This is a genomic window from Microcoleus sp. PH2017_08_TRC_O_A (genome assembly GCF_020738665.1).
GTDB lineage: Bacteria > Cyanobacteriota > Cyanobacteriia > Cyanobacteriales > Microcoleaceae > Microcoleus.
In genome coordinates this window covers 1-45,724 of sequence record NZ_JAEQCE010000093.1, presented here as the reverse complement: position 1 = coordinate 45,724, position 45,724 = coordinate 1, and the positions used below count along the sequence as shown (strand labels likewise).

The 45,724-nt window shown below is 44.5% G+C and carries 34 protein-coding genes; 20 read left to right on the top strand and 14 right to left on the bottom strand.

All coding sequences use genetic code 11. The features are described 5' to 3' along the window. Positions 1-446 precede the first annotated feature (446 nt). Both JGK22_RS26695 and JGK22_RS26690 read right to left on the bottom strand, forming a co-directional pair. Positions 447-734, bottom strand: a complete 288-nt coding sequence (locus tag JGK22_RS26695; RefSeq protein ID WP_293186632.1) for a hypothetical protein — start codon at positions 732-734, stop codon at positions 447-449. A 410-nt stretch (positions 735-1,144) separates the two neighbouring features. After that, a complete protein-coding gene (locus JGK22_RS26690) occupies positions 1,145-1,339 on the bottom strand; it encodes a hypothetical protein (protein ID WP_293186631.1) in 195 nt (64 codons plus the stop codon). A 98-nt stretch (positions 1,340-1,437) separates the two neighbouring features. Between JGK22_RS26690 and JGK22_RS26685 the strand changes: the two genes are divergently transcribed. The 6 genes from JGK22_RS26685 to JGK22_RS26660 all read left to right on the top strand — a co-directional run bounded on the left by JGK22_RS26685 (position 1,438) and on the right by JGK22_RS26660 (position 5,512). Next, positions 1,438-1,929, top strand: a complete 492-nt coding sequence (locus tag JGK22_RS26685; RefSeq protein ID WP_293186630.1) for a DUF4168 domain-containing protein — start codon at positions 1,438-1,440, stop codon at positions 1,927-1,929. Between the two features lie 256 nt (positions 1,930-2,185). After that, positions 2,186-2,623 (top strand): urease accessory protein UreE, encoded by a 438-nt coding sequence (gene ureE, locus JGK22_RS26680; RefSeq protein ID WP_293208463.1) that lies wholly within the window; start codon positions 2,186-2,188, stop codon positions 2,621-2,623. 269 nt (positions 2,624-2,892) lie between these two features. Further along, positions 2,893-3,606, top strand: a complete 714-nt coding sequence (locus JGK22_RS26675) for an urease accessory UreF family protein (RefSeq protein WP_293186627.1) — start codon at positions 2,893-2,895, stop codon at positions 3,604-3,606. Between the two features lie 313 nt (positions 3,607-3,919). Continuing rightward, on the top strand, positions 3,920-4,516 hold the full coding sequence (gene ureG / locus JGK22_RS26670; RefSeq protein ID WP_293186625.1) for an urease accessory protein UreG: 597 nt from the start codon (positions 3,920-3,922) through the stop codon (positions 4,514-4,516). 149 nt (positions 4,517-4,665) lie between these two features. Continuing rightward, positions 4,666-5,115: a type II toxin-antitoxin system antitoxin SocA domain-containing protein gene (locus tag JGK22_RS26665; RefSeq protein ID WP_293186623.1), complete on the top strand. Its 450-nt coding sequence runs from the start codon at positions 4,666-4,668 to the stop codon at positions 5,113-5,115. Beyond that, complete coding sequence (locus JGK22_RS26660) at positions 5,099-5,512, top strand: hypothetical protein (protein ID WP_293186621.1); 414 nt, start codon at positions 5,099-5,101, stop codon at positions 5,510-5,512. The genes JGK22_RS26665 and JGK22_RS26660 overlap by 17 nt, the downstream gene beginning before the upstream one ends. Before the next feature lie 11 nt (positions 5,513-5,523). Here JGK22_RS26660 and murG read toward each other — a convergent pair whose 3' ends face one another. Further along, positions 5,524-6,615 (bottom strand): undecaprenyldiphospho-muramoylpentapeptide beta-N-acetylglucosaminyltransferase, encoded by a 1,092-nt coding sequence (gene murG / locus JGK22_RS26655; RefSeq protein ID WP_293208466.1) that lies wholly within the window; start codon positions 6,613-6,615, stop codon positions 5,524-5,526. A gap of 213 nt (positions 6,616-6,828) precedes the next feature. Here murG and JGK22_RS26650 point away from each other — a divergent pair, with 213 nt between their 5' ends. From JGK22_RS26650 to JGK22_RS26620, 7 genes are all read left to right on the top strand, one after another. Continuing rightward, the gene (locus JGK22_RS26650) at positions 6,829-7,725 is read left to right on the top strand and encodes a nuclear transport factor 2 family protein (RefSeq protein ID WP_293208469.1); all 897 of its coding nucleotides are present in this window, start codon (positions 6,829-6,831) and stop codon (positions 7,723-7,725) included. A gap of 240 nt (positions 7,726-7,965) precedes the next feature. Further along, complete coding sequence (locus tag JGK22_RS26645; protein WP_293314125.1) at positions 7,966-8,754, top strand: SDR family oxidoreductase; 789 nt, start codon at positions 7,966-7,968, stop codon at positions 8,752-8,754. Positions 8,755-8,956: 202 nt separating this feature from the next. Then, the gene (locus JGK22_RS26640; RefSeq protein ID WP_293186613.1) at positions 8,957-9,979 is read left to right on the top strand and encodes a calcium-binding protein; all 1,023 of its coding nucleotides are present in this window, start codon (positions 8,957-8,959) and stop codon (positions 9,977-9,979) included. A gap of 972 nt (positions 9,980-10,951) precedes the next feature. Next, positions 10,952-16,549: a tetratricopeptide repeat protein gene (locus JGK22_RS26635; RefSeq protein ID WP_293314122.1), complete on the top strand. Its 5,598-nt coding sequence runs from the start codon at positions 10,952-10,954 to the stop codon at positions 16,547-16,549. Positions 16,550-16,634: 85 nt separating this feature from the next. Continuing rightward, complete coding sequence (locus tag JGK22_RS26630) at positions 16,635-18,635, top strand: tetratricopeptide repeat protein (protein ID WP_293186610.1); 2,001 nt, start codon at positions 16,635-16,637, stop codon at positions 18,633-18,635. 599 nt (positions 18,636-19,234) lie between these two features. Then, positions 19,235-21,475, top strand: a complete 2,241-nt coding sequence (locus JGK22_RS26625) for a tetratricopeptide repeat protein (RefSeq protein WP_293186608.1) — start codon at positions 19,235-19,237, stop codon at positions 21,473-21,475. Positions 21,476-21,561: 86 nt separating this feature from the next. Next, positions 21,562-22,260: a class I SAM-dependent methyltransferase gene (locus JGK22_RS26620; protein ID WP_293193221.1), complete on the top strand. Its 699-nt coding sequence runs from the start codon at positions 21,562-21,564 to the stop codon at positions 22,258-22,260. A 154-nt stretch (positions 22,261-22,414) separates the two neighbouring features. On the opposite strand, the gene JGK22_RS26615 is transcribed toward JGK22_RS26620, so the two are convergent. Next, complete coding sequence (locus JGK22_RS26615; RefSeq protein ID WP_293186605.1) at positions 22,415-23,113, bottom strand: methyltransferase domain-containing protein; 699 nt, start codon at positions 23,111-23,113, stop codon at positions 22,415-22,417. 384 nt (positions 23,114-23,497) lie between these two features. On the opposite strand from JGK22_RS26615, the gene JGK22_RS26610 reads away from it, so the two are divergent. Beyond that, positions 23,498-23,815 carry a hypothetical protein gene (locus JGK22_RS26610; RefSeq protein WP_293186604.1) on the top strand — a complete coding sequence of 106 codons (318 nt, stop codon included), beginning with the start codon at positions 23,498-23,500 and terminating at the stop codon, positions 23,813-23,815. Positions 23,816-23,831: 16 nt separating this feature from the next. On the opposite strand, the gene JGK22_RS26605 is transcribed toward JGK22_RS26610, so the two are convergent. From JGK22_RS26605 to JGK22_RS26590, 4 genes are all read right to left on the bottom strand, one after another. Next, positions 23,832-24,080, bottom strand: coding sequence for a hypothetical protein (locus JGK22_RS26605; RefSeq protein WP_293186603.1), 249 nt, complete (start codon positions 24,078-24,080; stop codon positions 23,832-23,834). A gap of 1,136 nt (positions 24,081-25,216) precedes the next feature. Further along, a complete protein-coding gene (locus JGK22_RS26600; protein WP_293186601.1) occupies positions 25,217-25,438 on the bottom strand; it encodes a hypothetical protein in 222 nt (73 codons plus the stop codon). Continuing rightward, positions 25,435-27,204 (bottom strand): S8 family peptidase, encoded by a 1,770-nt coding sequence (locus tag JGK22_RS26595; RefSeq protein WP_293314120.1) that lies wholly within the window; start codon positions 27,202-27,204, stop codon positions 25,435-25,437. Before JGK22_RS26595 ends, JGK22_RS26600 begins: the two co-directional genes overlap by 4 nt. 29 nt (positions 27,205-27,233) lie before the next feature. Next, positions 27,234-27,410 carry a hypothetical protein gene (locus tag JGK22_RS26590; protein ID WP_293186597.1) on the bottom strand — a complete coding sequence of 59 codons (177 nt, stop codon included), beginning with the start codon at positions 27,408-27,410 and terminating at the stop codon, positions 27,234-27,236. 186 nt (positions 27,411-27,596) lie between these two features. Between JGK22_RS26590 and JGK22_RS26585 the strand changes: the two genes are divergently transcribed. Next, entirely contained in the window at positions 27,597-28,013 is a 417-nt protein-coding gene (locus tag JGK22_RS26585) for a hypothetical protein (RefSeq protein ID WP_293186595.1), read from the top strand. A 308-nt stretch (positions 28,014-28,321) separates the two neighbouring features. Then, positions 28,322-30,049, top strand: a complete 1,728-nt coding sequence (locus JGK22_RS26580) for a pentapeptide repeat-containing protein (protein ID WP_293186594.1) — start codon at positions 28,322-28,324, stop codon at positions 30,047-30,049. Between the two features lie 205 nt (positions 30,050-30,254). On the opposite strand, the gene JGK22_RS26575 is transcribed toward JGK22_RS26580, so the two are convergent. Beyond that, positions 30,255-30,704 carry a transposase gene (locus JGK22_RS26575; RefSeq protein ID WP_293186592.1) on the bottom strand — a complete coding sequence of 150 codons (450 nt, stop codon included), beginning with the start codon at positions 30,702-30,704 and terminating at the stop codon, positions 30,255-30,257. Between the two features lie 135 nt (positions 30,705-30,839). On the opposite strand from JGK22_RS26575, the gene JGK22_RS26570 reads away from it, so the two are divergent. Then, positions 30,840-31,211, top strand: a complete 372-nt coding sequence (locus JGK22_RS26570) for a hypothetical protein (protein WP_293314117.1) — start codon at positions 30,840-30,842, stop codon at positions 31,209-31,211. A 115-nt stretch (positions 31,212-31,326) separates the two neighbouring features. Here JGK22_RS26570 and JGK22_RS26565 read toward each other — a convergent pair whose 3' ends face one another. The 3 genes from JGK22_RS26565 to nirB form a co-directional block, all read right to left on the bottom strand. Continuing rightward, positions 31,327-33,420, bottom strand: a complete 2,094-nt coding sequence (locus JGK22_RS26565; protein WP_293314115.1) for a HEAT repeat domain-containing protein — start codon at positions 33,418-33,420, stop codon at positions 31,327-31,329. A 337-nt stretch (positions 33,421-33,757) separates the two neighbouring features. Then, positions 33,758-34,117, bottom strand: a complete 360-nt coding sequence (gene nirD, locus JGK22_RS26560; RefSeq protein WP_293143783.1) for a nitrite reductase small subunit NirD — start codon at positions 34,115-34,117, stop codon at positions 33,758-33,760. Between the two features lie 301 nt (positions 34,118-34,418). Further along, positions 34,419-36,983, bottom strand: a complete 2,565-nt coding sequence (gene nirB, locus JGK22_RS26555) for a nitrite reductase large subunit NirB (protein ID WP_293186588.1) — start codon at positions 36,981-36,983, stop codon at positions 34,419-34,421. A gap of 688 nt (positions 36,984-37,671) precedes the next feature. Between nirB and JGK22_RS26550 the strand changes: the two genes are divergently transcribed. Next, positions 37,672-38,583, top strand: coding sequence for an alpha/beta fold hydrolase (locus tag JGK22_RS26550; protein WP_293207213.1), 912 nt, complete (start codon positions 37,672-37,674; stop codon positions 38,581-38,583). Beyond that, positions 38,484-42,371, top strand: a complete 3,888-nt coding sequence (locus tag JGK22_RS26545) for an NB-ARC domain-containing protein (protein ID WP_293207210.1) — start codon at positions 38,484-38,486, stop codon at positions 42,369-42,371. The genes JGK22_RS26550 and JGK22_RS26545 overlap by 100 nt, the downstream gene beginning before the upstream one ends. Positions 42,372-42,436: 65 nt before the next feature. Here JGK22_RS26545 and JGK22_RS26540 read toward each other — a convergent pair whose 3' ends face one another. Both JGK22_RS26540 and JGK22_RS26535 read right to left on the bottom strand, forming a co-directional pair. Next, positions 42,437-43,225 carry an ABC-2 family transporter protein gene (locus JGK22_RS26540; RefSeq protein WP_293207207.1) on the bottom strand — a complete coding sequence of 263 codons (789 nt, stop codon included), beginning with the start codon at positions 43,223-43,225 and terminating at the stop codon, positions 42,437-42,439. A gap of 151 nt (positions 43,226-43,376) precedes the next feature. Then, a complete protein-coding gene (locus JGK22_RS26535) occupies positions 43,377-44,357 on the bottom strand; it encodes an ATP-binding cassette domain-containing protein (protein ID WP_293207204.1) in 981 nt (326 codons plus the stop codon). A gap of 108 nt (positions 44,358-44,465) precedes the next feature. On the opposite strand from JGK22_RS26535, the gene JGK22_RS26530 reads away from it, so the two are divergent. Continuing rightward, positions 44,466-45,275 (top strand): calcium-binding protein, encoded by an 810-nt coding sequence (locus JGK22_RS26530; RefSeq protein WP_293193734.1) that lies wholly within the window; start codon positions 44,466-44,468, stop codon positions 45,273-45,275. The last annotated feature ends 449 nt before the right edge of the window (positions 45,276-45,724 follow it).

Sequence of the window (45,724 nt, the reverse complement as noted above, 5' to 3'; positions counted from 1 at the left end):
TCCGAATTTACGCCTGTGGACAAGTTGCGAGCCGACTCCCTTGGGTGAAGCAGGAAGCAGACCCTTCAAGAGCAATCTTGATTGAATAGTGAGACTTGAAAAAGTTTAGCTAAGTTTTGTGTAGCAGTAAATAGTAGCACCGCGCACATCGGTATGGCCCCCAGATAGGCAAGCACAACTCCACTGCTGCTCTGGGGGCTAATACTATTTTAGACTTGAGATTCTTCAGCTTCGCTCAGAACAAGTTTGAGATTTGAAATTCGGGATGATTTAGTCCGCGCAAAAACGGATAGTTGCGAACGACACTTCTGAGGATCGAACCCAAAATTTTAGACCTAACGACCGGCTTTTCGGTCAACGCTCCTGTTTAAGCTCCCAGATTAATCTGTAGATTGACATACTTCTTGGTGCCTTTCAGTAGCTTGGCTTCTCGAATTATCATGATTCTACTTTATCATAAAATATTTTAGATAAAACTTTTTAGCGACCAACTTCTTCAAGGTGGCTAAAGTCACCACCGCGTTCATCCCCACGCCTAAAGTCGGGGGCTTTCCGCTCGCTTTTCGGTAAAATCGACGTTGGTTCGGGTTCCGGTTCACTGAGTGCGCCTCTCCCAAGAGGGGATTTTCTCGATCGACAAATCCGCCTCTGCTTAACATTACATAAATGATTGAGTTGGCGATCGCATTCGCCCTTGCCAGAAACCGGGTTTTCAGCCCAAATATTTGGTTCAAATCCTTAAGATAGCGAAAAAACTGGTTTCTTTAGTCCCTTGGCGTTAGTCCTATGCTTGAAAGAATTGATGAGTGCGATCGATCCTAAATTTAACACCCTCAAAAGAATGCAATTGTAGGCCAGTGAGCCAAACCCCGATCAGTCATTCCCGAATCTCAAATCTCAAATCTCAAATCTCAAATTGTCTGACTTACCAGAAAGAATTGGTTTAAAGCCGGAACCCTTGTAGGGAGGAATTAAAATCAGACTATTCATTACTCCAATCCTCTTCCTTCGAGGTAGAGGTCGCTGTCACAGGTCAACTGTCAACTGTCAACTGAATGAAAGCCGATCGCACCTGAATTTGAATAATTAATGTGAGAAGTTTGTCAAGGACTTTTAGGATTATTTAAGATTTGAGCGGTGAGTATTATTTGGTAGAGGCAATTGGGGAACGCTCTGTAATGAAAAATACCCTGTGAATTTGGCGATCGGTTAACTTATTAAAGATGTTACAATCGGTCAAAGGATGGAAATTGCTAAAAAGTCGTGAAGCGTAGCTATCCCGATCGTGAATCGCCCTAGCAACTAGCAAATCAAGAGTGCTGGAATTAAAAATTGTCACTCAAGGGCAGGAACTTTTTGGCCACCACATTATTCTGTAATATTGAGCCTCAGTGCGCTGTGTCATTTTTATCTCCACGCAAGCAATAACCGACGACCATGAACACCTCACTCAACACCTCTAAATTTCGCCTAAACCGGATGCTGCGGCAATCGCTGTTCGCAGGCATCATTTCCGCAGCAGCTTTGGCTAGCGGATGGGCCCCTGACTTGTACGCAAAATCTCCAAGCCTTGTTTTCGGAGCGGCGGCCCAAGCTCAAGAAATTAGCAACGCCGAAATTACTAGCTACGCTCGCTCTGTCTTGGGAATCGAACCCAGACGGGAGGAAGCTATGAAGGAAATTAAAGGAATGGCTGGTGGCTCGGTTCCCAGAATAGTCTGCAACGAAACTCAGGGAATTAACAGCCTATCTGGAGGTATGCGCGGCGTGGCAGTGAATTATTGCCAACAAGCTAAAAAAATTATCGAAACCAATGGCTTGACAGTTAGTCGCTTCAATCAGCTCACTTTGCTCCAGCAACGCGATCCGGCTGTCAAACAACGAATTCAAGCCGAATTGCTGCGGTTGCAACAAGCGGGAAATCAATAAATATAGATGGTTTTAGTCTTTCTTCCTCTCCCGTTCTATAGTTTGAGTTACTGCACGGTATGCAATCATTTTTGAGAAAATGGCGATCGTCTGTAAAGAAGTGCTTGACAAAATAACCAATATTTGGTATGCAAGAATGGGAGCGGTTTAGAAAGAGATATTTTGGGCGACTACTTGCGATCGCAATTGGAAATAAAAAAGATATTCCTCAAAAACTAGATGTGAAGTCAATTCCTTTGAGGAATAGAATAGAGAAATGCTAACTTTCACAAAACGTTTACCTGCAAATCCCGATGCTGTTGTCAGCTTTAGTTTGCCGATGACAGCGGACGATCGCACTCGCAGCCGCCACCGATTCGAGACGGAGGCTGGAGAAGTGCTACACTTGGCTTTGCCTAGAGGTACGGTGTTGCGCGATCGAGATTTATTGCAGTCCGAAGACGGTAGCTGTTTGGTACTGGTAAGTGCAAAACCCGAACCGGTACTTACCACAAGGGCCTCGACAGGGCTGCTGCTGATGCGGGCGGCTTATCATTTGGGAAACCGCCACGTAGCTTTAGAAGTTGCTGATAATTATTTAAGGCTTTCTCCTGATTCTGTTTTGCAGGGAATGCTGGAAAAAATGGGTTTGGAAGTAATAGAGGAAATTGTGCCGTTTCAGCCGGAAATCGGCGCTTACGGGCACAGTCATTAGGAATGGGGAATGGGGAATGGGGAATGGGGAATTGGGCATGGGGCATGGGGCATGGGGCATGGGGCATTTCAAGCAACAAATAACAAATAACAAATAACAAATAACAGTGAACAAATAACAAATAACAAATAACAGAAATAACAAATAACAGTGAACAAATAACAAATAACAGTGAACAAATAACAAATAACAGTGAACAAATAACAAATAACAGTGAACAAATAACAAATAACAAATAACAAATAACAAATAACAAATAACAAATAACAGTGAACAATCAACTTTTATGTTTGTTGCAGTTAGCTTTTGCACCTGTGGGAGCTTATAGTTATTCTGAGGGAATCGAGAGTCTGGTAGAAGCTGGTGCGATCGACAGCGAGAGCAGTTTGAGGAATTGGTTGGAAAATTCGCTGGAATTTGGGGCGGTGCGAGTAGAAGCGGCTGTGGCGGTACGGGCTTTGAGGGCGGCGAAGATTGGGGATTTGAGGGCTTTGAGTTACTGGAATGCTTGGGCGACTGCTGCTAAGGAAACTGAAGAGTTGCGCTTGCAAAGTTGGCAGATGGGACGCACTTTGACGCGGTTGTTGCTGGATTTGCGTGAAGCGAAGCTATCCCGCAGGGAATCGCCCGTACCTTCTGGATTGACAACTATTGTAAAAGATTTGGTGGAAGTTGGTGGCAATCAGTGCAATTTTGCGATCGGCTTTGGGATTGCGGCGGCTTGCTGGCAGATTGAAGAGGAAGCGGCCGTGGTAGGATATTTGTACAGTTGGGCTGCAAATTTGGCGAGTGCGGGCGTGAAACTGATTCCTCTCGGTCAAACTGCGGGCCAACAGTTACTATTAGATTTGCAGTGTCAAATTAGTTTAACGGCGCAAGAAGTTTTACAATTAGAAGATGATGACCTCGGTAGTTGCAGTTGGGGATTGGGACTGGCTAGCATGGCGCATGAAACTCAGTACACTCGCTTGTTTCGCAGTTGAAATTTCTACTTCAAAGGTATGTTGTTGCGCTTCAGCGCTCTTCTCTTATATCTGATGAAAGAGCGCTTTCATCCAAGGTATGTAGTTGCGCTTCAGCGCTCTTCTCTTATATCTGATGAAAGAGCGCTTTCATCCAAGGTACGTAGTTGCGCTTCAGCGCTCTTCTCTTATATCTGATGAAAGAGTGCTTTCATCCAAGGTACGTAGTTGCGCTTCAGCGCTCTTCTCTTATATCTGATGAAAGAGCGCTTAAGCGCAACAACGTACCTAAAAAGCCGTCCAAGATTGCTAAAATCTAAAATCTAAAATTGCTATGAGTGCTTTTCGTGTAGGAATTGCTGGCCCGGTTGGTTCGGGAAAAACTGCTTTACTGGATGCTTTGTGTAAGACGCTGCGCCAACAGTACCAGATTGCTGTGGTGACTAATGATATCTATACTCAGGAGGATGCACAGTTTTTGGTTCGGAGTCAAGCTTTGGAGAGCGATCGCATTTTGGGAGTAGAAACTGGAGGCTGTCCCCACACTGCTATCCGCGAAGATGCTTCGATCAATTTGGTAGCTATAGAAGAGTTAGAATACAAATTTACTAATTTAGATTTAGTGTTTGTCGAAAGCGGCGGCGACAATTTGGCGGCAACTTTTAGCCCGGAGTTGGTGGATTTGACAATTTACGTGATTGATGTGGCTGCGGGGGATAAAATTCCGCGCAAGGGCGGGCCGGGAATTACTAAGTCGGATTTATTGGTAATTAATAAAACAGATCTCGCGCCTTTTGTGGGAGCAGATTTGGGCGTGATGGAACGGGATGCTAAAAAGATGCGCGGGGAGAAGCCTTTTGTGTTTACTAACCTGAAGACAAAAGAAGGCTTAGAATCGGTAGTTAATTTTGTTAAATTGAATATGGCATAGATTGAGAAAATATAGTATAATGTAAGTAAACTCCCACGGCTCGCAATTCCCCGTGAAAACGTCTCCAGACAAATATAGTCTGGTTGAGTCGCGGGAGTGTCAAAAAAATCTCGTTCTAGTTTAGCCCTTTAATGACTAGCAAGTAAGTTATGCTGAGTTGTTATGATGCAGCCAAATACTTTTTGGCTCAGGCAAGTGAAGATGCTGGCGATCTGATATCTAATCTCAAGCTTCAGAAATTGGTTTACTATGCTCAAGGCTTTCATTTAGCTTTGTACGATGAACCGCTATTTCCTGAAGCCATAGAAGCATGGACTCACGGGCCCGTTGTTCCTGATTTGTACCGTCACTATAAAAAGTATGGTACTGGTGCAATTCCATGTCCAGAATATATAAACTTTTCGATTTACGACGAAGAAACTAAGAGCCTGCTTGATGAAGTTTACTCTGTGTTTGGGCAGTTTGCTGCATGGAAGTTAAGCAACATGACACACGAAGAATATCCCTGGAAACTTGCTGCTCAAAATAGCGGAAAAATTACTCATCAATCCCTGAAAAAATACTTCAAGACTCAACTCAATTGTGAAGAAGCATCTTAAGGCAAATCAACGCCAAGAAAAAGGGAAAAGGATTTCATCTAGAGAAATTGTTGATTTACCGCCAGAGCAGCAGTCGCCTGTATTTTCTTTGCAGTACATGAATAAAGATTACTCTCTTGCTCAATGTACAAAAGATGAAAAGGCAGCTTTTGCAGATACGCTATACAAGTTAAGTCAGCTTACCTGGAGTCAAATTAATGCTTCTCCCCGTCACGGATCTGGCTATGAGAAGATTGCCCAAAGTTCTATTAGAGCGGCTATTCCTAGCCATCTTAAGGATGATGTAAATTTTATTGCTTTTCGGTTTTGCGGGATGGCTCCGATGGTTGGTTATCGAGATGGGGCTGTGCTTTATATTATTTGGCTGGATAGAGACTTTACACTTTACCCTCATTAAAAATATCTCGTTCAATTAGCAGCGCTGTCAAATTTTCGGTATCGAGTCAACAATTCTCTGACTAAATTTGCCAAACGTTCCGTACTGTCTGTCACCGCTAATTGAAGAGCAGCTTGAGACATTTTTGCCAAATATTCGGAATCTTTTAACAAATATAAGACTTTGCTTTGCAATACCTCTGCTGTCAGTTCGCTTTGACGGAATACCACGGCGGCGCCTGCTGCGGCAAATACTTCGGCGTTAAATCTTTGGTGATCGTCTGCGGCGTGGGGGAAAGGAATTAAAATAGAAGGCATTCCTGTAACTGCTAATTCTGTTAGAGCACTGGCGCCCGATCGACTAATTGCTATATTTGCTCGCTGTAACAAACCCGCTACATTATCATAAAATGGCATCGACAGATACTGTTCGTGCTTCAAGCTTTCAGCATCCGGGTCATTATTTCCGGTGAGGTGAACTACCCACGCACCCGCCTCAAACCAAGCCGGAGCACATTCGCGCACTAATTTATTGACGGCGACAGCTCCTTGGGAGCCACCCATTACTAAAATTACAGGTACGCTGTCAGGAATTGGTAACTTTAGAGGTTCGCGAGTCAAGAATTGCGATCGCACTGGCGTACCCGCAACCACCGTTTTCGCGCGGGGTAAATGCTTTGCCGCTGCTTCAAATCCGATCGCCACAGCAGTGCAAAAAGGACTAAACCACCGCGTCACCTTCCCAGGAATTGCATTAGATTCGTGGAGAATCACCGGCAAACCCAAAGAGCGAGCCGCCAAAATAGCCGGTGCTGCGATGTAACCGCCGGTAGTAAATACTCCCTGAAAATTTCCCGCTTTGAGCAACTTCCGTACCTGAATGATCGAGCCGAGGAGTCCGCCCAAAATTCGCAGTGTACCGAGTCCAAATCGCTGCTGAAAGCCTTCAACGGCGATCGTATGGAGGGGGTAAAGGGAGGGAACTAATTGCGTCTCCATGCGGTCTGGCACTCCCAGCCATTCGATCTGACAGTCGCTCAACTGACGAGCTGTGGCGATCGCCGGAAATAGATGTCCTCCCGTGCCGCTAGCTGCAACCAACAACCGCAGGGGGGTTTTTGTCAAGGTATTTGTTTCTTTTACAAGTTCCACAGGTCGATCGATTTTAGATTAGAGGTTTTAGATTATTATGCTTATTGTTCCGGCAGTTTCAGCTAATTTTCAATCAGCAATCTAAAATGAGATTGTGCCGTATCTCTCCTTCCGTTGTCAGTTTTTCGTTGCAGGCGAACCGTTGCCCGCGCCGCGACCCCTGACAAATAACCAAAGTATCATCTAATGCGTAATTTTTTGAATTTAGTGCCAAGTGTATCTCAGTATTTTGCCAGCCGTCGGGACGAAAAAGCCGATCGCGCGATCGTGTTTGGCTGCTTCGGCGGCCAGTCGATAGCTCAAATGTTGTTATGTTTAGCAGTTGTAGGTGCTGGCGTATTGCACCCGAGTGCGGTAAGCGCGATCGCGGCAACTCCCCAGGCGATCGCCCAAACCCCAGCCAATGCCCCAGCCCCACTCACCAAACTGCTAACAGAAATAGACGCAGCCGCCAACCGGCGCGATGTCAAAGCAGTCATGGCATTTTACAGCCAGAATTTCACTCATTCTGACGGCTTAAACAGCCAAAGCATGGAAAAAGCCCTCACCCAACTCTGGCAGCGATATCCGAATTTGAATTATCGCACCGAACTGAAGTCTTGGAAAACCGAAGGTAACGCAATTATCGCTGATACCGTAACTACAATTGCAGGCACCCAGAAACAGGATGGCAGAGAATTAAACCTCAAAGCTACCATCCGTTCTCAGCAGCGCTTTGAGGGTGAAAAAATAGTTAAGCAAGAAATTTTAGCAGAACAAAATCAGATTACTTCTGGTAAAAATCCTCCCAAACTTCAAGTAAATGTGCCGGAGCAAGTGAAGGTGGGCGAAGAGTACAATTTTGATGCCATTGTACTAGAGCCGATCGGCAATGACATTTTAATCGGAACTATTTTGGAGGAGCCCGTTAACGAAAAAACTTTTTTCAAGTCCGCAGAAGTCGATCTGGATTTGCTGAATTCCGGCGGGATTTTTAAAGTAGGTAAAGCTCCGGCTACTCCTGAAAATCGCTGGATTTCAGCAGTTTTGATGCGACAAGGCGGAATTGCAATGGTTAGCGTGCGATTGCGGGTTGTTAAATAATAAAATAGGTGTTATGGGGAATTGGGCATCGGGCATCGGGCATCGGGCATCGGGCATTGGAATCAGAACCTGGAAGCTTATCGATCGCAAATAACCAATAACAACTGCTAACAGTCAACTATCAACTGACAACTGCTAACAGTCAACTGTCAACTGACAACTGACAACTGTCAACTATCAACTGACAACTGCTAACAGTCAACTGTCAACTGTCAACTGTCAACTGTCAACTGACAAAAAATGATTTCTATCCAAAATCAAATTGTTTTCATTACCGGTGCCAGTAGCGGTATCGGAGCAGCCTGTGGCAAGATATTCGCCACAGGTGGAGCCAAACTAATTTTAGCAGCCCGCCGCCGGGAAAAGCTCGATCGCCTTGCCAAAGAACTTGCAGACACAAAATTAGTCTCCTCAGCGAACGAGATTTACTTGCTAGAATTGGACGTGCGCGATCGCCCGCAAGTCGAATCGGCGATCGCTGCACTGCCCGACGCCTGGAAAAACATCGATATTCTGATTAACAATGCGGGATTGAGCCGCGGTTTAGACAAACTGCACGAAGGCAACTTTCAAGATTGGGAAGAAATGATTGATACCAATGTGAAAGGCTTGCTGTACATGACTCGCTACATCGTGCCTGGAATGGTCAGCCGAGGCCGCGGCCACGTAGTCAATATCGGCTCAATAGCAGGCCGTCAAGCTTACCCGAAAGGTAATGTTTATTGCGCTTCCAAAGCAGCGGTGAGAGCTATTTCTGAAGGATTGAAACAAGACCTTTTGGGAACACCAGTGCGGGTGACGGAAATAGAACCTGGTTTGGTGGAAACAGAATTTAGCAGTGTCCGCTTTCACGGCGATTCAGACAAGGCAAAAAATGTCTATCAAGGACTGACACCGCTGACTGCTGAGGATGTAGCGGATGTCGTGTATTTCTGCGCGACGCGATCGCCCCACGTCAATATTAGCGAAGTCTTGCTAGTTCCGACAGACCAAGCTAGTGCAACTCTAGTTCATAGAAAAGAGTTTTGAGTTTTTAATGAAAGACGTATGGATAGTTAAATAGTTCCCGGTTTCATCTGTATTTTTCAAGAGAAAAAAATCCAATAAATCATTGGATTTTTTTGAGTGATTTCATATACAACCATTCCGGACATCAGGATTTTAGCCAGTAAAATTCACAAGAGATATGAAGACTCCCGATAGATATCCCCCCTATGCGAGATGACTGGCTATGTCCCAAATAACAAATCCAACTCAACCCCTAAGCGTTCAACCGAACGCTATTGGCGGTTTAATTATTCAAGGCTCGCCCGATATACCAAACAGGATTAACGGTAGTAGCGGTTCGGATCAAATCATTCTAGGTTCTGGTAACGATGAAGTAGCAGCTCTAGGTGGCAATGACATCATATTTGCTCTAGACGGCAATGACACCGTAAGAGGTGGCGACGGCAATGATACTGTCTTCGCCGGTAAAGGCGATGATTTAATCGAGGGCGGTGCTGGCGAAGACGTTCTTTTTGGCAATCAAGGAGCCGATACCATCCGCAGTGGAGAAGGCAATGATACTGTTTTTGGAGGTAAAGGTGATGATTTGATAGACGGTGGCAGTGGCGATGACTTCCTGTTTGGCGACCTCGGCAACGACAACATTTTCGGCGGTGACGGGAACGACAACCTTTTCGGCGGTGAGGGCAATGACTACCTTATCGGTGGTGAAGGAAATGATACTTTGTTCGGCGGTAAAGGCGATGATGTGGTTGAGGGAGGCCCTGGAGATGACTTTGTAAATGGCAATTTAGGAAATGACACCGTTAGGGGCGGCGAAGGAAACGATATTTTGTTTGGCGGCAAAGGCAATGACATCGTAGAAGGCGGTGCCGGCAACGATATTATTTCTGGCAACAGAGGAAATGATACCCTCACAGGTGGTGCAGGAGCAGATACATTCCGCTTCGAGTTTGTCGGTGCCGATAATATGGATACGCTGACAGATTTCAATCCTACAGAAGATAAAATTCAACTCGATGGAGCTGTATTTAATGCTTTGATACCGGGCAATCTAGTTGGCAACCAATTTATTACAGACCCCAATTTCAATCCCAACACTCCTGGGACTCCGGGCGCGGCTAATGTCGTCTACAACCCGGCTGACGGTTTGCTGTACTACCGCAATCAAAACGGACAAGTTTCGATTGTTGCCCAAGTCGGTTCTAACCTGAATCTTGGGTCAAACAACTTTGAAATTATCTAAATTTCAACCCTATGTAGGGTATATCTACCATTGACATATAACTTTTATCAAAAAGATTAGATACTCATGCGGATAGGGCATTGGGCATTGGGCATTGGGCATTGGGCATTGGGCATTGGGCATTAAGATACCTCACTTTTTTTAGAACCGCTATAGATTTGAGATTTGAGATTGAGGGATTGATTGGTCAATACTTCTTTCTGATAATTAATTAGATTTGAGAGTTTAGATTTTATTAGACTTGAGCCGTAGCCGTAGGGTGCGTCAGGTAGAATATTCTTCGTCTGTTATCAAAAATAATCGCCCTGACGCACCCTACAATAACTTTGAATTTTATTGAATTTTAAAATACTTGAAGATATAAATCTAGTGGGAGAACAAGAGTCTATTTTTTTTGATTCAACTCTGACGCTCCTGTGGGAAAGCAAGTATTTATTTTTTGCTATGATTTTTTTTTAAACTGATAACAAACAAGAAAATTCATTATATATAGCACTAACTCTTGCCAATCTTTTTGATGTGGATTATATATAGAGAAGGTACGGTGTATCGCCTGAAAAATAGAGCGTAAATTCTGATTAACAACAAGCCTTGTTACTGTTACTCAGATCTGTCACAACTTACGTACTGCTGCCCAAAAAACTGAATACTTTACTGATTCGAGGTAGGCAACGAAGTAGTTGAGTGAAAATACCTGGTTTCAGATACCATTGTCTCAAAATCATACAACTGTAGGTTAGGGAGTATCCAAACCGATATCAATCAACGCTCCCCCATCGAAAATCCCAAATAGAACATAGTAAGACGATCCGTGCTTCATTCAGTTGACAGTTGACAGTTGACAGTTGACAGTTGACAGCGGCCTCTTCCGGTCAGTCCGAGGATTGGAGTAATGAATAGTCTGATTTGAATTTCTCCCGATCGGGGTTCCGGCTTTAAACCAATTCTTTCTGGTAAGTCCTAATCAGTGTGATGTCAGTTATGACTAGCGGCCACAATTTACATTTTAAAATCAGTAATTTAACTGCGATCGCCACCGAAGCGATCGCACAAAATACCAATTTAGATGTCAGAACTCTTTACAAGACTGGCACTGCTTTCCAACAGCAAGGAAAAATAGCAGCAGCAATTGACAGTTACCAGCAAGCGATATCCTGCTGGAAACAAAGCTCCGATCGAGCAGTTTTACCCTGGGCTGTCAAAGCATACAGCAATTGGGGCTGCATTCTGGCGCAGGAAGGCAAATTTGATGAAGCAATGGCAGTTTTTCAAACGGGAATAGCTGTTGCGCCCGATGATGCTGCTCTGTACCATAATTTAGGTATTGTGCTGTTGGAAGTGCGGAAACCCCAGGAAGCGATCGCCCTTTACCGCCGCGCGATCGAGTTGCAGCCAGAGTTAGTTATTGCCCGTTACAATTTGGGAAAAGCCTTCCAACAGTTGGGGCTGCATACTTTTGCCGGAGAATGTTTCGATCGGGTAATTAGCCAAAATCCCGATCGAGTTGCGGTGTATGGCGATCGGGCTATTTCCCTGATCGCACAAGGCAAATTAGCTGAGGCAATGCTATGTTTTCAAAATGCGATCGCTCTCCAAAGCGAGTTTGTTGAGGGTTTTTGCCACCACGTAGAGATGCGGTTGACGGAGGTAGCAGATCTCAATGAACTCGATCGCTCTCAAATAGCCTGTGTCCGATTTCTCAGGCAACTTCAAGAAAAAAACGGCTCTAATTCTGCCATTTCTAGTCTTGCTCAAAATCCGCTGAATTTGTCATCATTGCTCCTCAATTTAGCAGAAACTTACTTTCATCTGGGAAATGCCTTGGCTGAGTACGGCGGGCACGAACAAGCGGAACAATATTACCAAAAAGCTTTACAAATTCAACCTCAGAATGCGGATATTTACTTGCGACTGGCTGATTGCTTGAGTCAGCAGCAACGATTTTCGGCAGCGATTGTAATTTACCGTCTAGTGCTGGCAATTGCGGGCGATCGATCTGATATTTGCGAGCCGTTGCAGGCTGTATTGAAACAACAGCAGAAGTTGCAGCAACTGACTCGCCTTTCCCCCAGTCTAGATCCCCCTAAATCCCCCTTAAAAAGGGGGACTTTGAAAGCGCTTCCGGTTCCCCCCTTAAGAAGGGGGGCTAGGGGGGATCGAGATCTAAAGGTCGATCGCCCAGATGATTCCCCTGCAAAAATCCCTGTCGCACCTCAATCCTTCGGACACCCCAGACTTACCATTTTGGGAGATATTGAAAACTCCCAATTTGAGAGTTCCTTACCCTCCATTGTTAACTGGAACCAACAGCAGAAATCCGAATGTCATGGTTTAGATTGTCAGCGGTGTCTCAGGCGGATTTTCAAACAGTTTGAACCCGTGCATTTAGGTGATGGCGTATATTCTTGCGACGGCCAGGCAAAAACAGCGTTTGATTCGCCGGAAACCTTTGTGACTTCCCTCCCCAACGGGCGGGCTTGGATTGTACCGCAGAAAAATTCTTGGATGATTTGCAATGCTATTGCGATTATAGATGAACAAGATCGGCTGTTACCCGAACTTTCCCGCGAATATCCGGGCGAGTTACCCGGATGCGACAATCAACATTCTACTCAGCACAGGTTTTTGAAGTTAAAACCGGAAGAATTGCCGCCTTTAGAAAAGATAGACGGTACGGTGGCGGTATTGGCCGGACTTTCGGGAAATGTCTATTTTCACTGGATGGTAGATATCTTGCCCCGCATCGAAATTCTGCACCGTTGGGGGGTAAATCTGGAGGAGATAGATTGGTTTTTGGTGAATAGCTGCCAGCAGCCTTTTCAGCGAGAAACCCTGAAAGCATTGGGAATTCCTGAATATAAGATTATTGAGAGCGATCGCCATCCTTACATTCAAGCCAAACATTTAATTGTTCCCTCTTTTTCAGGATATTTGGGCTGGCTGTCACCCCAGGGGCTGGAGTTTTTGAGGCGAGTTTTTGCAGGAGAACAATCTCCTAAACTCCCAGAAAGTTGCGCTGGGGAGAGCAAAAATACTCAGCCAGAACGCATTTATATCAGCCGCAACAAATGTAGCTACCGACGAGTTATCAATGAAGAACAAGTCATCGATTTTTTAAGCGGATTTGGCTTTGTTCCAGTGCTACTAGAATCTATGACTTTGAACGAACAGATAACTTTATTTGCTCGTGCCAAAGTAATTATTGCGCCGCACGGGAGCGGTTTAACAAATATTATCTTCTGTTCTCCCGGAACAAAGGTAATTGAGCTGACCTCTGGGAATTATATCAGGCATTACTATTGGGCGATCGGTCAGCAGCTAAATCTCGAACATTATTACGTAACAGGAGAGAACTTTGAGTGCTATCCAATCCGACAGTTAATGTATCAAAATCCATTAACTGAAGATATTTTGGTGAATTTGAAGGATCTCAAAATAATGCTGGGCAATGTCAATGTCATTCCCTCAAAAAAACCACTAAATTTAATATCGCGAGAAAACCCTAAAAGAACCATCAAAATCATGAACCAAGAATCAGGCGATTATTTCCAAAAGCGGGCAGAGTTTTATTTAAAACAAGGCAAGTTAGCTGATGCTCTAGCTGCTTGCGAGCAAGCCCTGAAACAACAACCTAATTTTGCGCCAGCTTACAAGACTTTGGGCAAAATTAGTGCGGCACAAGGAAATTCAGCTAAGGCAAAGCATTGGTACACAAAAGCTCTGGAATTTAAGCCCAATTTTGCGGAAGTTTATACTGACCTTGCCGCTCTGTATGGCGCAGAAAAAAATTGGGAAATGGCTTTAGCTTGTCACCAAAAGTCAACATCCCTACCGATGACAAATATGCCAACCCATCAGAATGACATCCCAGAAATTTTAGGTTTCAATCCTGACGATATTGAAGTCTACATTCAAGGTGCAGAATCGTTTTATGCTCTCAGGAAATTTGAGCAGGCTGCGACAGCTTGCCAGCGAGTTATCCAAGTTAAACCCGATGCGAGGGTTTATAAAATTTGGGGGAATGCTAGGCAAGCTCAAGGCAAGGTAGAGGAAGCGAAAAACTGTTACGCTAAGGCTATTGAACTCGATCCTGATTTTGCTGAAGCTTATACTAATTTGGGGACGATTTATGCTCAGGAACAGCAGTGGCAATCGGCGATCGCATTTTACCAAAAGGCGATCGCCCTTCAGCCGAATTTAGCATCAACTTACCGCAATTTAGCTCGGGTGTGGGCGCAAATGGGGCAGCTATCGGAGGCTGACGGGTGCTGGTTTAAAGCGTATTCTCTGGAACCTGCCAAAGCCACGCCTGAAGAACACATCCAATTGGGCGATAACTTTTTGAGGCAGAATCAGGTAACGCAGGCAATACGCTGTTACTGCCACGCGATCGAGCTAAACCCCAATTTTAACCAGGCTTACCAACAGTTAGGCAATGCTCTCAAAGCTCAAAGAAAGTTGCAGGAAGAAGTTGCTAACTATCGAAAAAGTAGTGAAGATCGCGCTAATCTTTCTGAGGATTTGTTGAATACAGTAGTCGTGGGTACTAACCCAAAAGCTGAGTTACCTCAGAATCTCCAAACATCTACTTTGCAGGCAAATATTCCAGCTAATTTATTGCAACTAGATTCGACAAGTTCTGCTGAAAAGCCTCGCGTACAGTTGCAGCAACAGCAAACAATTCCTGCTGTACCGGAACTGTTAAATACGATCGCCAATTCGGCAAATTCTGCACCCGCTGTTCCCAACTCGGCTGATGTTTCGCCCCAGGTGACTGTTGTTGACAGCGGTTTTGCGACAGATTTTCGGAAACAGGATACGGCTGATAACTGCATTCAGCGGGCAGAATCCTATTGCGCTCAAAAACAATTCGATCTGGCTATTGCTGAGTGCAAGCAAGCCATTGAGATTCAACCCGATGCGGTGGCTGCTTACAAACTGTGGGGCAGTATTTTGCAAGGGCGGGGGAATTTAGTAGGGGCGATCGAGTGCTATCAAACAGTTGTCAAAATTAATTCTAGCGACGTGCAAGCCCACGTAAATCTCGGCAGTTTGTATGCCATGAAACAACAGCGACAGCAGGCAATTGCTTGTTACCAAAAGGCGATCGCCCTCCAGCCGAATTTAGCAGCAGCTTACCGGAATTTGGCTAGGGTGTGGACGCAGGATGGCAAGCTGGAAGAGGCGAATGAGTGCTGGTACGAAGCGTTTTCTCTGGAACCGGAAAAGGTATCGCCCAATCACCACTTTAAACTGGGAAATATTTTGTTTCGGCAAGGCAAAATCCCTCAGGCGATCGCCTGTTACCAGCGCGCGATCGAGTTAAATCCGAACTTGAATGGTGTTTACCAAAATCTGGCAAAAGCGCTGACAAAAGAAGGCAGGTTGGATGAAGCTGCTGTCTGCTTGCAAAAAGCGGTGGCACTTAACGGCAACTATTCACTATCTAGTAAAGCAGTGGATTCTGTTCCCGCCACGACAGGGGTAAGCGCCTATCAAAACAGTCGCCAAACTGCGGTGGAAACTGGGGATACCATTGTTTCTTCGGTACAGATAAATAATCCTGCAAAGTCTGCGGAAACTCTCAGATTGTCTGCAAAGGCGATCGACTCAGACAAACCTGTGGCAGTTGCCAATTCTCTCAGTGCAGAAGCATACATCAAACAGGCAGAATCTTATTACGCCCAGGGTAAATTTGATGAGGCGATAACTGAGTGCAAGCGAGCCATTGAAATCACACCTGAGGCGGCAATTGCTTACAAGATTGCGGGGAATGCTACTCAAGCAATGGGAAAAGTTGATGCTGCTAGGTATTGGTACACTGAAGCCTTGGAAATTGACCCCAATTTTGCTGAAATTCATGCAAATTTAGGCAGCATCTACGCTCGTCAAAAACTGTGGCAAAAGTCAATTGTTTGTTATAAAAAAGCAATTGAAATTAAACCAGATCTCGTAGTGGCTTACCGGAATTTAGCTCAAGTTTTTGTGCAGTCTGGCTTTCCCCAAGTAGGGGCAGAATACTGGTATGAAGCTCTCACTTTAGATATCAAGTGGGCAACTGCTGAGGAACACTTTACTCTGGGCAATACTTTGCTACAGTTCGGTCAGTTGGAGAAGGCAATTTCCTGTTACCGGCGGGCAATTCAGTTGCAGCCGAGTTATGCGGATGCTTATCACAATTTAGGGGAAGTTTTGAGCGTTCGGGGTGAGTGGGAAGATGCGATCGCAGTTTACCAGCAAGCGATCGAACTGAACCCATATTATGAGGGGTCTCATTACAGTTTGGGGAAAGTTTGGGCTAGTCTCGATCGGCGGGAAGACGCGATCGCCTGTTATCGGACGGCGATCGAATTAAATCCCCACTTTGCTCAAGCATATCAAAGTTTGGGGGAAGTTTTAGATAGTCGCGGTCAGTTGGATGAGGCGATCGGGTGTTATGAAAAAACCATTGAATTGAAACCTGATATCTGGGAACTTCACCAAAAATTAGGTGATGCTTTGCAAGAAAAAGGCGAAATTGATGGAGCGATTCACGCTTACAACCGCGCGATAGAACTGGCAAATAATTAGTTATCTATTTTCCGGATACTGATTCAGGAAACAGAATAATAAATCACAAGGATTTGACTGTATCAATTTTTAGCAGGTATAGGATATGAACAGCGAAACCAATAATATCATAGAATTTCCTCTTAATAACAATTCCGATTCATTCCTCGCGCGCCAACCAATTGACAATTTGTTGAATCCGCAATCTTTGGTTTTAAAAAGAATCTACTTAGAAGGTGACGAACAAGATAGGAAGAAAGTGCGCGATTCCTATAGCATAGTCAATGCTAGCTTTAGCCATGCTAAACCTCACTACAGTTTAGGAAAAGTTTTTGCCAAAAAAGGAGAGTGGGATAAGGCTATTTCGTCCTACCGTCAAGCCTTAGATTTGACATCTGATTCAGCGGAAATTTACCAGAGTTTGGGAGATGCTCTTGTTAAAAAGAGCGAGTTAGATGAAGCTGTCATAATTTATCAAAAAGCTATCGAAATTCAGCCTTCTCTGTGGGAAGTCCACCACAATTTGGGGGATGTTTTGCAAGTACAAGGAAGATTAGATGAGGCTGTTGCTGCGTATCGTCGGGCGATCGCCTTTAACCCCGATTTTTCTTGGTCGCACAATAATTTAGGGGATGTGCTGATTAAGCAGGAGATGTGGGAAGAGGCAGCCCAAGCGTATAAAAGTGCGATCGGGCTAAATCCAGGCTTCCATTGGTCTCACTATAACTTGGCGGATGCTTTAGTGCAGTTGGAGAGGTGGGAAGAGGCGATCGCCACTTATCGGTGTGCAATTAATTTAAAATCGGATCTGCCTTGCGTGCAAGAAAAGTTAGCAGATGCGCTGAAAAATCACAGTCCGCTGTCAGCCAAAGAAGCTATTAGTTGTTACAGTCAAGCTATTGAGGAAAATCCAGATAATATCAAAGTCTATCACAAGGCTTTGGAAGTTAATCCAAAAGACCCGAAACTCTATTTAGGTTTGGGTAATGCTCTCGCAAGACAGGACAATAGAGATGGAGCGATCGTATTTTATCAGATGGGGCTACAGTTCAAGCCTGGTGACTTTGAACTTTCTTTGCAGTTATCCAAAGCCTTGATAAATATCAAGGATGGATTTGAGGATGCGGCAATAGAGTCGCAAGCCGAGACGATCGACTTTTATAGCAAGCAGAGGGCAAATTATGTCAACTCCTCAAAAATGCTGTTACCAGTTCAATTCTCGCCGATCTCAAAATCTATACGATATCAAGTTGATATTGTTGTCTGCGTTCATAATGCTTTAGAGGATGTGAAAGAGTGTTTAACCTCTATTGTCCGACACACCAAGGTTGACTATCGCTTGCTCATTGTAGATGATGGCTCTCAACCAGAAACTAGAGATTTTATTCAGGCGTGGGTTAAAGATGTTTCGCAAGCAATTGTTTTGAGAAATGAGACGGCTCGCGGTTATACCAAAGCAGCTAATATCGGTATGCGGGCCAGTACGGGTGACTATATAATTTTGTTGAATAGCGACACAATTGTCACTCCTGGCTGGATAGAAAAATTAGTTGACTGTGCTAATTCACGAAAAGATATTGGCATAGTCGGGCCTCTGTCAAATTGTGCATCTTGGCAATCGATTCCTGAAATATTTGACAATAAGGGGGGCTGGATGATTAACAGCGTTCCTGATGGATTTTCACTGGAGACTTTTAGTGAATTAGTAGAAAATGTTTCGGAAAAGGCATTTCCTAATGTGAATTTTGTTAATGGCTTCTGCTACATGATTAAGAGAGCAGTGCTTGAGGCAATTGGGTGGCTGGATGAAGAGAGTTTTCCCTACGGGTATGGGGAAGAGAATGATTTTTCAATTCGAGCTAAGAAAGCTGGGTTTAAACTAGCGATCGCTGACAATGCCTATGTCTATCACTCTAAGTCTAAAAGTTTTGGACACGAACGCCGTCAAGAGCTTTCTAAACAAGGTTCTACAGCGTTTAAACAGAAGCATCCCGATATTAATGTCAAAGCTTTGACTGAGGAAATCAAGAACAATCAAACTCTCGATCGTTTACGCCTCAAGCTCCGCGAACATATCATATCAAATCCGGCAGCATCGGTATTATGAGAGTGCGAGCGTCTCGCTCGCGGCATAGATCGCGGCATAGATCGCACTGATAAACTGTTCTGCATTTAAATTGGATATCAAAAAAAATCAGACTCTTGTGGGGTGTCCCGCCCGCCCTGAATATACAATTTAAATGTGCGATAGCTTATCATCCAAATATATTATTCCGAGGGAGCATCCCGATTGTGCAAACATATCCGCAAGGGCGAAGCATTCGCGCCTGTATCCTATCGACTATATGAGAGATTTTTAGCGCGAATGCTTCGCCCCTACAAAAACGGGATGCTCTCTATTCCGATGCAGCCGGAAATGATATTAGTCATTAGTTAGCAGTCATTAGGGGTGCATCTCAATGCAAGCGAATATATCCGTAGGGGCGAAGCATGACCGCAGAAAATAGGAGGTTATAACTAATAATTTATATGCGGTCATGCTTCGCCCTCTTCAAAAACCAGATGCACCTGTCATTAGTCAGCAGTCATTAGTCATTAGTTACTGATTATTGGGAAATATTAAAAAATAACAAATAACAAATAACACATAACAACTGTCAACTGTCAACTGTCCACTGTCAACTATCAACTGAAAATAGGGTTTATATGTCAGAAAAAGTCGATCTAGAAAAGGCAGAAAATCATTTCCAAACTGGCCAAAAACTTGAACGGGAAGGGAAATTAGAAGAAGCGATCGCTATTTACGCTCAAGCTATTCAAGCCAACCCAAATAACTCTGAGTTTCACCGCAGTTTAGGAGAGGTTTTGCAACGGCTGGGGCGACATTCTGAAGCGATCGCCAGCTACCGTAAAGCTATAGAGCTGCAACCGAAGTTTTCTAAAGCTTACCACAACCTAGGAAATGCCCTGAGCCAAATGAAGCAGTGGTCTGAAGCGATCGCCTCTTACCGTCAGGCGATCGAACTCAAACCCAACCTCCCCACAGCTTACTACCGTTTAGGGGAAGCTTTGCAACAACTTGGAGAAATGGAAGAAGCGATTGTCGCTTACCGTCAAGCTATTGAACTCAACCCAAATAACCCTGACTTTCACCACAGTTTAGGGGAATTTTGGCGGCAACAAGGGAAATATCAGGAAGCGATCGCCTGTTACCGTCAAGCTATTGAGCTGCAACCGAAGTTTTTTAAAGCTTACCATAACTTAGGAAATGCTCTGGGTCAACTGAAGCAATGGTCTGAAGCGATCGCCTCTTACCGTCAGGCGATCGAACTTAACCCAAATATTCCTGAGTTGCAATTCAGCTTAGGAGAGCTTTTGCAGCAACAAGGGAGACATTCCGAGGCTATCCCTTGTTACCGTAAAGCTATAGAGCTGCAACCGAAGTTTTCTAAAGCTTACCACAACCTAGGAAATGCTCTAGGTCAAATGAAGCAGTGGTCTGAAGCGATCGCCTCTTACCGTCAGGCGATCGAACTCAAACCCAACCTCCCCACTGCTTGCTATCGTTTGGGCGAAGCTTTGCAACAACTTGGACAGATAGATGAGGCGATCGCCAGTTACCGTAAAGCTATTGAACTGAAACCCGATTCTTCGGCCAAATTTTACTACAATTTAGGAGAACTTCTCAGCCAAAGACAGCAGTGGGAAGAGGCAATTAGCTGTTACAGTCAAGCATTCGAGCTTGACCCAAACTTTTCGCCAGCCTATTACAAATTAAGGCAAGCCTTAGCCCAAAACGGTCAGCCCGATCCACAAGACAAAACAGTTTCCTACGAGCGATCTGCTGTCAAGTTAAATGTCAATCATGAATTTCCCAAAATTTTGTTTATTCTCCCCGTCAAAGGCGGTGGAGGAGGCGCTCATTCAGTAGTGCAAGAATCCTTAGCACTTTATCGCTCTGGGATTCCTATCAAAATAGCCGTCAATCAGTCTAACTTTACTGACTTTTTAAATGGTTACAAAGAAATTCCCGAAATTGGTGAAATTGCAGCTTCTTATCAAACTTTAACTGAGTTCAAAAAATTAGCTCAAGATTTCTCTGTAGTCTGTGCTACTACTTACAGTTCAGTAAAAATCCTGGAAGCGTTAGTTAGAGAAAATCCCCAGATATTGCCAGCTTACTACATACAAGATTACGAACCATTATTTTCTTACATAGATACTCCAGAATGGGAAGAAGCGCGACAATCCTATGGACTGATTCCCCATGCTATCCAGTTTGCTAAAACTCAGTGGTTGTGCGAGATTGTTAATCGCAATCATGCTGTTAAAGTCCACAAAGTAGAAGCCAGCATCGACCATCAAGTTTACTCCCCCGATCTGAAGAGTGAAAACTCTCGTATAGAGATTTCTATGATGGTAAGATTCACCACGGCCAGACGCGCTCCCCGTCGTACATTAGCTGTCGCTAAAATTTTATCAGATTTGTTTCCAAATCAAGTACATTTTACTATCTTTGGCTCTGACCGGAGTCTGATTGAATCTGCTGGGATACCGATTCCAGAAAATACTACGATTTTTCCTCATCTGAGTCGCTCCGAAGTCGCGGCCCTGCTGCGAAACTCAGATATATTTCTAGATCTTTCTGATTTCCAGGCTTTTGGCCGTACAGCTATAGAAGCAATGGCTTCTGGCTGCATTCCAGTTGTCCCCGATAAAGGAGGAACAGATGAATTTGCGATCGCTGACTTTAACTCCGTAGTCGTTGACACCACATCGATTGAGGATTGTGTCAAGGGAATTGGTAAGCTCATTCAAGCCGATCGCAATGTCTTATTGCAACTCAAGTTAAATGCTATTGAAACAGCGGCTAGATATTCACCAAAACGTGCTGCTTTTAGCATTTACAATCTTTTCTGCAATGAGCTACTTCAACTTGCTTCATAGATAGATATTTTTAGGAGTTTCAAGTAAGTATTATGTTAGACCCTGTTCTTCAAAGACGATATCTCAATAAAGTTCAGCTCCAACTAATGACCAGAAAGCGATGGGCTTACCTACGCTATCTTCAGATGCGTGAAGGATTAATCGAAGCCTTAAAAACGGCAGAAATCAAATCCTTTCTCAGCGTTGGCTGTGGAGCTGGATTAACGGAGGTAGCTCTCGCTCTAGAATTTCCTGCAATTGAGTTTTACCTCACGGATATTGATACTAAAGCCAATATTCAACAGCGATTAGGGATGCGGATGGCCACCGAATGGGTGATTGAAAATGTCAAATGTGACACTTACGATACTTTGACTCCCTCATCAGAATCCTACGATCTAGTAGCCTCGATTGAAGTCCTAGAACATATCGAGGCTGACAAAAAAGCAGCGATTAATATGCGTGCAGCATCACGGAAGTATGTATTTGCACTTGTTCCATTTGCCAGTCATGAAACTAACCTCAATAAAAAAATGAGAGAAAGTGTCTGGAAAAATCACCAGCATTATCGCGTCGGCTACAATGCTGATAGCATCCAGGAAATTTTCCCAGATATTACAATTTTACGTGGGTGTTACTGGAACGATGCTGGTATTAAACTGCGCCAAAAACTTGAACACTTGTCTGATGAAGAAATCCGGGCTTTATTGCCACATTTAACTCAGCTAGCTAAAACAGATATTCGTAACAGTATCCCTGGCGCTGATGGAAATTGTCATGGAATGTGGATTTTGTCAAAAGTCTGAATTATATCTTTTGACAGTTGACAGTTGACGGTTGACTGTTGACTGTTGATAGTTTACAGCATTTGACAAATTAGGTACGTAGTTGCGCTTCAGCGCTCTTTCCTGATATTAGCTAAGAGCGCTGAAGCGCAACTACGTACCTTTGCTCAGTCGCTCAAGAAAAAGTGAGACCTTTTTGATAAATCAAATGTTTGTATGGGAGATTGCGAACATCGGATACACTTACATTATTAGACAACCAAATAATGCCAACAACTTCTCGATAAACTGGTTGGTTGAATTCCACTATTGGTTTTACTTCATGTTTTTCTTGTTCCCAATGCTGTTGGTTTTTGAGTGACGATAACGGGTGAATAGTTGTATCTTGAGAAGAGTTGACCAAGACTCTCCCATAAATTTCATAGTTGGGAACATTGAGTTCTTCAAGAATGTTCTTTACCTGTTGGGCTTGGAGATGTAAAGTATGACCTGTCCAGTCAGACCAATAAAATTTTAGTCCTAAAGATTTTAAGTAGTCATCGGCATCAAAAAAAGGCCCTTTAATAAAAACGAATTTTCTAGAAATTCGGATAGCATTTTTTATGGCTTCTTTGGCATAATCTAATTTAGGTAAATGCTCCAAAGTATGGTTGAGAATTGTAAAATCCACGCAACCATCAGGGAGATCGAGATTGCAAAAATCTCCTTTGATGGCATCATATCCAGCAGCTTTGGCTGATGCTACCTTCTTCGGATCGAGATCGATGCCAAATCCCTTACGCCCTTTGAGTATGTTGATTCCAAATTGAATTGAGCTACCGTTAGAACAGCCAAAGTCTGCAAAATCAAAACTTGTAATATCGAACTCACTCATAATTCTCTTCCAATCAAAATCAAATGTATTGCAACTAGAGATAATTAATTAATACATGATTTTGGTAAGGGTTTCAGGAAAATAGATGTGGTTCTGCGAAGAGAATAGATGCGTTATGCGAGATGTGGCAGTGCATCTGGTTTTGGAAGAGGGCGAAGCATGACCGCATATAAGTTATTAGTTATCATCTCATATTGACTGCGGTCATGCTTCGCCCCTACGGATATCTTCGCTTGCATTGAGATGCACCCGATGTAGCAGTGCAATTTGCCTTTTTTTATATACCGCAAACTTCCAATCTACATCCTTCCCTGATTCAATCCGGATTAAATAGGAAACTTCAGAACAAATAACTATTAACGAACATATCCCCAATAGTACGGTATGCCTAGTCCAAAACCATTGATAACTCGTCCACAGCGTTTAGGTTCATCTAGAACCTACTACAAATTTCAAGGAAAACCTTACAAGCATCTGGAAATAGAGATTAAATTAACTTCTTTAAAAACGATAGCTACTGCTATTTTGTTAGGGGTTCCTTATCTGGGGTTTATTTACGTGTTTTTTTCTGGAGGAGCAAAAGTTATAGCTGTTGGTTTGGTAGTAGTAGGTATCTTGATAGGGGGAACGATCGCACTTTTATACTACTTAAACAGACAAGAGCCTGTCAAACCGCCGACAAATCAAAACAAACGGCGGTAATACCCAGCCCCAAACTCTATTCTGGGGCTGACGCTAGCTCGATCGCTCCATCCGAAATACGATCGCCCCTCCCGACTGCGAAATTCAGATTTTGGGTATCATCAAGCGATCTGTTGAAAATTTTGATACAACTGTCCGGATTGCTACTGAATTCCCAGGAAAGTAGATTAGTAGATGCACCCTGATAATTAACTCCCGACCAATTTTGGCCGGGTTTTTTTTGAGCGATCGCACGCACAGCCGTAAATTCTCGCAAATTTCCCAAATTCTCCGGAAAAAGGTGTGGTGTTACCGGAGAGTAGATTAGTAGATGCACCCTGATAATTAACTCCCGACCAATTTTGGCCGGGTTTTTTTTGTCGATCGCACTTTATGAGCAAATTCTGGCAAATTTCCGAAACTATCCCCTATCCCGAAAGAGGTACGGTACTACCGGAGACTAAATTAGTAGATGCACCCTGATTAATTAACTCCCACGCCAATTTTGGTTTGGGGGTTTTTTTTTGGCGATCGCACTTTATGAGCAAATTCTGGCAAATTTCCGAAACTATCCCGAAAGAGGTACGGTGCTACCGGAGACTAAATTAGTAGATGCACCCTGATTAATTAACTCCCAACCAATTTTGGCCCGGGAGTTTTTTTTGTCGATCGCACCTCAGATCAAATCCGATTGCATAGCCCTGTATTCATCTCCATCTTCTCTCTCTGTGTCCTCTGCGCTCTCTGCGGTTAAATAATTCCGATACAACCGGAAACGATATCAAGCCATCAACTCTGACTAATTTCCCAAACTGTCCGGAACGAGGTACTGTCGCGCCGGAGACTAAATTAGTAGATGCACCCTGATTAATTAACTCCCGCGCCAATTTTGGCCGGGTTTTTTTTGTGTTAAGGCTGATGCTGAAAAAATTTGAGGTAAGTTTCCGGATTGCGCTGGAATTCTGAGGAAGCTTAGTTGGTAGATGCACCCTGATTAATTAACTCCCGACCAATTTTGGCCGGGTTTTTTTTGGCAAAAATTAGATATAACCAGAGGTAGCGACTGTTTGAGGGCTGAAGTATAAGCTCAGAAACCCGGTTTCTAGGAGTTTTGCTCTTGGGTTACGACAAATGTTGAAAGAAACTGAGATCTTGCACCATTCTCAATTACCTTTTTATGAACAGGCAAGATGCCTGTTCCACAAGAAAATTCATCTTTTGTGGAACGGGCATCTTGCCCGTTCTTGAGAATGGTGCAAGATGTGAGAAGAAACCGAGTTGCTGAAATAAATTTTCTAAATTTTCCTGAATGTGGTGCTGTCGGAGCGGAGATTAAATTATGTAGATGCACCCTGATTAATAAACCCCAGCCAATTTTGGCCGGGGTTTTTTTTGATCGAAAGCTGGATCGAGTCGATCGACCTACAACAGATCGAAAGACTGCACCTCAAGCACCGGGCCGATCATCGCAAAAGTCATTACATCCTTGCGGATTTCACCTTTGACGCTGACTTTAAGACCAGCTTTTTTCAACTCAGAAGGAGCATCCTTAAGTTCGTAGGTTTCCCCATCTTCGCCGATTAAAGCCCAAGTGCCCGGGCCTAATCCTTTGCGTTCAATTTCGCCTTTGACTGTAATACTCATGCTGACTGCGCCTCTGTTTTAATAGCCAAACGTGCCAATCCAAAACACAACAAAGCATTGACAATCAAGAATGTTTGTGCTACTAAACCAGTTCCCAATCCCCAAACTGCGGGAGAGAGAACAGCATTCACTGCTAAACAGCTAGCAAAGCCGATCGAAGTTGCGATCGCGATCCACTTCCACTCTCTGTGTCCCAACAGCAAAACAATCAAAATCCCGGGAATTAAAACGCTAGCAAATAAGGGATTCAGCATACTGCTGCCGTTAATTGCACCGCCGAGTTCGGGGATAGAACTACCCATGATTCTCATCGGCCACTGCGGCAAGTCAAATACGAACAAGTTGCGGAGGAAACAGAAGCCAGAACTTCCAGCAATCAAGCCGCCGGAAAAGCCCCAAGTCCACTGGAAGGGGAAATAATTCCGCAAAATGAAAGCCAGCAGGTAAGAACCGAGCACCATGGCAATTTTCGGCAACAGGGCGACTGCACCGCCGTCAATCCAGAAGCGGGGGCTGAGATAGCCGTTGTCGCGCAGCCAGCGGAAGAAGTCGCGGAAGTTGATTTGTCCACGCTGGGCTAGCTGAACTGCTGCGCCTGCGTCTAGATGTCCCGAACCAAAATGGTTTAAGGGGTCTTCTGTGACATTTCGCGAGGATTGCAAGAGTATGCTGCGAATTTGGTCTGGTTCTGTGATGCCGGAGGCTTTGATTAGGGCTGCTACGCCGGCGACGTGGGGAGAAGCCATGCTGGTGCCTTGGTAGGCTTCAAAGACTTCGTTTCCTGTTTCTGGGTCGATCGTACTTTGGAGAATTTTGCCCAGTTCAGAACCACCGGGGGCAGAAATGTCAACCCCGGCGCCGAAATTGGAATAATCGGCTTTTTCTTCGTTGGGGCCGAGGGCAGAAACGCCGATGACGTGGGGATAGCGGGCGGGATAGGAAGCGGAACTTTCGCCGGAGTTGCCTGCGGCTGCGATGATGACAACGCCTTTAGAGTGGGCGTAGTCGATCGCCTCTTCCATTAACTGACTTTCGCCACCGCCACCTAAACTCATGTTGATGACATCTGCGCCATTGTCTGCTGCAAATTTAATTGCTTCGGCAATGTCGGAAACTGTACCGCCACCGCTGCCGCCTAATACTTTGAGCGGCATTAAAGCTGCTTCGTAGGCGATGCCTGCGACGCCGTAGTTGTTGTTAGTTGATTGGGCGACAGTACCTGCGACGTGAGTACCGTGGCCGTGGTCATCGTAGGCTTCGGCGCGATCGTTTACAAAGTCGTAGCCCGGTACAAATTTGGTTTCTTTTAAGTCGGCAACGGGGGTAATGCCGGTGTCAATTATCGCTACTGTTGTACCGCTGCCTTTGGTTTCGTTCCAGGCAGATTCTACGTTGATGCTGCGAAGATTCCACTGCTTGGTATACATGGGGTCGTTGGGAATCTCGAAAGCGCTGTATACGTAGTTCGGTTCAATGTATTCGGTATCTTTAGCCAAATTTGATTTTCTCAGGGCGTTTAGCAAAGTGCGATCGCCCTTGACAACATACACATTATCTGATGTTGAGAATTCGCTGTTGAGTTGCGGTGCGATTTGGTACTGTTGGGCGATCGCATTTACTTCTTTGGCAATCTGGGCAGCACCGATATCTTCGCGGAAATCCAGCACAATCGAGTCGTAAGTGCCTTGAGTAGCCAGTCCTGGGAAATTTGAAATCGCCCAGCCGAGCCCGATTAAAAATAAGCACAAAAGGAAAAACTTTTTCATGGCCGATCGTCCGTTTAGGGAAGGCTTGTTCACCACAATAACCCAATTTTCAGTGCGATCGCCAGTTTTACGGGTGGCGGCTGCTGGATAACTCGCGGGCGGGCCTTTGGTATGTGGTGGTGGGGGCTGCCCGTGCGATCGCAAATTGGTATAATTTCTAGTTTAAATTGCCGAGCAAGTTTGAGGAGTTCAATCAATTGTATCATGAGAGGAGATGGCAAACAAAACCGGGAGTATTTTTTACCAGAAATAATTGGTTTAAAGCCTCTCCCCGATCCGGATAAATTAAAAGAAAACTATTCATTACTCCAATCCTCTTCCTTTTAGGTAGAGGTCGCCCTCATCTGTCAACTGTCAACTGTCAACTGTCAACTGAATGAAAAGGATATTGCATGGAAAGAGGTTTAATGTGGCTGCCGCTGCTGGCACTTTTTATTGCTCTGGCTTGGGCTGGATGGAACGAGTATCAAAAGTTAGAAGCGTATCGCGTCTGGGCGGAACAATTCGCTAAGGCAAAATACGATATTTATGCTGTACTCGGTCAGCAAGAAGACTGTTTGACTTGGGGGAAACCTACTCGCAGCGGCCCTGTGAATTTGCAAAGTTTTTCGTTGAAAAATGTGCAGTCGCTGCGGTTGTTAGTTAACGGTGCTGTGGTAGATTTAGAATCGCCGCCGAATTCTGGAAAAGCGATCGCCATAGAATTTCTGTTAAAAGATACTGCGGCGGTGCAGGTTCCTTTTACAGAAGTTCCTCTAGCAACTAAATGGGCAAAGTATTTGCAACAGGAATTGCAGAGATTTCTCTAAGATTATAGAGTCAATGCCATTTCTGAATCCTCTGATGTCCGGTAGATAGCTCGCAATCAAATAGGTTTGTAGTGAGGGAGCATCTCATTTTTGCAAAAAGCATTTTTTCTTTCAGTGCTGTCCCCGCTCGCGTGCTTTATAAAGCACGCGAGCGGGGACGCTCGCACTACAAATGCAAAACTCAGAGGCTCCCTGTAGTGAGGACTTCAGTCCGCATAAAATCCGAGGACTGAAGTCCTCACTACAAACGAGATAACTGTTATTTTACCCGACTATAAATTGTTTTTTACCTTCCCCTTCCCCTGCGAATGCAAATACAGGAATTTTTACAGCGCTACCAAGAGGGAGAGCGTAACTTTGCTCATATTGACCTCAGCGGTGCTAGTTTAAGCGGTGTCAACCTTCGAGAAATAGACTTAACTGGTGCTAACTTGACGGGTGCTAATTTGAGCTGGTGTTTTTTGAGCAATGCTAAGTTAATTGGGGCTTGTTTGCGCCGCGCGGATCTCCGCAGTGCGGGGATGGCTGGGGCGAATCTGACTGGGGCAAATTTGAGCGGAGCAAATCTTGCGAAAGCAGATTTGCGTCTTGGTTGTTTGGAAGCAGCAGATCTTAATTGGGCGGCGCTGTGCGAGGCGGATTTGGGCGGTGCTAATCTTCAAGGAGTTAAATCTGACCAAATTAATTTAGAAAAAGCTAAACTCGACGGCGCGCAGTTGATGGGGGCGGAATTGATGGAGGCGAATCTCAACCGCGCGAGTCTTGTTGGTGCGAATTTGACGGGTGCTAATTTGCGGGAAGCGCATTTGGTGGAAGCGAATTTGCGATCGGCAATTTTGAGCGGTGCAAATTTGATTGAAGCTGACTTGAATGGTGCGATTTTGCGATCGGCAAATCTGACGGGCGCTGACTTGCACCGAGCTGTGCTGGCGGGGGCGGATTTGACTGAGGCGGTGCTGGATCGGGCTGATTTGAGTCGAGCGAATCTGGCGGGTGCTTATTTATTGAAAGCGAGTTTTAAGCAGGCGCTTTTGCTGCGAGCTAACTTGCAAGAAGTGTATTTGCTGCGGGCGGATTTGAGCGAGGCTAATTTACGCAGTGCTGATTTGCGGAAAGCTGATTTAAGCGGCGCTTATTTGGTGGATTCGATGTTGGCTGAAGCGGATTTAAGAGAAGCTTGTTTGATTGAGTGCCATTTAATTCGGACGGATTTGGAGGGGGCGCAGCTTACGGGGTGCTGCATTCAAAATTGGCAGGTTCAAGATGTCGAGCTGTCTAAAGTTAACTGTCGTTATGTTTTTACTGACTTTGATTATACTGCGAAAGTTGTGGCAAATCGCTTTCCGGTCGATCGCGATTTTGAGTCTGGGGAATTGGGACAGCAGTATCACGAGGAAAGTTCGATTGTGGAGGTGTGTTTTGGTGAGTTTCCTAATTGGGAGGCTTTGGTGTTTACGGTGCGTCGGGTGGAGTTAGAGAGTTGCGAACTTCAGTTGAACATTCAATTTTTTGAGTCTGCCCGAGAGCAAAATTTACTGCGGCTGAGCGCGAACCGTTTGGTGAATGGTAAGATTTTGGGCGATCGCATATTGGCGCTTTATCCAGATATGTTGGAAAAGGTTTTAGCTAAGGGCGCTGAAATTTTGATTTTGCTGGGATTGGCTGTTGCGGATAACGGTTCGCAGGAGGAGTCAGCAACACCGCAGCCACCAAGGCCGCTCCCAAAAGAGGTGTTGCTCAGAAGACAGGAAATCTACGAGCGAATGGTGCGCCAAATTTCGTTTATTTTGATGTCTCAGACGCCGGATAAATTCTCTGAAAGCGTACAGCGGTTGTTGGATTATTTGAAGCAGGAAGGTGTTCCGACAGAGCAGATTCAGAAGAAAGTAATCAGTCAGGCGATCGTGGAGCGGGCCAAGCAAGACGCGGGTTTTCGGGAACAGTTGTTGAGGTGGGAGAAAACGGCGTCGGCGAGTATTCGCTGTTCGATGATGGGGGAAGCGGTGCGATTTGCGATCGCCCTTTTGTGGGAATGAATAGGGAGCATCTCAGTTTTGCATTTAGAGTGCTGTCCGGAGCTCGCGTATTGTACACGCGAGCGGGGACGCTCGCACTGTTTCTGCGTACACAAAAGCCCGCGAGTTTCTCGAAAGCCCGCGAGCGGGGACGCTCGCACTGTTTTTTTGCGATCGCGTGTTTCACCCCGGGCCGCGAGCGGGGACAGCACTTTTTGTCGTCAGATTAGCTGTTTTCCCAGAAAAAAGGATATTTTTCAGGTGTATCTGATAAGTTAGCTTTGACAGGATTTTGTTTAATATATTCCCAGGTATTGATAAAATGTTGGTGGCTGTTAATAATTTCCGCGTGTCGCCCATCTTGCCAAACTTTACCGATATGCTTCATTACTTTAGGAATCTCGGTTGAACTGAAACCTTTAAGACTATGAAGCAAGCTTCCAATTGACCAGTCTTGAGAATCAGACTTCGGAAAAGGCTGAAGCAAAAGATGTACGTGATCTGGCATAATAACGGCAGCGAATAGTTGATATCTTTGGTTGTGAAAGTGCAAGGTAGAATCTAGAACAACTTGTCGAGCCGGTGGAGTTAGTTCTAGTCTTTCCCAGGTAACGAATGTTATAAAATGGATATTCTTGGGGAGTGGTAATTGAATAAAATCTTGTTTCAATGACATTGATTTACCTCATTTAATTGCAAATTGGATTGAGTGCCAGGGACGGCGTGGAAAAATTGGCAAAAATCGCCGGAAATCCTACAGTGCGAGCGTCCCCGCTCGCGTGGAAAAATACCCATCGCTCGCGGATCAAAATTGGCAAAAATCGCTGGAAATCCCACAGTGCGAGCGTCCCCGCTCGCGTGGAAAAATACCCATCGCTCGCGGATCAAAATTGGCAAAAATCGCCGGAAATCCTACAGTGCGAGCGTCCCCGCTCGCGTGGAAAAATACCCATCGCTCGCGGATCAAAATTGGCAAAAATCGCCGGAAATCCCACAGTGCGAGGAAAAATACCCATCGCTCGCGTGGAAAAATACCCATCGCTCGCGTGGAAAAATACCCATCGCTCGCGTGGAAAAATACCCATCGCTCGCGTGGAAAAATCAACATCAATTCGGTACAAGAATCAACATCAATCGTGCGGCAAAATCAATATATAGCCTTTCTCAAAAAGATGAGGTATAACTGACAGCTCATATAACCACTAAACTAAGAAGGGCCCAAGCCCAACAACATACCTCATCTTTCTGAGCACCGTTATAAATAGCCCGATCGCACTATTCCTCCACCAGCCAACCAATTACCAATCTTGACTCGCCAGTTGGCGGCCCGCTAAAGCCCGCACTTGCTCGTCTGCATCGGCAACTGCGAGCGATCGCACCAATCGCAAAGTTTCCTCATTTTCGGGATAATGTTCGATAATTGCTTCGAGTGCTGTAAACCGGGGATTGTAAGCAAAAGAACCTGTTCTATCGTAGGCATCGGTAAGAGCTCTGTGGCGCAAAAACTCAAACATTCCCGGTTCGTCCTTCCATCCCCGAATTAACTCTACCAGAGCGATCGCCCGCACCTGCGAATCATCATCCTGCTCGGCCCTAATTTTCAGCCACTCAAAAGTTTGAGACTCATTTGTCCGCCCCCGGGCTAACTTTTGCAAAGCAATTTTCCTAACAGCCGAACTCTCATCGCCCTCTGCTTTAGCCTCCAACATCCGCAAAGTTTCAGCACCATCGGGCCAATTGCGAGCAAGTTCCTGCACCGCCACCTCACGCACCTCCTCATCCCCAGCATCAAGCTGAATTTTCAACCAAGACAAGGTTTCCGGCTCTTGCGGCCATCCCCGCGCTATTTCTCGCACCAGCACGCTCAGCAAGTGAGAATTGGGCTCCGACTCCGCCAGTTGTTTGAGAAAAGGCAGCGTCTCGCCCCGGTGTCCCCAGCCTCTTGCTATCTGTTCCACCGCAGTTTCTCGGACGTTGATGTGTCTGTCTGATTCAGCCAGAATTTTCAACCATTCAAAGACTTCGAGACTGGCTGACGGTAAGGTGGCTGCGGCTACTACTACCACTTGCCGCACAGTCCAATAATCATCTGAGTTCGCAATTTTTTGCAGCAGGGGCAGTGTCTCTGGGCTGTCGGGCCAACAGGAGGCAATTTGTTGCAAGGCTATTTCGCGCAGTTCGGCGTCGAGATCGCTCGTAGCTATATTTTGCAAAAAAGCCAGAGTTTCGGGCTTAGATGGCCAGCCAGAGGCAATTCCTTGGACTGCCGCCTGCCGGACGGTGGAACTCGCGTCGGACTGGGCGAGACTTTTCAGCAGCGGGTAAATATCTGGTTCGCCCGGCCAGCGCGAGGCCAATTCTTCGATCGCCGCTGTTCGCACTTCTTCGTTGCTGTCGGAGGTGGCTAGGGTTTTCAGCAGCAAGCAAACCTCGTCATCGGCGGGCCAACCCGCTGCCAATTCCCGCACCGCTACTGTTCGCAGGGTAGAACTTCCTGTCTGGGCAAGGTTTTGAAGCTGGGACACCGTGCCTAAAACGCTGTGCCAACCTCTGGCTATTTCTTGCCACGCTACGACTCGCACTCCCAAATTTTCGTCGGATTCGGCGGCCGTTCTCAGCAGCAGCAAGGTATCTGTGCGATCGGGCCAATGAGAGGCCAACTGTTCCAGGGCGCAGGTGCGGACTGCGGGACTGCGATCGGATTGAGCCAGAACCGCCAGCAGCGGCAAGGTATCGCTGTTAGAGGGCCAACCAGAAGCCATTTCTTCGATTGCAGCCGATCGCACTGCCCAGCTTCGATCGGATTTAGCGAGGTTTTTGAGCATCAGGTAAATTTCTGGTTCGTCAGGCCAACCGCAGGCTATGGCTTTGACTGCTGTGGCGCGGACTTCGCCGCTGTCGCTGGAGTGTGCTAGTATTTTGAGCCAAGGCAGGGTTTGCGGGTCGTTTTTCCAAGTTTGGGCGATCGCGGCGATCGATCGATAGCGAATTTGATAAGTTTCCTGCAATTCTTCAGCGCTTTGATAAAGAATCAGAAAAACCGTACCGTATTGCGATAACTTTTTTAAAGCGTTTAACAGTTTTTTTTCTGTTGTTTCATTGATGCCATTTTTAACTCTTGATAGGCATTCTGCTGCTAAAAATAAATTAATAAATTTTTCTTGTTGACCATTTTGAGTTATCAAATATTCTATAACTTCGCTCGCTGTTTCTTTGTCGAGCTTGGCTGCAATTTCTCGGAGGAATTCGTGCAAAGATTCATCTCGCCAGTGCTGGCCGAAAACTTGTGTTTGGAGTTCGGCCCCAGTCAGTTGACCTGTTTTGAGTTGTGCGTCGATTAACTCTGCCACTGTCTGGGGATTATTTTCGACAACAAGTTTTTTTAATAACATAGTGATATCCTACCCCCTAAAGTTTGTTTGGATTGAAAATCTGAAATAAGACGCTCGCGGTTGAAACGGCTTCTATAGATACAAAACCCGCTTGTATAGCGGATTGAAAACCGAGTGGTTGAAATTACGCTATCTTCTTTACACCGTGCAGGCGGACGAAAGTTTGACTGTAGATGCGATTTCTACCGCTGTCCGATCCAGATTGTAGTATGCAGCCGATCGACTCTATTTTATAGCAAAACCAGTGGCTCGATCGCGCCCCAATGCAAAATCCGCCACCACCCAATCGGAATGTTGGGTGTTGGCGGATGGATCTCGAACAATTGGGGCGTTGAATCTAGCTAGCTGCTACTTGAACGCGATCGCCTGCAACCCGAACCCGAAAAGTCGGAATTGTTACCGTTTCATCGTCCAAACACTGGCCAGTAGCCAAGCTAAAATTCTGCTTGTAAATCGGAGAAGCAACTTTTAGAGTGCCGCTGCGATCGCCCACAAGTCCTCGGGACAACACAAAAGCCTTGCTAAACGGGTCGTAATTGCTCAAAGCATACAGTTCATCCCCGTTTCCCACTCGGAAAACAGCCACTTGTTCCCCAGCCACCAAAGCACAAACTCCTGTATTTGGGGCGATCGCATCCAGGGAGCACACATCTACCCAAGTTGTTACTGTATCGGAAACCTGTAATGATTGAACCATTTTTTTCCTGTTAATTTAATACGACTAATCTCATTCCCAGTCTACGGCTTTCATCCTATCAACAATTGGCTAAAACCTACGAGCGCTCTCGTTTGTCTGGGAGCATCGATCCCCCTCGCATCCCCCTTTTTAAGGGGGACGCAAGATAATACTCCTGTTCCTCCCTTTTTTTAATGGGGTTAGGAGAACTTTGATAATACTCCTGTCCCCCCCTTTTTAAGGGGGGTTAGGGGGGATCCGGGGCTTTGCCTAAAACAATCAAGCTGACAATAGGTTTAAGTTCAAGTTGACACGCTTGGAATTATTCCGAAACTCCAGCTAGAGCCTTTTCATCCTCGTAAGCAGGGCGATTTTGTCCCCGTTCCTCGACACGAACAATACTCGGATCTGGCAAATCGGAATTCACAAAATGCTGGAATCGCTGCACCTTTTGCGGGTCTTCAATCGTCGTTTTCCACTCGCATTGATAAGTATTCACCAAATGCTCCATCTGCGCCTCTAACTCAGCACAAATGCCCAGAGAATCCTCAATTACCACCTGCTTCAAGTATTCAATACCGCCCTCAAGCTTGTTCAACCAAGTAGCGGTACGTTCCAGGCGATCGGCCGTGCGAATGTACAAGACCAAAAAGCGATCGATATACTTAATCAAAGTTTCCTTATCGATATCCGCCGCCAGCAAAACCGCGTGCTGCGGCTTAATCCCCCCGTTACCGCACACGTACAAATTCCAACCATTCTCAGTAGCAATAATCCCAAAATCCTTGCTTTGAGCTTCCGCGCATTCGCGAGTGCAGCCAGAGACAGCAGACTTGAGCTTGTGGGGCGATCGCAAACCGCGATAGCGCAACTCAACCTCGATCGCCAAACTCGTCGAATCCTGCACCCCAAAGCGGCACCAAGTGCTACCAACACAAGATTTGACAGTCCGCAAAGCCTTACCGTAAGCGTGTCCAGACTCAAATCCCGCATCAATCAAGCGGTGCCAAATATGCGGCAACTGATCCACCCGAGCACCAAGCAAATCGATCCGCTGTCCGCCAGTAATCTTAGTATAAAGCCCAAAATCCCTGGCAACTTCTCCCAAAGCAATCAACCTCTCCGGCGTAATTTCTCCACCCGGGATGCGCGGTATCACCGAATAAGTACCGTCGCGCTGAATGTTTGCCAAATAGTAATCGTTGGTATCTTGCAAACCGACGTGAGACTTCTCTAGAATATGGTCGTTCCAAGTAGAAGCCAGCATCGAAGCCACAGCAGGCTTGCAAATTTCGCAGCCGTGCCCTTTGCCGTGTTTGGCGATCGTCTCATCAAAGCTTTTCAGCTCTTGAGAGCGCACCAAATGGTACAATTCTTGACGGGAATACTCAAAATGTTCGCAGAGATGATTTTTGACCGCAAACCCGGCTTTCTTCATCTCCGACTTAAAGATGTCCGTCACCAAAGGCACGCAACCGCCGCAGCCCGTACCAGCTTGAGTGCATTTCTTGACACTGCCGACATCAGTTAAATTGCGATCGCGAATCGCCTCACAAATCTGCCCTTTACTGACATTATTGCAAGAACAAATTTGAGCAGAATCCGGCAGACTCTCCACACCAAAACCAGCAGGTGCTCCGCCTTCGCGCGGTGGCATCAACAAATCTTCTGGATGTGGCGGCAAAGCAATATCATTTTGCATGAATTGCAGCAAAGTGCCGTAAGCAGAAGCATCTCCGACGAGAATACCGCCTAAAATTCGGCTACCATCTTGATTTAAAACTAATTTCTTGTAAGTGCCTTGGAAATTGTCAGCAACAACAATCTCTTTAGCACCGGCAGAATTCGCAAAAGCATCACCAAAACTCGCCACATCCACACCCAAAAGTTTCAGTTTTGTGGACATATCCGCACCAGTGAAAGTGCTAGTGGGACGGGCATCTTGCCCGTCATCCGCAGCGCTGCTCAAAATATCTGCTGCTACGCCAGCCATTGTATAACCAGGGGCAACTAAACCGTAGATGCGATTTTGATAAAGTGCACATTCGCCGATCGCATAAATATCAGAATCCGAAGTTTGGCAGCTATCATTAATTATAATACCGCCGCGTTCTCCCACTGCAATCTCGCAACCTCGGGCAATTTCATCTCGGGGGCGAATACCAGCAGAAAACACAATCATATCCGTTGCCAATTCCGAACCATCAGCAAACAGCATTTTAGTAACTTTGCCATCTTCGCTGACAATTTCGGTGGTAGATTTGCTAGTGTGAACCGAAACCCCCAACTCCTCAATTTTGTTACGGAGAATCGCACCACCAACCTCATCAACTTGCACTGGCATCAGCCGCGATGCAAACTCAACCACATGAGTTTTCAAACCCATATTTTGGAGAGCATTAGCGCACTCCAAGCCTAACAAACCGCCGCCAATTACTACACCTATTTTGCAATTTTTAGCATAATCTGACATCGCCTCCAAGTCGTCAATTGTCCGGTAAACAAAAGTACCAGCCGCGTCTTTGCCTTTGATAGGCGGTACAAATGGATAGGAACCGGTGGCGAGAACAATTTTGTCGTAGGGAACTTCTAAACCGTTGGCTGAAGAGACAGTTTTTTGTTCGCGATTGATGGCGACTGCTTTGTCGCCGATGTGAATTTGAATACCATTTTCTTGATAAAATCCCGGTGCAACTAGAGATAAATCTCCCGCCGTTTTCCCAGAGAAAAATCCGCTGAGGTTTACGCGATCGTAAGCAACGCGCTGCTCTTCACAGAAAGTAATTAAATTCCAGCATTTGGCAGCATCCGAGCTCACCATTAACTCTAGGAACTTGTGACCTACCATACCATTGCCAATTACAATCAGATTTTTTTTGGCTGTCATTAGAATCTCTTTTATCTCGTTTATCCGTCGTTGGTTTTATTAATATAAGAATTTTTTGTAAATTTTTGTATTAATAGATACAAAAAATAATATTTTATGCAATTGTTGAATGCTCGCGATTGCATTTTTGCATGATAGACTTCTTGCCTAAATCTTTGATTGTATAGATAGACAGATCCGTCGAGGTAGAGCGACACATATCGACGCAGATAATTTCAAGAATTGAGAGTGAATGAATGCAATTGGATGCGTTTTTTTCAATCAAGGTGTAATACCATTTTTTTAAAGTTATGACAGACTTTTGCAAACTAGGGAAACGAGATAATTACAACGTCTTGTCGTCCTTTATCTTTATCAGATCTTTAGAAAAATGGTATAAGCTATGATAGCTTGCACTTCGTCGCGAGCGAAAGTAAAATTGATCATTCCTGGCACCGCCTCAATAGGCGAGTTCGCTTTAATCTTCAATACAAATCCGAATTCTAATAAACTAGCCCCGGTCGCTATCTTGTCGTCGATTGACTGGCCAAGAGATGAAATGAAAATCCCCTGTCCAGACTAATTTTGAGCGAAGCAAAAAGAGAAAGGGAGAACTGGATGAGGAAGCGAACAATAGATCTATGCTTGTCAATAATACCTTCATTCGTTATAATCTTATCAGAGTTTGTTGCAGTAAAAGGAATCTAGGATGTTTGGTAAAAAAACTACAGACTCGCAGCCAAATGAAGACAGGAACATGACGGGTTTGATTAAAATATCAGGTTGCGACAACCCCAGTCGGCGAGGGGATGTAGTTTTTGTCCACGGTTTGGCCGGTCATGCTTGGAATACTTGGCATTGGCAAAATCCTAGCGCTCCCGATTACCAAAAAGATAATTTTTGGTTGAATTGGCTGGGAAATGATTTAAAAGATGTCGGGATTTGGAGTTTTGGTTATGATGCAGCACGATTCAGGGCTAGCGGTTCTGCTATGCCGCTATTTGACCAGGCTAGTAACTTTTTAGACGATTTAGAAAATTTTAACATCGGCGATCGCCCGATAATTTTTGTTACTCACAGCATGGGTGGGTTGCTGGTTAAAAAAATGCTGAGTACCGCAGAAAATTTTTCGCGAAATAAACGAAAAAAGGCGGTAATTGAATCTAGCAAGGGCATTGTATTTTTATCTACTCCCCATCTTGGCTCTGATGTTGCTCAATGGGTACAATCTTTGACGGGCTTTTTGACTACAGTTAATGTTGAAGAATTAAAAACTCACGCATCGCAGTTACGCGAACTTGATGAATGGTATCGGCAACACGTTGATGAGTTTGGGATTGAGACAAGAGTTTATTATGAAACCAGGCCGACTAGCGGTATTTTAATTGTTAATGCTAGCAGTGCCAATCCCGGTATTAAAGATGTAAAACCAACTGCGGTAGAAGCAAATCACGATACCATTGCTAAACCGCAAGCGGGAGATAAAAAAGTCTATTTGGGTGTGAAAAATTTTATTGAGGATTGTTTCCCGCAGCAAAAATCTCTTCCTCCCGGCGATACTTCAGTTATCCAACCGCAAATTATTGCGGAGAAAAGCGAAGACCCTTATCAGCCTCTTTAATTGATGGTGTTAAATTAAAGAGGCCAAAAATATTTCAAGCACCACTTTTACCAGAACACTATGTAGATCGTCCAGAAATTAGCCGCGATTTAAAACAGCGGTTGCTGGCTAACGATCGAACTTTAGTTGTTAGTGCAATTCACGGTTTGGGATCGGTTGGTAAATCGACTTCAGCCGCAGCTTTAGCGCATGACGGAGATATCCAAAATCATTTTAGCGACGGTATACTTTGGGCAACTTTAGGTCAAGAACCTAACGTTCTCCAAAAATTAAGTCATTGGGTGCATGATTTAGGGGATTATAATTATCCCGTTACGGATATGCACAGCACGTCACTGCATTTGCGTACCCTACTAATGGATAAAGCAATGCTGTTGGTAGTTGATGATGCTTGGATAGATAAAAATAACGGGTGGGAATATGTAAAAGCATTTAATGTTGGCGGTTCTCGCTGTTGTCTGTTAGTAACTACTCGCGATGGTTCGATCGGGAATGTGCTTGGTGCTAACACTTATCCCCTAGATGTAATGACAAAAACACAAGCGTTAGAGTTATTGACGCAGAAAATCAAAACACTAGGGAAGCAACTAGAAGCAAGTGAAATTAAGTCAGCAAAAGCTTTAGCTGAGGCTGTTGGTTATTTACCATTAGCGTTAGAATTAGCGGCTGTACAAGTTGCAAATGGTACTACTTGGCAAGCTTTGATTGCAGATATACAGCAAGAAATTGCTCGGTTAAGATCGTTGCAAGACCCCGGAATCAGGAATATTGGTTATGATGATAAGTTTAAAAAAGTCAGTTTGCAAGCATCATTAAATCTGAGCATTAAGCGGTTAGAAGAAAATGACCGAGAGTGTTTTGCTTGGTTGGGCGTGTTACCGGAAGATGCAAACATTACTCACCTAATGACAGCGACACTTTGGGATATAGACGAACGAGATGCAAGCGAAACTTTGATGTTTTTCCGCAGTCAAGCGTTGTTATTACCTGGTGTGACTCTGGCTGATGGGACAATAACTTATAGATTGCACGATTTATTCCACGATTTAGCACGGAATTTGTTAACTGCATCCCCAAAACCAAAACGTCAAGGCGATTTGCTGGGGTTGGGGATAAACTGGAAAGATGCTCACGTTCAACTACTAGATAAATACCAACAGCAAACAGCAGATAATTATTGGCATACTCTACCAGATGACGGTTATATTCATCAATATTTAGTTTGGCATTTAGAAAAAGCAAGGAAAATAGCAGAAATTCACCAGCTATTGCGGGAAGAGTCAGCGAGCGGTCATAATGGCTGGTATGAAGTGCGGGAAAAATTAGGTCAAGTAGCAGGTTTTTTAACGGATGTTTCGCGTGCTTGGGAATTAACAGAATCTGAGTTTGAAAAAAATCCATCGCACGTTATCAGTTTACAATGTAAATATGGGTTAATCGTGTCTTCTTTGAATAGTTTGTCGGCAAATATACCAGAAGCATTGCTGGTTGTGCTGGTAAAAAATGGATATTGGAAACCAGAACAAGGGTTAGCTTATGCTTTGCAAAAACCAGATTTAGTAGCTAAAGCATATTCATTAATTGCGATAGCTGATTATTTGCCAGACAAGCTAAAAAAGCAAGCGTTGTCAACAGCATTAGAAAAAATACCTCAAATTCAGAATGAATACTATCATGATAAATCCACTCGCGCGCTTGTCCTCTCATCTTTAGTAGAAAAGTTGCAGTCGAAAAATTTGTATTCCGAAGCATTAGAAATCATACATCAAATTCAGGATGAATCTTCTCGGGCCGATCTACTATCATATTTTTTAGCAGAAAAATTGCCGTCAGAAGACCTGTACTCTCAAGCATTAAAAATAGCACGTAAAATTAGGGATCAGTCCGATCGCGCTAAAGTTATTTCATCTTTATCGGAAAAATTACAGTCGGAAACTTTGTACTGCGAAGTATTAGAAATAATAAGTCAAAGTTTGCATGAGTCCGATAGAGCAGAAATTTTATCATATTTAGTTAAAAAAATACCAGCAAATTTGTACTCGGAAGCATTAGAAGTAGTACGTAAAATCTGGGATGAATACCATCGCGCTCGTGTCCTCTCATCGTTAGTGGCAAAATTACCAGAAAATTTGGATTCGGAAGCATTAGAAACAGCACGTCAAATTCAGCATGAAAAGTATCGCGCTCGTGTTCTCTCATCTTTAGCAACAAAGTTACAATCGCAAAATTTATACTCAGAAGTATTAGAAATAGCACGTCACATTCAGGATGAATACTCTCGCGCTGATGTTCTCTCATGGTTATCGGAAAAATTACCAGAAAATTTGTATTCGGCAGCATTAGAAACAGCAAGTCAAATTCATGATGAATATAATCGCGCTCGTGTTCTCTCATCTTTAGCAACAAAGTTACATTCAGAAAAGCTACATTCGGAAAATTTGTATTCGGAAGCATTAGAAACAGCCGCTCAAATTCATTCTGAATTGGAGCGCACTCATGTTCTATCATCTTTAGCGGAGGAATTGCCAGAAAATTTATACTCGAAAGCATTAGAAATAGCGAGTCAAATTCAGAATGAATACTCTTGCGCTGAAGTTCTATCATGTTTATCAGAAAAAATACCAGAAAATTTATACTCAAAAGCATTAGAAATAGCACGTACAATTCAGAATGAATACTATCGCGCTGGTGTTATCTCATCGTTAGCGACTAAGTTACAGTCGGAAAACTTGCACTTGGAAGCATTAGAAACAGCAGGTAAAATTCAGTATGAATTCGATCGCGCTACAGTTCTCTCATCTGTGGTACTCAAGTTACCCAAAAAATTGTATTTTGAAACATTACAAACAACACGTCAAATTCATGATGAAGAAGCTCGCTCTATAGTTCTCTCATCTTTGGTGAAAAGTCTACCAGAAAGTTTGTATTCGGAAGCATTAGAAATAGCTCGTCAAATTCGTTCTGGAAAGTATCGCGCTAGTGTTCTCTCATCTTTAGCGACAAAGTTACAGTCTAAAACTTTGTACTCGGAAGCATTAGAAACAGCACGTCAAACTCAAGATGAATTTTATATTTATAAATTTCTCTCGTCTTTGGCGGAAAAGTTACCAGAAAATATGTACTTGGAAGCATTAGCAACAGCATGTCAAATTCAAGATGAATTGTATCGCGATCGCGTTTTCTCATCTTTGGCGGTAAATTTACCAGAAAATTTGTACTCGGAAGCATTAGTAACAGCACGTCAAATTCAGGATAAATCTACTCGCGCTGAAATTCTGTCATCATTAGCGGAAAAATTACAGTCTAAACTTTTGTACTCGGAAGCATTAGCAACAGCACGTCAAATTCAGGATAAATCTACTCGCGCTGAAATTCTGTCATCATTAGCGGAAAAATTACAGTCTAAACTTTTGTACTCAGAAGCGCTAGAAATAACAAGTCAAATTCAGTCTGAATACGATCTCGTTAAAGTTCTCTTATCATTAGCGGAAAAATTACCAGAAAATTTGTACTCAGAAGCGCTAGAAATAATACGTCAAATTCAGTCTGAATCCGATCGCGCTAAAGTTCTAAGTTCTTTACTTAACACAATGTCATCATCCCAACAAAAAAATGAGGTATACAAAATGTGGTTAGAAATCATGAAAAGCACTTTATCTAAACTCAAGCGCAAGGAATTTCAGGAAAATATAAGTGTTCTAACACCAGTAATTTATAAATTAGGTGGCAAAGATGCAATTATGGAAATTGTTACCGCCATTCAAGATGTCGCGCGATGGTGGCGTTAGAATGTAACAGTTGACAGCGAAAATCAGATCTGGGTTTTTGCTGTTCATTGTCCACTGTCAACTGTTTAAGCTCCCATCCCTGAATACTGTTTCAAACCCTGCCGCCACAGCCAGCGATTCCACACAAAAAACACCACGCCCCAACCCAGCATCACCAACAAACCACGGCCGATATCTACGGGTAATCCGATTAAAATTGAAGCTGGAAAATGAATCAAATAAGGAAACGGAGTCCACAAAACCACTGCGCGCACCTCCGGGGGAAACACTTCTAACGGTGCGATAAGTCCCGATAAAAATAGGTAAATTAAAAACCAGAATTGCTCGATCGCACTTGCGCGCTCTATCCAAAAAGCAAACAGCGCAAAGGTATACTGGATCAGGAACCGCAAGCAAAAAGCCAAGACGACAACCAAGGAAAACAGCAAAAACCTGCCCAAACTCGGCACCCAAAAAGACTGTGGGTAAAGTGCAAAAAACAGCAGCACTAATCCGAATACAAAAGGTAGCCTCGCAAACCTTTCGGAAACATGAGATGCGAAGTGATGCCATACTGGATCTAGAGGCTGCAACAATCTATTAGATAACTTGCCTTGGACTACTTCTTTTTCAAACTCCCAAATCACCCAAACAACATTAGTTTGTCGGACAATGAAAGCTGCCAAAAAGTAACGGGCAAAGTCGATCGCCTTTAGCCCAAACTGACCACTTTCTGATGCTTGCATCCACACGCCCATCAAGATAAACGGCAAAGCTCCCGACAGGGCCCACAAAAACAATTCTGCCCGGTATTCGAGCATATAAGCGTAGTAAGTCAGTAGCAAAGTTTTAGCAATTCTGATGATTCTTTTCATATCAATCTCACTAAAAAAATTATAGGTAAAGGTACGTTGTTGGGCTTTAGCCCTCTTTCGGCGTATATAGAAAGAGGGCTGAAGCCCAACAACGTACCTATCTTTATCTTGAGAATAAAACACCTTGCTTTTTAGGTAATCTGGGGGAACTCTACACTTTTCCCGTGCGAAAAACTCGACCGATTACCTCTTCAATTGGCGGATCTGTGACAGTCAAATCTATCACTTCCAACTGGGCTAAAATCTTCGACACGCTCGCCGTCAGCTCCTCCCTTTTGACCAAAAACCGGACTGAATTACCTTCAATAGATTCTACCTCGCCGTAAGCAAAAGCGCTATCTTTTGCTAGCGGTTCGGCTAATTTTACCTGGACTTCTCGGTAAGGTGCAAACCTGTCGAGCAATCCGTCCAAACTGCCATCATAAACTAATTGCCCTTCATGGATTAACAAAACACGCTTGCATAAAGCCGTAATGTCAGCCATATAGTGACTTGTCAAAAGCACAGTTGCTTGATAGCGCTCGTTATATTCTCGCAGAAATTGCCTGACACTAAACTGTGCGTTGATATCCAAACCTAAAGTCGGTTCATCTAAAAATAATACCTCCGGTTGGTGCAGCAGTGCGGCCATCAATTCCGCTTTCATTCGCTCGCCTAAAGACAGCTTGCGTACCGCCTGATTTAATTTGCCTTCTAGTGACAGCATTTCTGTCAATTCTCCAATTCGCTGTCGGTAATCTCGATCGGGAATGCCGTAGACTGCGGCATTGATTCGCAGAGAGTCGAGTACGGGTAAATCCCAAATTAACTGCTGTTTCTGCCCCATAACTAAGGTGATTCTTTGCAGAAAAGCTGCTTCGCGGCCAAAAGGAGTACGATCGCACACAGTGACAGTACCATCAGACGGGTAAATCAAACCAGTCAACATTTTCAGCGTCGTAGTTTTGCCCGCACCGTTAGCGCCGAGAAACCCCACCACTTCACCAGGTTCAATACTGAAAGAAACGCCCTCAACTGCTTTGATATTGCGGTAAGTGCGCTTAAAAAAGTGCTGCATGGTTCCTTTCAGTCCCGGTTCCTTAATCGCTACGGGATAAACTTTGCTTAAGTCTTTAACTAAGATAATTGGCATTGGCTCTAGTTTTAACTTTTATTTTAATGTGCGATCGCGCGATCGGGTTGTGCCAAGCTGTAGAATATTACAAGATATCCATTATCACATCGCACAAAATTTACAACTATGGTACTCACCCCCGATAATTCTGGCATCCCTCGCTTGGTAGGAGACAATACTGCTGAAAATATTACACTTGCACCGGGACAACTTGCCAGTTTTCCTGGGGGAGTTTGGATGCTGGGCGGCAATGATACTGTCAGGGGCGCGTCAGATGCAGAAAGGATTTTCGGCAACGATGGTAAAGACAGTCTGTTTGGCGGTGCCGGCGATGATTCTATTTACGGCGGCAAAGCTGATGACGATGTTTTGGGAGAAGCTGGAAACGATTTCTTGACGGGAGATAAAAATAGTGATTTCGTTGATGGCGGCGTGGGAAATGATTTGCTGCGCGGGGGGCAAGGTGTTGATTTGTTAGTCGGTGGTGACGGCAACGATACTTTAATTGGCGACAGAGATGTGGATGTTTACAAAGGAGGTGCGGGCAACGATGTCTTTGTTTTGAGAGTCGATCAAGCTGGACTTAGATTAGTTGGAAATGAAGTTCCTGACGCCGTAATTATCGATTTTGATAAGTCTAGCGATTCAATCGGAATTAGTACGGCATTCACCAGCAGCAATATCACTTTTGAACAAGTGAGTTATAGTTTAAACGATCCGAGACTACTGTTACTCGATCCAGGAAGTATCTCGGGGGGAACGAGTTTGTTAGCCAAGGGCGGCATCTCGCAGCAAAGTCTCGATCCCGATCGTAATGGGCGTGTGGAAGCTACTAATATTAGATTCGGTTTTACTAATGCTTTGTTGGGGACTGTGTTGAATGTGACTCCGGCAGATTTAAACGGGCGTTTGATTAATGCTAGTTCTCTGCTTTAATCTGTAGGTGTAGGGTGCGAAATACGCACCTTATTAGAAAGATGAGGTACGTTGTTGGGCTTGGGCCCTCTTAGTATTTATGATATAGTAAGCGAGGTCGCATCAAAAACTCCATTTACAGTCATACCTCATCTTTCTGATAAATGCTATATGCACCTTATTAGACTTGAATTAAATAAATCTGACTTTGATACATAAACCGCAGATGATTTTCTGCTCGCTGGAAATGAATGCAATTGCTCGTCTACTAATAATACCAATTATAGAAGAATTCTTGGTACAATATTTGAGGTTGAGTTTGTTTGCTCGACAAAGATTGGATCAAGGTACGTTGTTGCGCTTCAGCGCTCTTTATATATATTCGGAAAGAGCGCTGAAGCGCAACTACGTACCTAATTTTTCGTTTTTTATATATATTCGGAAAGAGCGCTGAAGCGCAACTACGTACC

Bases quoted from the DNA above. Each gene is read 5' to 3' on its own strand.
- JGK22_RS26685 (WP_293186630.1), top strand. From the start codon at position 1,438: ATGAACACCTCACTCAACACCTCTAAATTTCGCCTAAACCGGATGCTG.
- ureE (WP_293208463.1), top strand. From the start codon at position 2,186: ATGCTAACTTTCACAAAACGTTTACCTGCAAATCCCGATGCTGTTGTC.
- ureG (WP_293186625.1), top strand. From the start codon at position 3,920: ATGAGTGCTTTTCGTGTAGGAATTGCTGGCCCGGTTGGTTCGGGAAAA.
- JGK22_RS26665 (WP_293186623.1), top strand. From the start codon at position 4,666: ATGCTGAGTTGTTATGATGCAGCCAAATACTTTTTGGCTCAGGCAAGT.
- JGK22_RS26650 (WP_293208469.1), top strand. From the start codon at position 6,829: ATGCGTAATTTTTTGAATTTAGTGCCAAGTGTATCTCAGTATTTTGCC.
- JGK22_RS26645 (WP_293314125.1), top strand. From the start codon at position 7,966: ATGATTTCTATCCAAAATCAAATTGTTTTCATTACCGGTGCCAGTAGC.
- JGK22_RS26640 (WP_293186613.1), top strand. From the start codon at position 8,957: ATGTCCCAAATAACAAATCCAACTCAACCCCTAAGCGTTCAACCGAAC.
- JGK22_RS26635 (WP_293314122.1), top strand. From the start codon at position 10,952: ATGTCAGTTATGACTAGCGGCCACAATTTACATTTTAAAATCAGTAAT.
- JGK22_RS26630 (WP_293186610.1), top strand. From the start codon at position 16,635: ATGAACAGCGAAACCAATAATATCATAGAATTTCCTCTTAATAACAAT.
- JGK22_RS26625 (WP_293186608.1), top strand. From the start codon at position 19,235: ATGTCAGAAAAAGTCGATCTAGAAAAGGCAGAAAATCATTTCCAAACT.
- JGK22_RS26620 (WP_293193221.1), top strand. From the start codon at position 21,562: ATGACCAGAAAGCGATGGGCTTACCTACGCTATCTTCAGATGCGTGAA.
- JGK22_RS26615 (WP_293186605.1), bottom strand. From the start codon at position 23,113: ATGAGTGAGTTCGATATTACAAGTTTTGATTTTGCAGACTTTGGCTGT.
- JGK22_RS26610 (WP_293186604.1), top strand. From the start codon at position 23,498: ATGCCTAGTCCAAAACCATTGATAACTCGTCCACAGCGTTTAGGTTCA.
- JGK22_RS26600 (WP_293186601.1), bottom strand. From the start codon at position 25,438: ATGAGTATTACAGTCAAAGGCGAAATTGAACGCAAAGGATTAGGCCCG.
- JGK22_RS26595 (WP_293314120.1), bottom strand. From the start codon at position 27,204: ATGAAAAAGTTTTTCCTTTTGTGCTTATTTTTAATCGGGCTCGGCTGG.
- JGK22_RS26590 (WP_293186597.1), bottom strand. From the start codon at position 27,410: ATGATACAATTGATTGAACTCCTCAAACTTGCTCGGCAATTTAAACTA.
- JGK22_RS26585 (WP_293186595.1), top strand. From the start codon at position 27,597: ATGGAAAGAGGTTTAATGTGGCTGCCGCTGCTGGCACTTTTTATTGCT.
- JGK22_RS26580 (WP_293186594.1), top strand. From the start codon at position 28,322: ATGCAAATACAGGAATTTTTACAGCGCTACCAAGAGGGAGAGCGTAAC.
- JGK22_RS26575 (WP_293186592.1), bottom strand. From the start codon at position 30,704: ATGTCATTGAAACAAGATTTTATTCAATTACCACTCCCCAAGAATATC.
- JGK22_RS26565 (WP_293314115.1), bottom strand. From the start codon at position 33,420: ATGTTATTAAAAAAACTTGTTGTCGAAAATAATCCCCAGACAGTGGCA.
- nirD (WP_293143783.1), bottom strand. From the start codon at position 34,117: ATGGTTCAATCATTACAGGTTTCCGATACAGTAACAACTTGGGTAGAT.
- nirB (WP_293186588.1), bottom strand. From the start codon at position 36,983: ATGACAGCCAAAAAAAATCTGATTGTAATTGGCAATGGTATGGTAGGT.
- JGK22_RS26550 (WP_293207213.1), top strand. From the start codon at position 37,672: ATGTTTGGTAAAAAAACTACAGACTCGCAGCCAAATGAAGACAGGAAC.
- JGK22_RS26540 (WP_293207207.1), bottom strand. From the start codon at position 43,225: ATGAAAAGAATCATCAGAATTGCTAAAACTTTGCTACTGACTTACTAC.
- JGK22_RS26535 (WP_293207204.1), bottom strand. From the start codon at position 44,357: ATGCCAATTATCTTAGTTAAAGACTTAAGCAAAGTTTATCCCGTAGCG.
- JGK22_RS26530 (WP_293193734.1), top strand. From the start codon at position 44,466: ATGGTACTCACCCCCGATAATTCTGGCATCCCTCGCTTGGTAGGAGAC.